We start from the raw sequence: 54262 nt of genomic DNA, 5'->3' as shown, positions 1-54262 counted from the left end.
AGCGCCGGGGTTGGTGACCTCCTCGTAGCCGAACTCCACCGTCTCGGCGACCCGGACGGTGAAGGTCCCGCCGGTGGTCGTCGCGTTGTCGGCGGCGATGGTCACCGGCAGCTTCGCCACACCGTTCACGCCCGTGAGCGCGGTGAACTCCAGGTGCGGTTGGTCGATGGAGGGGTAGTCGCCCTCGGTGTACCGGACGTCGTTCAGCGCGCAGGTCAGGATGGTCCCGGACCGGTCGCAGTCGTCAGTGGTGATCTCGGCCAGGCCGGCCGCGGCGCCGATGTCGACGGTCATGACGAGACCGGTGATCGTGCCGGAGCCCTCGCCGTCGAAGTAGAGGCCGGGTCCCCCGGCGGCGGTCTCACCGGGCGCGAGGCTGACCTCGTTCCAGTCGGCGACTGCCAGGCGCGGCTGCTCCGCCGCGTAAGCGGGCGCGGCCGCGCCCACGACGAAAGCCGTCAGAGCGCATGCCGCGCCCAGACGGTGAAGGGTGTGCTTCAAGAGTTCTCCAAGAAAGCGGGCACACACGCGTCCCGGGCAGGACGCGCTGCAAGGCACACGCTTTCCACGGGGTGCGCAGTTGCCCGTTACGCCGAATCGTGATCTTGACGTCAGATCTCGATGACCGCCCGGACCTCCAGGTCCCCGTACAGCCCCTCCTCCTCGCCGGCGAAGAGTCCCGCCAGCTCGGGGTCCCGGAACGACGCCGCCAGCGGCAGCCACGCCAGCAGCCCGGTGTGCCCGCCGCAGATGGTGGTGCCGCCGTCGCCGCCGAGGACCACGCCGGGGTCGGTGGACGCCTCCAGGATGTACGGGTCGAAGTTCAGGCGCAGCCCGAAGGGGTTCGGTTCGGCTTCGAAGCCCTTGCCGGGCAGGCGGTCCAGGGGGCACTCGTCGCCCCAGCGGAACAGGGTGGTGGACCCGGAGCGGCAGGCGTGCTCCCATTCATCGGGGGACGGTGGGCGCAGGCCGCGTTCGGCGAGGGCGGCCTCGGTCTCGTCGGGTTCGGGCCAGAGGGGCGCCGAGGTCACCGCCATCAGCAGGGGCGGCAGGTCGACCGTGCGAGGGGCGCTGACCTGGAACTCCAGGTACTCCGCGGGGTTCTCGGGCAGCCCGAACTCCACCGAGCGGGCGTAGGAGTCGAGTTGCCCGCGCGTCGGTTGCCAGCGCTCGGCGTCGAAGCCGAGGCGGACGCGGCCGCCGGGCACGAAGGCGAACTCGACGCCGTCCCGTTCGAGGGTGGACGGCGTCAAAGCCCGCCCGCCGACGCGCGCGGCCAGCGACGTGGTGTGGGCCAGTCGCGCGGCGTCGTCCAGGCCGGCCCAGGCCGTCAGGTCCATCTCAGCCGCCGGCGAAGGGCGGCAGGACGTCGACGACCGCGCCGTCGCGCAGGTCGCCGTCGCGGGTGCCGTCGACGAGGTAGGAGCTGATGGACAGGACCCGGGTCAGCTCCGGCCCGTACTTCTCGCCGAGGAACTCGCGCAGCTCGGTGAGGGAGGCGGCGTCGAGGGAGGTCTCGGTGGTCCCGGCGGCGGCGCGGGCGGCGGCGAAGAAGCGCACGGTCACCATGGTCATCCTCCGATGGCGGACATGGGGCGGGGCGGCTGGAGGAACGCCGGGTCGTCGATGCCGTGCCCGGGGAGCTTGCGGGCCATCGCCCCGGCCCACAGCGAGGCGAGCTCATCGTCGGACGCCCCGTCGCGCAGGGCGCCGCGCAGGTCGGTCTCGGTGGTGGCGAACAGGCAGGCGCGGACCTGCCCGTCGGCGGTGAGGCGGGTGCGGTCGCAGTCGCCGCAGAAGGGGCGGGTGACCGAGCCGATGACGCCGACGCGGGCGGGGCCGCCGTCCACGAGCCAGGTCTCGGCGGGGGCGGCGCCGCGGGGGACGTCGTCCTCGGTGAGGGTGAACTTGAGGCGCAGGGCGGCCAGGATCTCCTCGGCGGTGATCATGTTGTCGCGCCGCCAGCCGTGCTGGGCGTCGAGGGGCATCTGCTCGATGAAGCGCAGTTCGTAGCCGTGCGCCAGCGCGAACTCCAGCAGCGCGACGGCCTCGTCGTCGTTCACGTCGCGCATCAGCACGGTGTTGATCTTGACGGGGGTCAGGCCCGCGTCGGCGGCGGCGCGCAGCCCGTCGAGGGTGTCGGCGAGCCGGTCGCGCAGGGACAGTTCCCGGAACCGCTCGGGGCGCAGGGTGTCCAGCGAGACGTTGACGCGGTCGAGCCCGGCGTCCTTCAGGGCGGGGGCCACGCGGGTCAGGCCGATGCCGTTGGTGGTCAGTGAGATGCGGGGACGCGGTTCGAGCGCGGCGGTGGCGGCCACGATCTCCACCAGGCCGGGGCGCAGGAGCGGTTCGCCGCCGGTGAAGCGGACGTCCCGCACGCCCAGCCGCCCGACCGCGACGCCGATCAGCCGCACGACCTCGTCATCGGTGAGCAGCGTGGTGCGCGGCAGCCACGCCAGCCCCTCGGCGGGCATGCAGTAGGTGCACCGCAGGTTGCAGCGGTCGGTCAGCGACACGCGCAGATCCACGGCGGTGCGGCCGTACCGGTCGGTCAACGGGAGCATGGTTCCGACGGTATCCCCACCCCCGGACAGAACGCGGCGTGTGGGTCGGGACGAGGGCGTGGCGCAGCCCATAGTCTTGTCCCCGGACGGCAACTCGGCTGGGAGGGCGCGGCGTGGTCACCGGACGGCTCCGCAAGGTACTGAACGAGGCGAGCGCGCGTCACCAGCGCGCCGTCGGGCGGGTCGGCGCCGCGCGCGCCGCCCTCGACCAGGTCGCCGGTGGCGGCGCGGTGGCGAATCCGCCCGCCTACGAGGCGGCGACCGCGCGCATGGCCGACGCGGCGCAGCGCGTCCCGAAGTCGGCGGAGTACCTGCGCGTCGGGGAGTTCGCCCACGGCAGCCGCCGCGCGCCGGTGATCGTGCCGTTTTTGGGGTCGCAGCAGCTGGCCACCGACGTCGACACGCGCGATCCGCGCGTGGTCGATCTGCTGCGCGAGGTCCTGCTGCAGCTGTTCACCGGCTCCGAGGCGGGCGCGCTGCGGGTGCGGACGGTGGACGCCGCCGGGCTCGGCGCGGCCTTCGCGCCGTTCCGCCCGCTGATCGACGCGGGGGCGCTGGGCGCGCCCGTCACCGACCAGGCGGGCTACCGGGACCTGCTCGACCAGGCCGAGAACCACGTGCGCGCGCGCCTCTCGGGCGAGACGGGACCGGTGCTGGTGCTGGTCATCGCCTCCGCGCCGCCGCATTCGCGGGCCGACGCCGAGCGGCTGGACGCGCTGGCGCGCTCGGGGGCGTCGGCCGGGTTGCAGGTCATCGCGTGCGGCGTCCCGGCCCTGGCGGGGGCCGTGCGGATCGGGCTGCGCGAGGGCTACGCGGAGGTCTCCGGCGGGCCGTTCGGCGAGGCGGGGCTGGCGGCTCGCGTAACCCTGGCGGCGGCTCCGTCGTTGGACGATATGACGGAAATGGCCACGCGGCTGGCCGAGCGCGAGCGCAAGGCCGCCACGATCGGGTTCACCGACCTCGTCCCCACCACGCTGTGGACCGAGCGTGCCGACGAGGGGCTGCGCACCGTCGTCGGCCGCGGCGAGTCGGGGCCGGCCGTGCTGTCCTTCGACGACGCCACCCCGCACTGGCTGGTCGGCGGACGCAGCGGCGGCGGCAAGACCGTGTTCCTCCTCGACGTCCTCTACGGGCTGGCCGCCCGCTACTCACCTGACGAGCTGGCGCTGTACCTCCTCGACTTCAAGGAAGGAGTGTCGTTCACCGAGTTCACCCCCTCCGAGCTGGACCCGAGCTGGATCCCGCACGCGCGAGCGGTCGGCATCGAGAGCGACCGCGAGTACGGCGTGGCGATCCTGCGCGAACTGACCGCCGAGATGACCCGCCGCTCGGTGGCCATGAAACGCGCCGGGGTGACCCGGTACGCGCAACTGCGCGTCCGCAAGCAGGTGCCGCGCGTCGTCCTGGTCATCGACGAGTTCCACGTCCTCTTCCAGGGCAACGACAAGGTCGCCCGCGAGGCGGTGGCGCTGCTGGAGGACCTGGCGCGCAAGGGCCGCTCCTACGGCATCCACATGGTCCTGGCCAGCCAGACGGTGTCCGGCATCGAGGCCCTGTACACGAAGAAGGACTCGATCTTCGGTCAGTTCCCGCTGCGGGTGGCGTTGCCCGGGGCGAACTCGGTGCTGGATGTGCTGAACAGCGCCGCGGCCGGGCTGCGCATCGGCGAGGCGATCGTCAACCCCGCCGGCGGCATCAAGGACCACAACCGGCTCCTGCGCTTCCCCAACGCCCACGACGGCTCCGGCACCCTCGACGCCCTCCGGCACCGCCTGTGGGAGCACCGCGCGCCCGGATCTCCCCCGCCGCCGGTGTTCCAGGGCTACGCCGAGCAGGTCCTGGAGAAGGACTCGGCGTACCTGGCGCTCGCCGAGACCGCCGTCCCCCGCGCCCTGGTGGGCCGCGCGGTCGACCTGACCGGCTCCACCGCCGGCGTCACCCTCGACGCCGGGCCCGGGCGGCACCTCGCCGTCCTCGGCGCCGACCCCGTGGGCGCCGAGGTGCTCTCGGCGGCGGCCCGCTCGGTGGCGAAGCAGCGTCCCGGCGCGCGGTTCCTGTTCGTGGGCGCGACCGCGCCCGAGATCATCGAGGACGCCGTCATCGACATCGGCCGCGCCGGAGCATCGGTGGCCCGCCACCCCATGACCGCATTCCCCGACGTGCTCGCCTCCCTCGCCGAGGCCGAGGACACCTACCTCGTCGGTTTCGGGCTGGACGCCGCGTCCCTCGACCGCGCGCAGACGCAGGCCCTCTCGGCGCTGCTGCGGCGCGGGCCCGCCCGCCGCGTCCACGTCCTGGGCTGGTGGCGGACGATGCGCCGCTTCACCGAGGACCTCGGCGGCTCCCAGGGCCGCGAGGACGTCGCGTGCGCCGTCGTCCTGAACATCCCCGGCGGCGAGCTCACCGGCCACTTCGGCCAGTCGGTCGCCGACTGGCAGCCCCGCCCCAACCGCGCGCTGCTCATCGACCGGCACGCAGACACCCGCACCCTCATCCTGCCGTTCTCCCGCGAGGAGGAGCTGTGAGCTACGACGACTACCTGCGCGCCGCCGCCGAGCTGTCCTCCCTGCACGCCGGGGACGTCAGCTCGGCCGCCCAGCGCGACACCTGGGTCACCGGCCAGCGCGCCGAGCTCGACGAGCTGGGCGCCCGCCTGGCGCGCCAGCGCACGTCCCTGGAGAACGTCGCGACCCTCACCAAGCTGCCGGTCACGTTCCCCGCCGTGCCCGTCCAGCACCTGTCGGGGACCGACGTCGCCTCGGCCATGACCGCCGCCCGCACCGACGCCTCCGCCGCCGATGACCTCGTCACCGAGACCGATTACCTGGCCCACCGCGCGCCCCTCCTCCCGCGCTGGCGCACCGACGAGCGCAACGCCCTGGTCTACCTCGCCTACGCCGCCCTGGCGCTGCTGCTGCAGATCGGCGTCCTCGTCAACGCCGCGTCCAATGAGGACACCCTGTCCGGCCGCGGCTGGGTGGCCTTCTGGGCGATCGTGCTGCCCCTCCTGGCCTTCGGCGCCGGCTGGCTCACCATCGGCGTGGCGTGCAGGCCACGCCTCGGCGAGGAGAAGCTGGTGCGTAACCCCCGGCTGGGGTTGATCGTTTGCCTGAGTACCTGGCTGGTCGTGTGCTCGATCGGCGGGCAGGTCCTGTTCTGACCCCGGGGGAGCGTCCATGGCGAGCATCGAAGAAGTGAAGGCCGGACTCGAAGAGACCGCCCGCATCCTGGAGACCGCCATCGACGGCTCCCAGCCCGTCGGCGACTCCCTCGACCAGGCCCGCGAGAGGTTCGCGGCAGCCACCCAGGGCGCCATCGACGACCGCGCGGCCGGAGTCCACGCGCTGCTGGTGGGGGCGAGGAGTGCCCTGGACGAGGCGGTGGAGACGGCGCGGACCGCGCTGGAGGACGCGCGGGAGTACTCGGCGGCGCTCTGAACCCAGAGACGCCGACCCACTGACCCACTGACCCACTGACCCGCCGACCCGCCGACCCGCACCCGATCAACCGATGGCCCGGACCGGGGCGGGTCGGCACCGTGGACGCATGGGGATCGAGACGGCGAACGGCGAGCACGTGCTCGCCACCGCCACGGGGACGCACGCGGGTGACGGCGGGCTCGTGGTCGTGACCGACCGGCGAATCGTGTTCGTGCCGGACGAAGGGACCGGACGGCCGGACGAAGAGCTCCCGCTCGCAGGGGATGAGCTCGTGGAATGGCAGGGCGATTACCTGACCGGCCAGGTCACGATCCGCTCGCCGGTGAGTGAGGTGGGGCCGGTGACCTTCAAGGGGATGCCGAGACGAGACGGCATCAACCTCGCGGAGGCGGCCAGAACGGCGATCCGCGAACTGCGAGTGGGAGTGGATGCGGACCCGGCTGCCGGGAGCACCGGCCCCTTGTAGTGACCTGAGCAATGATCCGAGCACGGTCCTGCGCGACCTGAAGGCCTGGTACGAAGAAGGACTCATCACCGAGACCGAATACGCGACGAAACGCGCGGAGGTCTTGGCGCGCGTTTAGGCGAGCAGGGCAGGGCGGCTGAGCAGGTTCACCCCCACGCCCGTGGGGACCACGCAGGACCAACGGTGCGTCGGCGAAGGCTCGGCGGCTCACCCCCACGCCCGTGGGGACCACGTCCCACGCAAGATCATCACCGTCGCGAAGAACGGTTCACCCCCACGCCGGTGGGGAGCACCACAACAAGAACCCGATCAACCACGAGATGTGCGGTTCACCCCCACGCCCGTGGGGAGCACGAGCTCGGCGTCGACGGAGACGGCCGGTAGTTCGGTTCACCCCCACGCCCGTGGGGACCACCCTTCGCGACCTGCGGTGTTAGTGCCGGGGTTTCACGTTTCCCGTCGCATCCATCCTCTTCTCTGGTCGACCGTACTCACGTCACGCCAGCACCGTCGTGCCGCTCGCACCAGTACGCCGGGGCAACCACTCAAGCCCCACCCCCTACGGCAGCACCGCCCGCACCGCTCGCCGCACCTCCACGCGCTCCGGGGGCGCCGAGGGGTCCGCGTACAGCAAGTGCACCGTCCCGATCAGCGCCGGGGCCAGGGCCTCGACGTCCGTCTCCTCCGGCACTCGCCCGAGCGCACGTTCCGCCGACAGGTACCCCGCCAATGCCGCCGCCACGTCCGAGAGCAGCGGTAGCCCGACCGGTCCGCGTTCCGCACGCAGGCGGGCGCGCAGCTCATCGCGCACGATCATCAGTCCCACGATCGCCGTCGCCGTGGGGCCGAGCATCGCGGTGAGGGCGACCACCACGTTCTCCTCGACGGTCCCGGTGCCCGCCTGCTCGCGCAACCGTGGCGCGTACTCCTGGGCGAGCCGGATCCGGTCGTGCACCAGCGCGACCAGGAACCCGTCGAAGTCGCCGTAGTCGCGATGCAGCAGGCCCTTCGCGCACCCGGCCTCCTCGGTGACCGCGCGGCTCGTCAAGGCCTTCGCGCCATCGCGGGACATGACCGTCTCCGCGGCGGCGAACAGGCGTCCTTGCAGGTCGGCGATGGGTACACCGCGTGGCATGGTCCCTCCAGAAAAGAACGGGCGGTTGCCCGTCTTGAGAATGGGCATGTGCCCATCTAGTGTGGGCGTATGCCCATTCTAGGTCCCGGGACTGCTGAGCCCGATCACAATGAGCCCGATCACACCGCCCCCCACCGCGCCCGCGACGTCGCCGAGTCCTTCGGCGCGGACGCCGAGGCCTACCACCGGCTGCGCCCCCGCTACCCCGCCGCGCTCGCCGAGGCCGTTCTCGAAGCCGCGCCGGGCGAAGCATCGGGCAGAGACGTCCTGGACGTCGGCTGCGGCACCGGCATCTCCGCCGAGCACTTCGCCGCGCGGGGGTGCCGGGTCCTGGGCGTCGATCCCGACGCGCGCATGGCCGATCGAGCCCGGGAGCGGGGTCTCGCCGTCGAGGTCGCGCGTTTCGAGGACTGGGACGCCCGGGGCCGCGACTTCGACGTCGTCATCTCCGGCCAGACCTGGCACTGGGTGGATCCCGAACGGGGACCGGCGAAGGCCGGGAGCGTCCTGCGCCCGGGCGGCCGCCTGGCGCTGTTCTGGAACGCCGCGAGCATCGACGCCGACCTCGCCGCGCGCCTGACCGAAGCCTGCCCCGGCATCCCCCCGACCACGTACACGGGCGCGGCCTACGACGCGATGGCCGTGTGGGCGGCCGAAAAACTTTCAAAAACCTTCACCAACGTGACGACGACCGCCTTCCCGTGGTCGGCGAGTTACGAGCGGGACGCCTGGGTCGCCATGCAGCTGACCACCGGCATCCGCGGCGGCATCGACGCCGGGGCCTTCCGGAACGCGCTGCCGGCGTCCGTGGACGTCGAATATCGCGCGATTTTGGTGACGGGCATCACAGATGAATAACCATTCCGTCCTCGGCCGCGATGATCTCGCCGCCGAAGGCCGCGCGCGCCTCGGCCACGGCCGCCGCGCGGTCGCTGCCGGGCCAGAAATGGGTCAGGACCAGCCGTGACACCCCGGCCCGGGCCGCGCAGGCCCCGGCCTCGCCCGCGCGCAGGAGCAACGGGCTCGGTTCGCCGGGCCCGTGGGTGACTCCCGCGATGAGGACCGACGCTCCGGCGGCCAGCGCGTCGAGCTCGGCTCCGGCCCCCGCATCGCCGCTGTAAGCCATTTCGAGGGGCCCGGACAGTCGTACCCCCGCGTGGGGCACGAAATGCGGCAGGAGGGCACCTGAGAGCCCGAACGGCCCCACCGGGTACGTCCCCGGCAGCTCGTGGAGCGCGAAAACCTCGCTCAGGGCCTCCGTGGGCTCCATCGCCTGCACGCGGGCGGCCGTCCCGGGCGTGGTGAACAGCGGGACGACGGGCCCGCGCTCGGCGGCGAAGTACCGGGCGCGCGCCAGCCCGCCCAGGTCGGCGCAGTGGTCGGGGTGCTCGTGCGTCACCGCCACCGCGTCCACGTCGGTGACCAGGTCCAGCAGGCGTGTGGCGGTGCCCCAGCCCAGGTCCAGGACCAGGCGGAAACCGGCCCACTCCAGCAGGAACCCCACCGTCGCGCACCTCGCGGCCGGAAACGCCCCACACGAGCCGAGAACCGTCAATCGACGCATCCGGCAAGCCTGCCCGACAGGATCAGAGCGCACAAAAAACCGGACCCGTGCCAATGGCACGAACCCGGCTCTTGAGCAACCTCAGGGTCTTAGGCGGGGCGAACGTTCTCCGCCTGCGGGCCCTTCTGACCCTGGGACACCTCGAACTCGACCTTCTGGCCCTCTTCCAGGCTGCGGTAACCGCTGACCTGGATCGCGGAGAAGTGCACGAAGAGATCGGCGCCGCCGTCCTCCGGGGCGATGAAGCCGAAGCCCTTTTCCGCGTTGAACCACTTGACTGTGCCTTGGGCCATGATCGGCCTTTCTAACTTGAGGGTAGTACCTGCTCACCTTACCTTCCGGTGAGCTGGAGCGCGCTCAGGTGACGTGATCGTCACAGCCGGGCGGCGCGGGGAATCATGCTACGTCACGTCCGCCACGGTGACATCAGTGCCATCGATCGAGTACGTTCTGCGCCATGCTCGCGCTGGATCTCCTCGGTCTCGGACCCGTTCTGCCGGTCGTCGTGCTCGACCGCGCCGAAGACGCCGTGCCCGTCGCCGAGGCCCTCGTGGCCGGTGGTGTGACGACCATGGAGCTGACCCTGCGGACGCCCGTGGCGCTCGCGGCCATCGAGGCCGTCGCGGCGAAGGTCCCCGGGATCGTCATCGGCGCGGGCACCGTCGTGTCGCCCGGGCAGGCCCGGGACGCGGTCAGCGCCGGTGCCCGGTTCCTCGTCTCGCCGGGCTCGCCGGAGTCGCTTGTGGACGCGATGGCGGCGGCGAAAGTCCCGTTCCTCCCGGGCGTGTCGACCGCGACCGAGGCGATGGCTCTGCTGGCGCGCGGGGTCACCGAGCTGAAGCTGTTCCCGGCCTCGGCGGTGGGCGGCCCGGCCCTGCTCAGGGCTCTGTCCGGGCCCCTCCCGCAGCTCACCTTCTGCCCGACCGGCGGCATCACCCCGGAGACCGCCGGCGACTACCTTTCACTGTCCAATGTGGCCTGCGTGGGCGGCAGCTGGCTGACCCCGCCGGGGCTGGTGGCCTCCGGGGACTGGGCCGGCATCACCGCCCTAGCGCGCGCTCGGCCGCTCTGATCCCGTCCCGGGAGTAGGTCACCAGCGAGTGGTCGGCGGCCCGCTCGGCGTGCTGGAGCGCGCCCCGGTAGTACGTGACGGCCTTCTGCGGCTCGTCGACGAGCAGGGCCGCGCGCCCGGCGTTGATCAGGATCTCGGCCTGGAGCGAGGGCTCGTGCACCTGGCGGGCCAGCTCGACCGCCTTCGAGTGGTGCTCGGCGGCGGCCTCCGGGGTCCCCGTCACCGTCGCGGTCAGCGAGAGCTTGCTGTGGGCCATGGCCTGCCCGAGGACGAAACCGGCCTCCTCGCAGGTCTCCAGGGCCAGCTTGAGCCGCAACCCGGCCGCGACCCACTCGCCGCGCTCGACCAGCACCGTGCCCAGCTGGAACAGCGCCGTCCCGGCGCCCCGGCGCTCATTGGTCCGGGTGAAGATCTCCAGCCCGCGCTCGAACTCGCGGGTGGCGTGGTCGAAGTCGCCCTCGATCAGGTCGATGCGGCCGATGTCCAGGCAGGTACCGGCCACGCTCTCGGGGTCGGCGGCCTCCTCGAAGATGGCGCGCGCGGCCGTCAGGTGCTCCCGGGCCTCGCCGTATCGACCGGCGTCGATGCAGCCGACGCCGACGCTGGCCACCGCGTAGGACTCGTACTCGCGGTCCCCGGCGTGCCGGGCCAGGCTCAGGCAGCGCTCCCAGTGCTCCAGGGCGCGTCCCGGGTCGGCCATGCAGGACCAGGCGTTGCCCAGGTTCAGCGAGAGCTTCATCTGCGCCTGGACGTCGTTGAAGCGGTGGGCCATGTCCAGCGCCAGGTCGCCGGTGGCGATCCACTGCTCGTACTGCCCGCGCAGCAGGAAGTACCGCCAGGCCAGGCCCGCCATGGCGAAGACGTGGGACGGCATGGCCGCCCGCTCGGCGGAGACGATCGCGGCGACCACCCCGGCCGCCTCCTCGTCCATCCACAGCAGAGCGTCCTCATAGGACTCGAAGTCCTCGCCGAAGCCGAACTGGTCGGGCCGCAGCGCGCCCGGCGCGATGTGCCGCAGGACGGCGGTGACGCGCTCCTCGTACCAGTCGAACAGACGGCCCAGGATGCGCCTCTGCTCGCCGGTCTCGGCCGGGACCAGGTGCGCGGCGACGTACTCGCGGACCAGGTCGTGGAACTCCCACCGGTCCGGGCCGACCCGCCGCACCAGGTGCAGGGTGGCCAGCTCGTCCATCAGCCGCCGGGTCGTCTCGCGGTTCCGCTCGGCCAGCGTGGCCAGCGACTCCAGGCCCATGTCGGGACCCGGGTGGCCGCCGGTGAGCCGCAGCATCCGCTGCGCCTCGGGGCTCAGCGCGGCCAGCGAGAGGTCGAAGGTGGTGCGCAGCGCGGTGTCCGGATCGTCCGGAACGGCCAGTGTGGACAGCCGTCCGGCCTCGCGGACGCGGCGGGCGAAGCGCGCCAGGGACTGCCGCTCGTCGACGGCGAGCTGCGCGGCGGCCAGCCGCAGCGCCAGCGGCAGCGGGCGGCACAGCTCCACCAGGTCCACCGCCGCCCCGGCCTCCGAGCGCACCCGCTGCGCGCCCAGCAGGCGCACCAGCAGCTGGACGCCTTCGTCCAGCGTCAGCCCGTCCAGCGAGACCGCGTGCAGGTCGTGCGAGACGCCCAGGCCGCGCAGCTCGACGCGGCTGGTGACCACCACCAGGCAGCCCGAGACACCCGGCAGCAGCGGCCGGACCTGGGCGGCGTCGCGCGCGTTGTCCAGCACGATGGCGATCTTGCGCCCGGCCAGCATCGAGCGGTAGAGCGCGGTGCGTTCCTCCACATCGGATGGAATGTCGTCCCCGGACACGCCCAGCGCGCGCAGGAACCGGTGCAGCACCAGCGACGGCGCCACCGGGGCGGTGTCGCTGAAGCCCTTCAGGTCGGCGAACAGCTGCCCGTCGGGGAAGCGCGCGGCCACCGAGTGCGCCCAGCGCACCGCCAGCGCGGTCTTCCCGATCCCGCCCGGGCCCACCAGCGCCACGATCGGGGCGGGCACACGATCTTTGAACGGGGCCTCGCTCGCCCGGTCGATGACGCCGTCCAGCGCGTCGAGGGTCTTGGCGCGGCCGACGAAGGTGCCCAGGTCGCCGGGCAGCTGGCGCGGGACGACCCGGACGGGCGCGGCCGAGGCGTCCTCCACGTGCGCCGAACCCTCAGCGGGGAGCGCGCGGGCGGCGTCCACCCAGCGGCTCACCGTGTCCGGGTCACCGCCGCACGCCTGCACCAGGGCCGCCACGACCTCCACGCGCGGGACCGTCGTCCGGCCGAGGACGGTGGCCAGCGTGGACGCGGGCAGCCAGTCGCCGGCGTCCCTCGCGCGCTGCTCGATCTCGCGGTAGCTCAGGCCCGAACGGTTCTTGAGGGCGCGCAGCATCGCCACCAGATCGGCGGATGTCCGGGCGCGCCTGGGATCCAGCTCGTCGCCGCCGGACATGGGCCTCCTTCTCCAGTTCTCAACCCGGGACACGGGGTCCCGCAGTGAACATTGTGCGGCGTTTGAGGCGCCGGTCACAAGAGAAAAGACTCCGGCGCGGCACCGGGTGATCACCTATTCGACAGCCCGGCATATCTGAATATTCCCTCATCTAACGGGTTCAATGCCTCTAGATTGACCTGGGGGAAGGGGAGCGCGTGGACACCGTCAAGCTCATCCTCGAACTCGCCGTCGTGCTGGCCGCGATCGTCATGGGCACGCGCTCCAGCGGCGTCGCGCTGGGCCTGTGGGGCGGCGTCGGCGTGTTCGTGCTGGTCTTCGTCTTCCGCGAGCCGGTCGGCAGCCCGCCGGTGGACGCGCTGCTCATCGTGCTCACCGTGGTCCTGGCGTCGTCGATGATGCAGGCCTCGGGCGGCATCGACTGGATGGTGTCGATCGCGGCGAAGACGATCGCCAAGCACCCCAGGCAGATCACGCTCATCGCGCCGCTGGTGGCCTTCCTGTTCTCGGTCGGCGCGGGCACCTCGAACATCCTCTACCCGCTGCTGCCGGTGATCGGCGACGTGGCCTACCACGCCGGCGAGCGCCCGTCGCGTCCGCTGTCGCTGTCGGTGGTCGCCACCGGCGTCGCGCTGGCGTGCAGCCCGGTGAGCGCCGCGATGGCGGCGATGGTGACGCTGACCGACGTCGCGCCCTACGACTTCGAGCTGATCGACATCGTGAAGGTGACCCTCCCGGCGGCGATCCTGGGCATCATCGCCACCTCCTTCGTGGTCCGCCGCCTGGGCAAGAACATCGCCGACGACCCCGACATCCAGCAGCGCATCAAGGAAGGCTCGATCCCGCCGCCGAACGCGCATTCGCGGGCCACCGTGGCGGTCGAGGCCACCGCGACCGGCCGCAACTCCGCCCTGGTGTTCTTCCTCGGCGTCCTGCTGATCGTCGCCTTCGGCCTCTTCAAGGGCCTGCGGCCCGAGGACGCCAAGGGCGAGCCGCTGTCCATGACCCCGATCATCGAGATGGTCATGTTCGTGGTCGGCACGATCATCCTGCTCATCGGCCGCCCCAAGGTCGCCGACATCCCCGTGCAGACCGTCTTCAAGGCCGGCATGGTCTCGGCGATCGCGCTGTTCGGGCTGGCCTGGATGACCGACACCTTCATCAACGCGCACCTTGAGGCCATCACCAACTCCGTCGGCGACCTCGTGCAGGGCGCGCCCTGGATCTTCGCGCTCGGCGTGTTCCTGGTCTGCGTGGCCACCACGTCCCAGTCGACGGCGACCCGGACGATCGTCCCCATCGGACTCACCGCCGGGCTCGCGCCCGCCGTCCTGTCGGGTATGTGGGCGGGCGCCTTCGCCGGGATCTACGTGCTGCCCACCAACGGATCCCAGATCGCCGCCGCGGCCTTCGACACCACCGGCAGCACCAAGCTCGGCAGCAAGCTCGTCGACCACTCCTTCTTCATCCCGTCGATCGTGCTCACCGTGACCACGGTGATCTTCGGCGCCCTCATCGGATACGCCTTCTCCTAGGAGACGCCATGGCCACGCCCTTGGAGACCACGCTCGCGGTGATCCCGCCCGGAAAGACCTTCACCCCGGAGGAACTGGTCTTCCACGCCCATCAGTCTCTTGAGGACGCCCTGGCCGCCGCCGACCTGATCGTGAGCTGCCCGCACTCGGGCACCGACATCCCCGCCGAGCTCCTGAAGTACATCGCGCCCACCTTCACCCGGCGCCTCCAGTTCGACTTCACCGACTGCTCCACCGCCCCCGTCGCCCGCGCATGGGCCCGGATCGACCCGCGGATCATCTACGTGGAGAACCCGCATCCCCGCCTGGTCCGCGATCCCAACCGCGCCCGGCCCGCCGACCCGCGCGCCTCCCTCCGCGAGGCCTTCGCCCGGGTGCGGGCCGCCGGGGCCTGGAACCGCGTGGACCTCACCGGCTGCGACGCCGTCCGGCCGGTGAGCTTCTCCTTCTTCCCGCTGCTCACCGTGCCGTCCACAGAGGACGAACTGGACGCGATGGCCGGGGACTTCACCGCGGCCGCCGCCCGGGGTGTGGACGTCTACGACGCCACCCGCCGCGACCTGATCGCCCGCGCCCTCGACCTGCGGCTGGCCCGGGGCGTCCCCTCGCACCTGTTCTTCCTGTCGTTCCACGACACCATGAACCACACGACCCGCCGCGACGGGGCCGTGGACGTGGACCGCGCGCCCGCCGACCTGCTGCCCGGCGTGGTCGCGCTGTCCAACCGCGGCGACGAGAACGGCGACCCCCGCGGGGACGCGCCCGTCACCCTCGACCCCGGCCTGATCCGGCTGCTGGCCGAGTCGCACCGCTCGGGCTTCCGGGTCGCCGACCCCGCCGAGGTCGCCCTGAACCGGCCCTACCTGGGCAGCCAGGAGATCATCACCACCGGCGCGGCCTTCCGCGACGACCCCCGCCTCGGTCCCGGCTCGGTCGTGACCGCCGGTGCCGTGCAGGCCGAGTTCCGCCGCGAATACCTGCTGGGCGAGGCCAACGCCGCCCACATCGCCGCGCCCGGGACCGACTGGCCCGCGCCGGACGCGTCCCGCGTGGCGCTACTGGCGTCCCACATGAAGGCCAGCTGGGACGAATTCCGGGCCGCGATTGTCGGGGTCCCGACACCTCACGCGTGATAACCGCTGGTCAGTGGCGGTATCGGCCGTTCGGGCGATCCGTCCATTGTGTTCTGCGGGCATACCGTGAAATCCATGGAGACCTTCAGGAAGTCGCAGAACGCGAGGACTGTGCTCATCATGGCGGTCCTCACCATCATCGGTTACGCGGTGTGGGTGGCCGCGTATCACCCGACGCCCTACGACCGGCTCCAGGGAGCCGATCCGGACGGCGCCACCGCCTGCCAGGACCTCAGCGACTGGCTCGCCGACCCGTCGATGCCCTACCCCGTCTACCACATGGAACTCATCGGCTGGCACGCGTCACTGGCGACCACGGCCGACATCCGCGCCACCGCCGGCCTCGTGGCCTCCGACGCCCGCTTCGCCGACCTGCGCCAGACCGCCTACGGCGTCTACCGCCAGTACGGCTACAACGGCAGCACCGCCTACGCCGACGATCTGGCCACATTGGACCGTGCCTGCTCCTCGCACGGCCTCCGCATGCCCGACTTCCATCCCGTGGACCTCAACGCCACCGCGGCCTAACCCACCGGCACGACCGTCATCAACCCGCACCCGTAACCCTTCGCCGGTCCGATCCCGGCCACCAGGGCCCGCCGGAACGCCTTCGCGTCGGTCACGTCCAGCACCCCGTCGAACGTCGCCGTCGCCAGCGTCACCGTCCGGCCACCACGCCGAAACGACCGCACCACCCGGTCGGCGACAACGACGTCCGCCTCCCCCTGTGCGGTCACCGCCACCGCGAAACCCTTCCCCTCCATGCGATCCAGCAACCACCGCCGCTGCTGCGCCACCGTGACGTGCCCCATCCGCTTCGAGGAGCCGTCCGGTGTGGACTTCACGGCGTGCGTCGGATTCGCGGTGAGCCGGAAGGCGTACCGATGGCCGTCCACAATGGAATCGAGGAAGGGGCCGTACGAACGCACGGCCCCACCCTCGGGCGTGTCCCAACCCGCCTGCTCCTTGAGATGCCCCACATCCGGCAACTCCGGTGAGGCGATGTACAGCGCCGGCTTCGGCGAGGCGTCCACCCGCCACAGCACCCGCGCGCCGTCATCGCGCGCCACGGCGTCCATCGGCGGAAACGACGACAGCACCGCCGCGTGCATCGCCTGCGGCGACGCGAGAAGCCCACGCGCCTCGCGCTTGCGGTGATTGAGCCAGATCCGGGCGAGGTACATGGTCACGGCTCCAGGACGGACATGGGGTCGTGGGCGGGGACGGCCGTACGCGCGTGCGGATTCGGCACACCGTGCGCCCAGTCGCGCGTCACATGGCGGTAGCCGTAGCGGCGGTGCTCGGGGTTGAAGGAGATCGGCACGTCCTGGAGCAGGTCGCCGTCGTCGGTCTCGGCCTCCCACTCGCAGGAGACCTCGGGCGGGTGCCGGCGCGCCAGCGCCGGGGTGACCTGCCAGTCGGCCGTCCCGATCGCGGTCATGAGGTCCTGCTCCACGACCCGCACGTCGATGAGCCCGGCGGGCGGGCACGAGCGGCGCCCCAGGAAGAGCGGGAAGCGCGGGCGCCGGACGGCCGCGGCGAGCTCGTCCAAGTGGCCGCGCTCGCCTTCGAGCACGGCCAGATAGACGGCGTCGCAACGGTAGAACCGCTCGGTCAGCGGCATCACCCGCTTCCCGTCGACGCTGCGGGCGGTGTGGAAATCGCGCAGGATCCGGCCCGGCCGGTCGATGCGGACGCCGAAGCGCAGCGCGGCCAGGTCGTCCACCGCCGCGTCCCGGGTCCGGCCGAGGGCGGCGGCGAGCAGGCCGGTCACGCCGCTCTTGGAGGGCGCGTCGCGGGTGGTGCGTCGCACGAAGCGGCTGCCGACGCCCCAGGACTGCATCGGCCCGGCCAGCCGCAGGGTCAGGACCGCCATCAGCCCTGGAGCCGTCCGTGTACGAGCCGGGCCAGGCCGTCGACGAGGGCGCCGATGGTGACCCGCTCGCCCAGCACGGGCGGGACCTTCTCGCCCACCGAGCAGGCCCAGGCGGCGTCCGGCTGCTCCTCGAACTGGGTCTCCACCGCCCCGGTGTAGTCGCCGAGGGCGGTGACGGCGTCGGCGACGCGGCCGGTGTCGGAGGGCCGCACGGCGCTCTCGAAGGCGCCCACGAGGTTGACCGGCTGCGTCCGGCGGACCCGCACGGCCACCAGGTCGGGCAGGGTCCGGTTGCCGAAGGTGGTCATCTTCCCGCTCGGCATGGACGTCACGAACGCCCGTGCGAAGGCGGCCACCGCCGCGACGGTGGCGTCGTCGTCGCCGAGGTTGGCGCGCAGGAGGTCGACGTCCACGGCGGCGTAGCGGTAGAGGGTCGCCGAGTTGAACTCGATCGTGCCGATCATGCCCGCGCCGGTCTCCTCCTTCGCCTTCTTGGCGTCGTCCACGGCGGTGTAGTAGTCGTACTCGTTGTCCACGGCGTGCACGCTCAGGGCGTGGGCGACCTGGCAGGCGGCGTCCACATTGTAGTCGGGCGAATCGGCGATCATCCGGCCGAACAGGGCGATGTCGACCGAGTGCGTGCTGTCCACGATGGACCGGACGGTCTTCTTGTCGGGCTTGCGATCCGCCCGGTGCGCCTCGACCGCCGCGGCGGCCAGCCGGTCGTACTGGCGGTTGCTCAGGAAGACCAGGTACCCGGCCTCCGCGATCGCCTTGTCCTTGCCCTTCGGCGGCTTCACGGTGATGTCGGCCGCGGTGAGCGTCTCGGCGGCCAGTTCGGCCGCGACGTGCTCCAGATCCTTCGCCACCGCGGTGATCCGCGCGGCCAGGACCTCCACGACCTGCTTGGTGCGATGGCCCAGCGCGTCCCGGTCGAGGAGAACGCCGAAGGCGTCCCGGATCGCCCGCTTCCAGGCCTGGCTCGACACCCGCGCGCGGCGCTTGCCGCCGTACACGGCCGTCTTCGGGCTGCCGTTGTCGTCGCGGTTGAGGTTGGACGGCGGAACCGTCTGCAGCACGTGGAAGTCCACGATCGTGCGGATCATTCCTGCTCCTTGTCGGCTTTGCGGGCGGTGTACAGGTCGCGGCTCCAGGCCATCCGCACGCCCGGCACCTCCGCCGGGTCCTGCCAGGCGAAGAGATCGGCGGCCAGCCGCCCGTAGTCGAGGGCGATCCGGTGCTGCCGCAGCCGCCCGATCAGCCCCCGCAGGTGGACGGCGAGCTCGTCCAGATCGGTGGCCGTCCCGGCGGCGGTGAAGCGCTTGCGGAGGGCATCGGCGTGCTGCGTCTCGGCGTTCATCAGCTCGCCGACCGCCCGCCCGAAGCCCACGCCCTGCCGGTGCATGCCGGACTCGGTGACCGACTGCTGGTGATGGGCGTGCAGGCAGACCGCCAGATGCACCGCCCACTCCACTCGCGTCGGCGCGTCGTCCGGTGGGACGCCGAAGAGGCCGGGATCGACGGCGGTCTCGGTGGCGACGTCCAGGACCTCACCCGGCGCCTTCCCGTAGGCGCGGCGCAGCCGGGCCAGCTCGGCCGCGGCCGAGGGGACGCCCTTGCGGTAGCCGGACTGGCGGACGGCGACGCTCGTGCCGACATAGGCGGGCAGGCGCCCGCGCAGGACGTGCGGCGGGTCAGTCGGCATTCACGGCCTCCGGGTGGGTGAGCGGGAGCGCTTTGCGCAGGGCGCGGTGGAAGCGGCGCTCGGCGATGGCGACGTCCATGCCCGCGCGGCCGGACCACGCGGCCTCACCGGCGTCGGCGATGAGCTCGGCGGCGTGGGCGCGGAGGACGCGCTGGACGGTGCGTTCCCAGACGTGGCCGGCCGCCTCGGCCTCGGGCTCGCCGAAGGGCAGGTCCCGCAGCCAGGTGCGGAAGGCGGGCTCCAGATCGGCGAAGGCGTGCGAGCGGGCCTCGTCCCGGCGCGCGGGTGCCTGATCCTCGGCGCCGGCCGCCAGCGAGAGGTTCGCGGCCAGGTGGCCGAGGGCGGTGACGGCCTCCTCGGCCTTCTCGACGGAGTCGCGTATCGCCGCGCGGGCCGGGACGTTCCCGGTGCTCATCAGCAGCTTCGCGCGCACGGTCAGCGCGTCATCGAGGACGTCGGCGAAGACGGTCTGCTTGGGGCCGTACTCGACCCCGGTGGCGTGGACGCGCAGGAGCCGCTGCGGCGCGAACACGCTCGCCTGGACGAGCCGGTCGGCCCACCGCAGGACCAGCGGCGGGCGCACACCGTCCTCGTCGCCGTCCTTGGGCAGCAGCGCCTCGAATCCGCGCCAGAACGCCCGGGCCGGGTCGAGCCGGACCGGCAGCCACACCGGCCGATCGGGTTTGGACAGCCGCGCGCTCATCCGCCAGCCGGAGTGGGGTTCCAGGTCGTGGAGGTTGTTCGGGGCCAGCTGGTCGCCGTTGCACAGGACGACTCCGGTCACGGCGTCGCCGTCATGGACGAGCCGGACGCGCCGGGAGCGCCAGGTCAGCAGCTCGCGCGGACCGGCGGGGCGGCGCTCGTGAACCGTGTACGCGCTGGTGTGCGGGCCGGTCCGCCACGCGGGCCGGTCATCCCCGACGTCGGTGTACATGTCCAGCGGTATCAGGTTCAGCAGCAGAGTCTCGGCGAGATCGTCGCCTTCGAGGTAGACGCCGCCGAGGGCCCCGCACGGGCCCACCTTCGAGCCGTAACCCTTGCCGCCCTTGGCGAGCGGGTCGTCCACCGCGCCGGATTTGATCCCGGCGGTGTCGTAGGCGTGGCCGTGGACGAGCCACCGCGCGGCCTCGGCGCGGGAGAGCGCGTCGGCGCCGGGCCCGGCGCGGGTGCTGAAGAACTGCTCGCCGACCGGGACGTCGGCGATGAGGCGGTTGAGCCGGGAGACGGAGCCGGATCGGAGCCCGGCGACCTGGAGGAACGGGTGCTCGGGGTGGCAGAGGTCGAAGAGGTCCTCTTCACGGGTGAGCGCGGTGACCAGCCGCCCGGGCGGGCCGCCGGGCCTGCCGGGGCCCTCCGTCCATTCCCACCACAGGTTCTTCCACGCGGTGAGGTCGGCGGGACCGATGTGGGAGTACATGACGGCGAGGAGCAGCCGCAGGAGCGCGAAGGTCTGGGTGGGCAGGTCGCCCTCGATCCGCCTGATCTCATGGGCCTGCAGGAACACCCCGATCAGGCTGACCGATGCGGTGTCGCCGTCGAGGCGGCGCACCGGAATCCACGGCTCGGTCACCAGATTGAACGAAATGACTCCCCCCAACTACGGCCCATCCCCGGTCCATTGTGGCCAATGGTCCTCAGAGATCGTTTTCGGCCACCTCGTATTGGCGCATCGAGGAGTCCGCGCGCCCGCTTCCGCGGTCCCGCTCATCGGGGAACTCGGAGCGGGTGATCAATGGGAAGCCGTGCGGAAACGGCTGATCGATTCCGTCCCGATCCCCGGTGTAGGCGGCGATCATTTCGTGCCGCCGTTCCGGGGGCATGGGCGTGGGAGAGAAGTGGACGGCGGTGATCTCGTATTCGCCGAGCCGAGCGAGCACGCGCGTGAGCGCCGGATCCCCGATGTCCAGGCGCACCGCCTTTCCCATGAGGTCGAGGTACCGGACGCCGTCGTCGTCGACCAGGCCGCGGGGGAGGCCGTGGTGCACGCCGTCGAGCCCGTGCCGGGCGACCAGGTGGGCCAGGACGCGGCGGGCGCGTTCGCCGTCCTCGGGGCCCTCGACGAGGTAGAGCTGCGGCCGGGCGGCGTTGTCGATGTCGTCGTGGAACTTGCCGCTCGTCTCACCGGGCGGGCCGGGGTGCTCGTCGGTGAACGCGCCCCCGGTCGCGGCGAGTTCGAGCAGCCCGGCCAGCGTCATCGCCCGCCTGGCGTCGTGCGGGGCGCGCAGGGCCGCGTCCAGGCCCGGGTTCTGGGCGAGGATCCAGTCCAGCGCCTCGGTCCGGGTCGCCCGCCAGGCCGGGTCGGCGAGGCCCATGAGTCGCGGGTGATCGCGGAGCCGGGACAGGCTCGGGTGGGCCGGGACGCCCCGCGCGGCTCCGGCGACGGCGGCGAGGTTCGGTGCCGCGCCAATGCGCTTCAGGAAGTCGGCGGCCAGCAAGTAGGCGGCCTTGTGAGGCTGGAAGAAACGCGTATCGGGGTGCGTGCCGAGGGCGCCGATTCCGGCGGGAGTGGCGTGCCCGAGCAGCTGGAGCATCGCCATTCCGCCGACCATCGCCTCGGCGTTCGGCAGGTGGCGCAGACGGGCCGCCGAGAGCTTCTCGTAAGTGGCCGTGGCCACCTTGGCGGCCCTGATCATGCGCACGAACAGCGGGATTCCGTCCGGCGTCTCGACATCGAGCCAATGGAGCACCTCATCCCCCATTCCCGGCAGGGTAATCCCCTCTTCGTCACCTCACCACTCCGCTTCCCCCGTCCGTAACCGCGCGCGGCACCGGGCCGCCCCCACCCCCGCGAAACCACCTGGCCGACCCCCCTGACCCGGAGCTACAGTCGCGCCATGCCGAGCCCGGAGATCAGGCGACTGACCGTCGCCGACCTGCCCGTCGCCAAGGAGCTGCGCCTGGCGGCGCTCCTCGACGCGCCGAACGCGTTCATGTCCACCTACGCCGACAGCGTCGCGCGCAGTGAGGAGCAGTGGGTGTCGTGGATCGAGGCGGTCGCGGTTTTCGGCGCTTTCCTGGACGGGCGGCCGGCGGGGATGGTCGGCGCGATCCGGCCGGAGGAGGGGCTCACCGAGCTGATCTCGATGTGGGTGTCGCCGGACGCGCGGGGGCACCGGCTCGCGGGGCGGCTGGCCGAGGCGGTGGTCGGGTTCGCGCGGGAGAGCGGGGACAGGGCGGTGCACCTGGAGGTCATCGCGGGCAATGACGCGGCGGAGTCGGCGTATCTGAAGAGCGGGTTCCGGCACATCCCGAAGCGCAAGGACGGGCAGCGCGACCGCAGCATGTGGCTGGACGTGTGAAGCCGCTCTTCGTCGCCGCCGACGTGCACGGGCACCGTGATGAGCTGCGGGAGACGTTGCGGGAGGCGGGGCTCGTCGATGGTGAGGGCGCGTGGGTGGGGGCCGACGCGCGGTTGTGGCTGCTGGGCGACTACGTCGACCGGGGGCCGGACGGCGTCGGCGTCATCGACGACGCGCGCCGGTGGGAGCGCGAGGGGGACGTCCACGCGCTGCTGGGCAACCACGAGGTGCAGTTGCTGTCCGCGCGGTGGTTCGCCGACACCGACGTGCCCGGTGCCGGGGGGACCTTCCGGGACCACTGGCTGCGGTGGGGTGGACGGGAGGGGGACCTGGCGGGCGTCACCGGTGAGCGGCTGGCGTGGCTGATGTCGCTGCCGGCGCTGGCGCTGGTCGACGGGCACCTGCTCATGCACTCCGACACCGACCGGTACCTGGAACTCGGCGAGACCGTCGGGGAGATCAACCGGGCCGTCGCGCACCGGCTCGCCGACGCCGACCCGGCGGTGTTCTGGGGTTTCGCGGAGCTGATGGCCTCGCGGGGGGCGTTCCGGGACGGCGGGGACGAGCGGGTCGTGGCGATGCTGGACGTCCTCGGCGGGCACACCATCGTGCACGGACACAGCCCGGTGACCCGCTACTTCGGGGTCGGCGAGCCCACCGAGGCCGTCCGTTACGCCGGTGGCCGGGCCGTCGCCGTCGACGGTGAGGTCTTCAACGGCGGGCGGATCCTGCTCACCCGTCTGATTTAGGGATCGCCAGGACCGGCAGCCACGCGAGCGCCGCCAGGAGGGTCCCGGTCCACAGCGCGGGGACGACGCCGAAGCGATCGCCGAGGACGCCCGCCAGCAGCGCGCCCACCGCCAGCGCGCCGGTGAACAGGAAGCGCATCGTGGCGTTCATGCGTCCCAGCAGGTGATCGGGGGTGGCCTGCTGGCGGTAGCTGACGCCGATGACGTTGGTGACGCCGAAGCGCGCGCTGCCGATCAGCCAGCCCGCCGCCGCGACCCACAGCCAGGTCCCGGCGTCGGCGAGCGGGACCAGCAGCGCGAACGGGACGCCGATCAGGTGCGGCAGGATCAGCATCCGGCGGCGGCCCAGGCGCGCCACGAGCCGGGACGTGAGGGCCGCGCCCGCGAAGGTGCCGAGGCCGCCGAGGGCGAAGAAGACGCCCAGCAGCAGTTCGGAGACGTGCAGCTCGCCGACGAAGCGCACCGGCAGCATGGTGATGACGATGATGGCGGCGATGTTGTTGCCGGTGCCCGCGATCGCGATGGGCCGCAGCACCGGATTGCGCCAGATGAGCACGACGCCCTCGCGGATCTCGGCGAGCAGCGAGCGCCGGACGGGTGCCGCGACGGGCTCCGGCGCGCGTACCCGCGACAGGAACAGCGCGGAGAAGAGGTAGCCGCAGGCGTCCACGATCACCGCCAGCGGCGCGCCGATGACGCCGATCAGCGCGCCCGCGCCGCTGCGCCCGCCGACGGTGAGGACGGAGTCGAGCCCGACGAGGGCGGCGTTGGCCTCGGTGACGCGGTCGCGGCCGACGAGGGTGGGGATGAGGCTCTGCCCGGCGACCTCGGAGAAGACGGTGGCCACGCCCACGGCGAAGACGACCGCGTACAGCTGCGTCAGTGTCAGCGCGCCCGCCCACCACGCGACCGGGACGGAGATCAGCAGCAGCGCCCGGACGAGGTCGGCGGCGATCATGACCGGGCGGCGGCGCATCCGGTCCACCCACGCCCCGGCGGGCAGTCCGATGAGCAGCCACGCGGCGTTGGCGAGCGCGCCCAGCACGCCGACCTGCCCGGGGGTGGCGGAGAGGAAGGAGACGGCGACGAGGGGGACGGCGAGGAAGGAGACCTGCGTGCCGAGCTTCCCGGCGGCGGAGGCGGCGAAGACGCGCCGGAAGTCGAGGTCGCGGCGGAGGGGGGCGAGGGTGGGTGTCTCGGTGGTGGGCATGGGGGCGAGGTTGCGCCGGGACGAGTGGGGGCGGCCATGGATTCAGGGAGGGCTGAATCCATGCGAAAGGCGGGACCGGCTCACCCGGTCCCGCCTCACCCCCTCACCCCCTCACCCCTACTCCTTCACCCCCGCCATGCTCATCGCCGAGCGTCGCAGCGCCGCCCGCGCGGTCACCAGGCTCGCGCCCAGCGCGAGCACCAGCGCCGAGCCGATGACCAGGCCGACGTAGTCCCACGGGACGGCCATGCTCACCGCCGCGTCGACGGTGGACTCCAGGCCGCGGCGGACGCCCTCCAGCGCGGCGAGCGCGACGCCCAGGCCGAGGGCGGTGCCGACGGTCACCACGATGACCGTCTCGATCGCGACGACCTTGAGGACCTGCCCGTCGGCGGCTCCCGACAGGCGCAGGACGGCGAAGTCGCGCAGCCGGTCGGCGTTGGCCATGATCAGCGTGTTGGCGATGGCCAGGGCGGTGTAGCCGATCGACATGATGATCAGCACCAGCATGAACACCCGCAGCAGTTCCCATTCGCGCTGGTCGGCGAAGGCGGCGGCGCCCTCGCGGTCCAGGGCGATCGCGCCGGGCCCGGTGGCGGCGGAGGCCTCGGCGACGGTGGTGGCGTTGAGGTAGACGTGCTCGGTGAGCGCGTTGGGCGCGTGCTCGCGGAGGGTCTCGCGGGCCATGGTGACCGTGGACGGGTACATGGTCTTGTCGTCGGGCTGCGAGGCCTTCACCGGCAGCGCGAGGGTCTCGCCGTCGGGGAACACCAGGGGCAGCGTGTCGCCGTCCTTGAGCCCGAGCGTTTCCATGTAGGGCGCGGCGATGAACAGGGTCCCGGGCGCCAGGCCGGGGAGGCCGGTGACGTTTTCCTCCATGGTTCCGGAGTAGACGTCGACCATCATGATCGGCTGGACCTCGCCCGGCAGCGCCGACACGGCCGCGTCGGTCAGGCCGGGCGTGCCGTCGGGTTCGACCACGACCGACGCGGGGAACTCCTGCGCGAGATCGGTGGTCATCGCGCCCTTCATGGTCGACATCATGCCCGCCAGCAGGGCCACGAACCCGACGGTGACCAGCACCGGCGCGGCCGTGGAGGCCACCCGGCGGACGGCGATCAGCGCCGATTCGCGGACCACGACGGCGGTCGCGCCGCGCGTCCGGGCGAAGGGCCAGGTGACCAGCCGCACCACCGGCGGGATCACCAGCGGCGCCCACAGCGTCAGGCCCACGATGAGGCCCATCGCGCCGAACATGGTGAAGGTCAGCAGGTCCTCGCTCTCGGCGCCGGTGGCCAGCAGGACGAAGCCGAGCCCGCCGGCCAGGGCGAGGCCGCCCAGGATCCACCGGCCCTTCGTCATCGGGCGGTTCTCGGCCGCCGCCTCGCGCAGGGCCTCCATCGGCCGGACCCGCGCCGCGCGCCGGGACGCCGACCACACGCCCAGGAACGCCACGGCCATGCCGGTCAGCCCGGCCACCAGCAGCGGCCAGGCCACCACGCGGATGGCGAAGTCCGGCGGCTCCAGCTGAGCCTTGACCAGCAGGTCGCCCAGGACCGGCGCCAGCGCCAGCCCGAGGACGACGCCCGCGCCCGCCGAGATCGCGCCCACGCCGAGGGCCTCGCCGAACAGCATCCGCCGGACCTGCCCGGGCGTGGCGCCCACGGTCCGCAGCAGGCCCAGCTCGCGGCGGCGCTGCGCCACCCCGAAGGCGAAGGTCGAGGCGACCACGAACACCGCCGAGAACGCCGACAGCAGCGTCATGGCGGTCAGCAGCTGCGTGCCCAGCCAGCGGGTGCGCAGGTGCGACTCGGGCTCGAAGCCCGCCCGCTCGTCGCCGGACAGGGCCGCGCCGTCGGTCACGATCGCCGTCGCGGCGGCGTCCACGCTGGACGGATCCTCGGTGAGCAGCCCGAAGACGCCCACCCCGTCGGCGAGTTTGGCGGCCTCGGCGTCGGTGAGGTAGTAGCCGGGGCCGTCGAGCACGCCCACGACCTTGTAGGTGACCGGCCCGGACGCCTGGAGGACCGTCAAGTCCGTCCCGGTCCGCACGCCCAGCCCGGCGGGGACGACGATCTCGCCCGGCGCGGCCGGGGCGCGGCCGTCGTCGAGGGTGTAGCCGCCCAGCAGCGTCGAGGACCAGCCGTGGCCCTGCGGCTCGTCGCGGACGTCCCCGGCGGGTTCGCCGTCCACGACCGCCTGCGCGTAGAAGGCGAGGTCGGCCACGACCTGCTTCACGCCCGGGATCGCCGCGAGCGACTTCTGGAGTTCGGCGGTGCGCTGCGGCGACCACGGGATCGGGATGACCACGCCCACGTCATTGCCGGGGCGCTCGGCGTCCACGCCGTGCACGATGACGCCGGTGGCCGCGTAGCGCTCGGGCACCGCGGGAGCGGCCGAGGCGTGCACGAGCAGCGAGGCGGTCACGATCGCGACGCCGAAGGCCAGCGCGGCGAAGGTCCCCAGGAAGCTCGTCCAGCGGGTGCGGATGGTGGCCCAGGTGTGCACTACCAGGCTCCCTTCACGCGAACCGGCGCGGCGGCGGGCGCGGGTGGGGCCGCTTCCAGGTGCGCCATGCGCGCGGCGATGACCTGCGCGCGCTCGCCGTGGTCGCGGCGGTCGGCCAGGTACTCGTCGGCGATGCGCCCGTCGGCCAGGTACACGACCCGGTCGGCGTAGGCGGCGGCCACGGGGTCGTGGGTGACCATGATGACCGTCTGCCGGTGGGCGTCCACGACCCGCCGCAGCAGGCCCAGGACCTCGCGGGAGGTGTTGGTGTCGAGCGCGCCGGTCGGCTCGTCGGCGAAGATCACTTCCGGGTCGGCCACCAGCGCGCGGGCGATCGCCACCCGCTGCTGCTGCCCGCCCGACAGCTCGCCCGGACGGTGCCCGGCGCGGTCGCGCAGGCCGACGGCGTCCAGCGCGGCCTCCACGCGTCCCGGCTCGATCCGGCGGCCGGCCAGGCGCAGGGGCAGGGCCACGTTCTGCGCGGCGGTCAGCGCGGTCATCAGGTTGAAGGCCTGGAACACGAAGCCGATGCGCTCCCGCCGCAGCAGCGTCAGCTGCTTCTCGGTCAGCCGCGACAGCTCGGTCTCGCCGATGAGGACCTGCCCGTCGCCGGGCCGGTCGAGCCCGGCCGCGCACTGCAGCAGCGTCGACTTGCCCGAACCCGAGGGGCCCATGATCGCGGTGAACGAGCCGCGCGGGAACGCGAGGGTCACCCGGTCGAGGGCGGCCACCGCCTGCTCGCCGGAGCCGTAGGTCTTGGCCACCGCCCAGAGCTGGACGGCGTCGCGCAGGCCGGATGGATGCGTCGTCGTGGTCATGCCCCCAGCCAACCCGGATCGGCGCGCCGGGACATTGGTGCGAGCCATAGAACCGTGGTGCGGAAGACCGTACGGAAGAAGGTATGGCCAGCCCTACCGGCGCCGTCCCACCTGCGCCTTAGCCTTGAGCGCGTGATGGTGCGCAACCCGCTCCAGGCGATGACGCGGCGGCCCTCGGAGTTCCTCCGCTCGTCGTGGCCGTGGCGGTCGGCGCTGTACCTGCTGTCCGGCGGGGTCATCGGCGGCGCGACCGCGCTGGTGGCCGCCGCGCTGGCCGCCGCCGGAGTCCTGCTGACGGTGGCGCTGCTGGGACTGGTGATCCTGGCCGCGATGGCCTTCTCCGGCGTCCTCGTCGGCGGCTTCGAGCGCTGGCGCCTGCGCCTGGTCGACCTCGACCCCATCGAGACGCCGCACCGGCGACCCGCCGAACCCGGGTACCGCTCGTGGCTGGCGACCCGGTTCCGGGAACCGGCGACCTGGCGCGAGCTGGCCTTCACCGCGATGTCGCTGCTCGTGCTGTGCTGGGTCGACCTGGGCGTCATCGGGCTGGCGGTCTACGTGCCGGTGCAGGTGGCGATCCTGGGCGCCTACGACGACGTCAACGGCGGGCTCCTGCTGCTGGTCAGCGTCCCGTTCGGGCTGGGGCTGGCGGTGTGCTCGATGTACGTGCTGGCCGCGTGGGCCGGCGCGCGGGCGGCGCTGACCCGGGCCGTGCTGGCGCCCCGGGACGACGAGCTCGGCGACCGGCTCATCGCCGTCACCGCCTCCCGGGCGCGCCTGGTCGACCTCTTCGAGCTGGAGCGCAGCCGTATCGAGCGGGACCTCCACGACGGCGCGCAGCAGCGCCTCACCGCGCTGATCATGCGCCTCGGGCTGCTCAAGCTCGACGTGGACGGGCCCGCGCGCGAGGGCGTGGACGAGGCGCTCACGCAGGCGCGGGCCGCGCTCGACGACGTCCGCGAGCTCATCCGCGGCATCCACCCGAAGGTGCTCTCCGACCGGGGGCTGGCCGCCGCCGTCCGCGACATCGCCGGGCGTGGGCCGGTCCCCGTCGACGTCGACCTGGACCTGCCGCGCCTGCCCGCGCCGCTGGAGCTGACCGCCTACTTCATCGTCTCGGAGGCCCTGGCCAACGTCGGCAAGCACTCCGGCGCCACCCACGCGGGGGTGCGCGGGCGCGTGGAGGACGGGCGGCTGTGGATGGAGATCCGCGACGACGGGCACGGCGGCGCCGATCCCGCGCGCGGCACCGGACTCACCGGGCTGGCCGACCGCACCGCCGTCCATGACGGCACACTGATGATCGCCAGCCCCCTCGGGGGACCGACCGTGTTGCGGGTGGAGCTGCCGTGCGAGTGATCCTGGCCGAGGACGAGGTCCTGATGCGCGAGGGCATCACCGCCCTCCTGCACCGCTTCGGGCACGAGGTCACCGCCTCGGTCGGCACGCCCGGCGAGCTCATCGCGGCGGTGCGCGCCACGCGCCCGGACCTGGTGCTCACCGACGTCCGCATGCCGCCCTCGTTCACCGACGAGGGGCTGCGCGCGGCCCTGGAGCTGCGCGGTGAGTTCCCGGGGCTGCCCGTCTTCGTGCTCTCGCTGTACGTGGAGCAGACCTACGCCGCCGAGCTGCTCGACTCCGGCGGCGGGGACGGCGTGGGCTACATGCTCAAGGACCGCGTCGGCGACGTGCACGAGTTCGCCGAGGCCCTGGAGCGTGTGGCCGGTGGCGGGACGGTGGTCGACCCGCACGTGGTCCGGCAGCTCCTGGCGCTGCGCCGCGACCCCGTCTCGCGGCTGACGCCCCGCGAGCGGGAGGTGCTGGAGCGCATGGCCGAGGGCCGCTCGAACGCGGCGATCGCGCGCGAGCTGTTCGTGACCGAGGCGGCCGTCGGCAAGCACATCCGGGCGATATTCGCCAAGCTGGAACTGGGCATGGCCGAAAACGACCACCGGCGGGTCCTGGCGGTGCTGGCGTATTTGCGGGGCCGCTGAATCGCACAGTGCGAATCGGGGTTCCTTTTCTGTGCGGGAATTGATTCCCCGGTGGAAATCGCCCGGAATTAGTGATCTATTCACCCACCGAGCTAAGGTCGCTCCAACGACACGACCCCGAAGCCCGGAACGGGGGCCCGATGTACCGCCTTTCCAAGACGGTTCTGGTGACGGACGCCGTGCGTGATCGGATCATCGAGATGGACGACGCCGAAACCGCCGATTCCCTCACCGCGTTCCTGTGCTCGATCACCACGCCGCTGGCCGGATACCACCGCTCACCCGACCGGCGCGAATTCCGCGAGGCGCACCTGGCCGACGGGCACCACGTGGTCTTCCGCGAGCTGAAGGAGCCCGAGGCCCGGCACTACGAGATGGAGTCGGGGATCATGGTCGCCGAGATCATCACCTCGGCGGAGCGCCTGTGGCGGCAGGTGTCGGCGTGGGGTTCACGATCCTGACCTCGACGGGCTCGGCCGCCTTCGGCGGGTTGGCCGCGTAGGCGAAGGCCGCCACGCCGATGACCACGGCGGGCACCGCCGCCAGCAGCCACCGCCGCATCCGCCGGAACAGCGCCATGGTCGCGTAGTAGTTGGCCGCCTCGACGGTGGCGCGGGCGACCTCCCGCAACGCCGCCGAGCGCTCCCGGGCCGCGGCGCGCTCGGCGTCCGGGGTCGCCGGGTCGAGGATCGCCTCGTGCGCCTGGCGCAGGCGCCGGTGCAGGTCGCCGATGCCGGTGGCCTCGTGGCCGTAGATCTCCTGGGCGGAGAAGGCCACCCGCTGCGCGATCCGCCGCACCAGCGGCACGGCGTGGACGCGCTCGTCGACGAAACCGGTCGCGTTGCCCCGCAGCCCGGCGAGGGTGAGCCATTCGTGGGCGAGCACGGCCGAGGCGGATCTGATCACCGCGAGCCCGGCGGATAAGACGATCAATACCGCGCCCAGGGCCACGTAAATGCGCCAGGAATTCCAGGAGAGCTGAGATATCCCACTCAGTGGGAGACCGGCCGCCAATGCGCCGACGAGCGCGGCCGAGACCGTGACCAGCCATTTCGCGGCCGATCGGACGGCGTCGAGCTGGCGCGGGCGGAAATCCGACTCATCGATCATGCGATTCACCTCGCCGGTCCAGGCTATGGTCGTTGACAACGGTTGTCAACGTGTTACCTTGACCCTTTCCGCTTCGCGTCAGGGGTGGCGATGGAAAAGATCAACGTCCGCTACGTCAACGCCGAGAAGATCAAAAGTCTCCGCCATTCCGACGAGGCCGTCGGAGTCACCCGGAACAATGTGCTCATCGGCGTCCTGCTCCCCCTCACCGAACGCGTCCTGCGGCGCCTGTCCAGACCCGACGACCGGCTCGCCGCGACCCTCGACGCCGCCGAGGCCGAGCTGGCCTCCGGCGAGGCGGCGCGCGAGTTCGTCCCGGGCACGGGCGAGGCGTCCGGCCACGCCAGCATCGGCATCCGCGACTTCGGCGGTGAGCGCCTGGACGGCGCCGTCGCCGACGGGCGGCCGCTGCTGGTGACCAGCGGCAAGGTCGCCGAGGCGGTGTTCCTGCCGGTGGACCGGACCTGGGTGGAGAGCCTCGTCGACGACCACGTCGCGGCGTTCCTGCGGCCCGAGGCGCCGGTCGCCGCCCGGCCGCGCCGCGCCGGGGGCGTGCTGAGCAACGACCGCGCGATCGGCGTCCGCATCATCGGCGACGGGCGCGACGGGCGCAGGCGCATCGTCGGCGTGCTCACCGACGTCTTCGCCGAGCGGCCCATAGGGGAAGAGGTCACCTACCCGCTGCCGGAGGAGGAACTGGACCGCAGCCACGTCCTGGACCAGATCGTGCGGCTCGTCGACGAGCTGTCGGCGCGCCTGGGACCGGCCGAGCGGCTGCTCGGGGTCGGCGTGGAGTTCGGCGGGCACCTGCACGAGGGCCGCGTGGTCTACACCTCCAACCTGCGCTTCAACTGGCACGGCTTCCCCTTCGCCGAGCGCCTCAAGGCCGTCCTGCGGCTGCCGGTGGTGCTGGAGAACGACGCCAACGCGCTGGCGCTGTACAAGAACCTCTTCGCCGGGCCCGGCACGCCCGACTTCGCCGTGGTCCTGCTGACCCGCATGGGCGTCGGCTGCGGCCTGGTCCTGGACGGGCGCCTCTACCGCGGGGGCGGCGGCATGGCCGGCGAACTCGGGCACCTGCCGGTGGCCGGGACCTCGGCGCGCGAGGACTCCGCCTGCCGCTGCGGCAACCCGCTCTGCGTGGAACGCGCGGCCACGCCCACCGCCATCGACCTGGAGCTGCGTGCGCGCGACTACCCGGGCGGGTACGAGGCGGCCCTGCGCGAACCGGGACACCCGGTCGTCCGCGAGGTCCTCGAACAGGCCGGCGGCGCGCTCGGCCGGGCCATCGCCGGGCTGATCAACCTGCTCAACCCGCGCGTGATCGTCCTGTCCGGCCCGCCGGACCTGATCGGCGCGCCCCGCGACTTCTACCTCTCCCAGGACGACCCGAAACTGCACGAGGGCACCGCCCGCTGGAGCTACCTGCACGGGCTGCGCGCGGCCATCCGCGACGGCTGCTTCTCCAACAGCGCCGACGAATGCCACTTCGTGGTGGAGAAACGCGACGCCGTCCAAGGGGCCCTGGCCGCCGCGGCCTGCCTCATCCACCACGTGCAGACCACCGGGGTCGAGATCCCCGCCGAGGCGGTGAGCCGGGTATGAGCGGCCTCGCGATCGGCCTCGACGTGGGCGGCACCAAGATCTCCGGCGGCGTCATCACCGCCACCGGCGAGATCGTCGCCGTCCTCCCGCCCGTGGTCTCCCCCGCCGGGGACACCGACGCGACCGTGTCGGCGCTGCTGACCGCCGTCGCCGCCCTGCGCGAGGCGCACCCGGGCGTCACCGCCGTCGGCGTGGGCGCCGCCGGAATGGTCGACTGGCCCGAGGGCCGCATCCGGTGGGCACCCAACAACGCCTACCGGGACCTGCCGCTGCGGGCGCTGCTGGAGAAGGAGACCGGCCTGACGGCGGTCGTCGACAACGACGGCAACACCGCCGGCTGGGCCGAGCACGCGCTCAACCCGCGCTCGGGCCACCTGCTGTTCGTCACCGTCGGAACCGGCGTCGGCGGTGGCCTCGTCCTCGACGGGCGGCTGCACCGCGGCGCGACCGGCATCGCCGGGGAGATCGGGCACCTGCCCGTCGATCCGCACGGGACCGCCGTGTGCGGCTGCGGGCTCATCGGCTGCCTGGAGTCCCTGGCCTCCGGGACGGCCCTCGGCCGCCTCGGCCGCGAGGCCGCCCTGGAAGCACCGGACGGGCTGCTGGCCGCGCTCGCCGGGCCCGGCGGCGTCACCGGACGCACGGTCGCCGACGCGGCCGCCGCCGGGGACGCCACCGCGATCGGGCTCTACGGCGTCATCGGCGCCTGGCTCGGCATCGGCCTGGCCGGGCTGGTCACCGTCCTCGACGTCGACCGCGTGGTCATCGGCGGCGGCGTCGCCGACGCGGGCGAGCCGCTGCTCGGGCCGGTCCGGGCGTCCTTCGAGGAGCGCGTCTTCGCGCGCGCCCACCGGACGCCACCGGTCATCGAGCCCGCCTCACTGGGCAACGACGCGGGATGGATCGGGGCGGCGCTGCTGGCGCTGGAGTGACAGGGCCGCCGCCAAGGCGATGGTGACGGCCCCGGCGATGAGCGGGTCGAAGTGCGAACCGCCGGCCGGGTAGGCGAACTCGGCGACGTTGACCATGTCGTGCAGGACCACCGCCGCCAGGACCGCGCCGGTGGCCAGGTGCACGCGCATCATCACCACGCGCAGAGCGGTGCTGGTCAGCACCATGCCCACCGTCCACATCGGCGGGTGGGTCCGAGGCGAGCCGATCTCCTCGGTGTAGGCGCTACGGCCTGGAGGGCGCTGACCGGCAGGTCGATCGGGAGGGAAGAGGTGTCGATGAGGAAACCGGCCGCCCAGAACGGGACCGCCAGGGCGAAGGTGAAGACGAGGAAGGCGTAGGGGCGAGGGGGCATGATCATCGACGCCAGGGGCGGGGAACCGTTGGGGCCATGGGGGAAGACACCCGGGGGACCCTGAGATCGGGGTGGGTTCACTTCGGGTGGGTGGCTCCTGCGGTGTCCCGGCCGGTTGCGGGCTGTTGGTGCGAGAGCGCAGGCGCTTCGCCCTGCACCCGACCAGGCGCTTCGCCCTGGACCAGACCAGGGAACTCCGTCCCCTGGACCCCGGAAGTCAAAACACTTCTCCCGAGCCGGAGGAGGGCTTCGTTTTTCGGCACACGGTTGCGTCGTGGTTGTGGGGGTTGGTTGCGCCGCCGCACGCGCGCGTCGTTCATGGACACGCGATCAAGACACCTCTCTCCCGGCGGTGGTCGTGCTCGTGCCTCGGCATGCGGTTGCGTCGTGGTCACGGGGCTGTTCCGGCGTGGGTGAAGTCTTCGGGCACGCCTCACTCTCCCAGCGGGGGCGACCCGATTCCCCCGCTTTGTCCATAAGGGACAGCGCAGTCGATCTCCGCGAGGTTAGGGTCGGCCCGACCGCGTCGTCCCTTCCATCTCAGTTCCATCCCATCCGCCCGGATGGCGCGGCTCACGTGAAAGGAGAGTCATGCGACTCATCACGAACCTCGCCGACCGCCTCGTCCGCCGTCTCGTTCCCGAGTCCACCGCCGCCGCGCAGATCGGCACGCGGGACATCTGCACCGACATGAGCATGTGCAGCTCGAACAACTACTGGATCGAGTGCGGCTGGACCATCGTCAACGGCAAGCTCACCTGTAAGTGCTCGCGCACCAGCATGCGCTGCGTCTGACCCACCTCCGGCCCGCGCGGGGGCGCGCCGGAGCGGGACGCGTCCACCACCCGGGCGCGTCCCACCCCCGAACCCTTTTGTCGGACCCGCCCGGTAGCGTCGCCCGGGTGGCCGGTGGAGAACTCGGGGAGACCCCTCAAAGCGACGAGACAGCCGAACCGACGAACGAACGGGTGAACGCGCTGCTGGACGCCGCCATCGCGGCCGTCCCGGGTGGCCAGGTCCGCCCCGGGCAGCAGCAGATGGCCGCCGCCATCGACCGCGCGCGTGAGACCGGCAGCCACCTCCTCGTGCAGGCGGGCACCGGCACCGGCAAGTCCATCGGCTACCTCGTGCCCTCGCTCCTCTCCGACCGGCCCGTCGTGGTGTCCACCGCGACGCTGGCGCTCCAGGCGCAGCTCGTGGACACCGACCTGCCGCGCCTGGCCGACGCCACCGAGGGGGTGCTGGGGCGGCGACCGTCGTTCGCGGTCCTGAAGGGCCGCCACCACTACCTGTGCGCCGCCAAGCTCGCCTCGCCCGAAGCCGAGGACGAGCAGGACACCCTCGACGGGGGTTCGTGGCTGGGGCAGGCCAGCAAGATGGAGAAGCACGTCACGCGCCTGCACGACTGGGCCAACGACACCGAGACCGGCGACCGCGACGAGCTGGACCCGGGCGTCCCGGACGTGGTGTGGCGCGGGGTGTCGGTCTCGGCGCGCGAGTGCCCGGGGGCGATGAAGTGCGCGCAGGGCGACATCTGCTTCGCCGAGAAGGCCCGCGGCCAGGCCCGTGAGGCCGACATCGTCGTCACCAACCACTCGCTGCTGTCCATCGACCTCCTCAATGGCCGCAAGGTCCTCCCCGAGCACGACCTGCTGATCGTCGACGAGGCCCACGAGCTGGCCGACCGGGCCACCGGGGCCGCGCAGGCCGAGGTCACCGTGGCCGGTATCGAGCGGGTCATGCGCCGGGCGGGGTCCTTCGTCTCGCGCGAGGTGAAGGAGAAGTTCGCCGACGCCGGGGCGGCCTTCGACGCCGCGCTGATGAACCTGCCGCCGGGACGCCTCACGCAGATCCCGGCCGCGATGCGCGAGGCGCTGACGCTGCTGGAGGGCGCCTGCCGCGAGGGCGCGAGCGAGATCACCGTCGGCAAGGACGAGGAATCGGTCACCAAGCAGCAGGCCAAGACCGGTGTCACCGACCTGCGCGACGTCGTCCAGCGCTTCCTCCTGGAGTCCGAGCACGACGTCATCTGGGGCGACGGCGAGGGACGCCGCAGGCAGCTCACCGTCGCGCCGCTGTCGGTGGCGGGCATCCTCGGGCAGGAGCTGTTCGCCGAGCGCACGGTCGTGGCGACCTCGGCGACCCTGACCCTGGGCGGCAAGTTCGACTCCGCCGCGCGTTCCCTCGGCCTCGACGAGGGCGACTACGACACCCTCGACGTCGGCTCGCCCTTCGAGTACCGCAAGCAGGGCATCCTCTACGTCGCCTCGCACCTGCCGAAGCCGGGCATGTCGGGCCTGTCGGAGGCCGCCGCCGACGAGCTGGTGCGCCTGGTCACCGCCCTCGGTGGGCGCACGCTCGGGCTGTTCTCCTCGCGGAAGGCCGCCGAGCGCGCCGCCGAGGTCCTGCGCGAGCGCACCGATCTGCCGATCCTGCTCCAGGGCGAGGAGTCGCTGGCACCGCTGGTCCGCCGCTTCCGCGCCGAACCCGAGACGTGCCTACTGGGCGTCATGAGCCTCTGGCAGGGCGTGGACGTGCCCGGCGACTCCTGCCAGCTCGTGGTCGTCGACCGGCTGCCGTTCCCGCGTCCCGACGAGCCGCTCACCGCCGCCCGCAGCGCCGCCGCCGACAACTCCGGCGGCTCGGGCTTCGCGCAGGTGAGCGTCCCGTACGCCGCGATCCGCCTCGCCCAGGGCGTCGGGCGCCTCATCCGCAGCGTGGACGACAAGGGCGTGGTCGCCGTCCTCGACCCGCGCCTGGAGACCGCCCGCTCCTACGGCCGTTACCTGCGCGAATCCCTGCCCCCGCTCTGGTACACCACCGACAAGGAGAAGGTGGCGGGCGCTTTGTCCCGGCTCAAGGCGGCTTCATGAGAAACCTTCCAGTCCGGTAGGGGACACTGGGTGGACTTGTGCGGTTGCGCCGAGTCGGGTGATCCACCTCCGGGTATGGTGACTGCGCAACCGTGCGCGTTCATCTGTAGTTCTCATAGCCATCGAGGTACGAGGTGCGATTCTCGCTGCGTCCGCAAGACGACGCGTTCTACCAGTTCTTCACCCGGGCGGGCCAGAACCTGGTGCGCGGCATGGAGATCCTCTCCGAGCTGGCGGTCCCCGGCACCGACACCCAGTCGGTCTCCGAGCGCCTGGTCGAGGTCGAACACGACAATGACCAGCTCACCCACGATCTGTACAACAAGATCAACTCGACCTTCGTCACGCCGCTGGACCGCGAGGACATGTACGCCCTCGGCTCCCAGCTCGACGACGTCCTGGACCACATCGAGGCCGCCGGGAACCTGGTGTACCTCTACGGCCTGTCCGAGCTGCCCGCGCCGCCGCGCGAGATGATCGACCTCTTCGACGTGCTGAACGCGCAGGCCCGGCTCACCGCCGACGCCATGCCGCGCCTGAAGGGCATGAAGGACCTCAAGGACTACTGGGTCGAGGTCAACCGCCTGGAGAACGACGGCGACCGCGCCTACCGGATGCTGCTCGTCCGGCTCTTCTCCGGCGAGTACGACGCCCTCACCGTGCTCAAGATGAAGGAGGTCGCCGACGAACTCGAAGCCGCCTGCGACGCCTTCGAGCACGTGGCCAACACCATCGAGACCATCGCGGTCAAGGAGTCTTAGCACCCGTGGACGCCATGCTGATCGGAGTCATCGCGGTGATCATCGCCGCGATGGCCTTCGATTACACCAACGGGTTCCACGACGCGGCGAACGCCATCGCGACGTCGGTCTCGACGCGCGCACTGACCCCGCGCATCGCCCTCGGCCTGGCCGCGGTCGGCAACTTCGTCGGCGCCCACCTGGGCGCGAAGGTCGCCAAGACCGTCGGCAGCGGCATCGTGGACCTGCCGCCGGTCAAGCACAGTCTCTCCATCATCCTGGCCGGCGTCATGGGCGCCATCGCCTGGAACCTCATCACCTGGTGGTTCGGGCTCCCGTCGTCGTCCTCGCACGCACTGTTCGGCGGCCTGGTCGGCGCGACCCTCGTCGGCGGCGGCACCGTCCTGTGGGGCGGGATCCTGGAGAAGGTCATCATCCCGATGGTCGCCTCCCCCGTCCTCGGCTTCATCCTCGGCTACTTCGTGATGATCGCCATCATGTGGATCTTCCGCCGCAAGAACCCCGCCAAACTCAACCGCGGCTTCCGCATCGCCCAGTCCGTCTCGGCGGCCGGCATGGCCGTCGGACACGGCATGCAGGACGCCGCCAAGACCATGGGCATCGTGGTCCTGGCCCTGTTCGTCGGCGGCTACCAGGACAACACCGAGCACATCCCGCAGTGGGTGTTCTTCACCTCCGCCGGCGTGCTCGCCCTGGGCACCTACGCCGGTGGCTGGCGCATCATCCGCACCCTCGGACGCCGCGTCATCCACCTCGGCCCGCCCGAGGGCTTCGCCGCCGAGACGGTCGCCTCCGGCGTCCTCTACGCCAACGCGCTCGCCTTCGGCGCCCCCATCTCGACCACCCACACGATCACCTCGGCGATCATGGGCGTGGGCGCGACCAAGGGCAAGAACGCCGTCCGCTGGGGCGTCGCGGGCAACATCGTCATCGCCTGGGTGCTCACGTTCCCCGCCGCGGCCCTGGTCGCCGCCGGGGTGTACTTCCTGGTGAACCCCCTCTTCCGATAGACCCGGCACCGAGCGGGGGCGGTCCTTCGGGGCCGCCCCCGCCGTATGCTTCCGGCATGGCCGTCATCGACCTGGACGCCCCCGAGGCCCTCCCGCCCCGGTTAAGCGCACGCCCGCTGCTGGCCGCGCTCGCCGTCACCGCGCTGCTGGCGGCCTCGGCGATCACCTACGCGGCGAACCTGCCGGGCCCGCCCGCCACCGTCGTCGACCCGGCCCCGGCGTGGACGGCGTCCCTGGACCCCGAACTCGGCGAGGCGCTCGTCGCGCGCGTGTCCGGGCCCGTCGTCCTGGTCGCCGCGCACAACGGCATGGCCGCCCTCGACCGCGCCACCGGCGGCGAGCTGTGGCGCCGGACCTGGGACGTGAACGAGCTCAATGGCCTGGGCATCTGGTACGTCGAGCAGAACATCTCCGTCCGCGACGGCGTGGTCATCTGGGACCGGGGCGTCACCTTCTCCCTCGACGTGGAGGTCATCGACCTCGCCAGCGGCGTCACCCGCTACCACCTGGAACGCGCCCACCGCCCCCAGGAGGCGGCCTGGATGAGCCTCGTCGGGGACGTCCTCGCCGTCGCCGACTGCGTGTGGGAGGGCGACACCGGCTGCGTCCTGGAGGGCTACGAACTGGCCACCGGCGAGCTCGCCTGGCGGCACGAGACGCCCGGCGCGACCACCGTCTACCTGCCCGAGACCGTCGACGGGCTGCGCCAGACCGGCCGCCGCCTCGACGCGGCCAACGACTTCCCCACGATCCCCGTCGACCCCGGCCGGGGCATCGCGCTGGTGGAGGGCGCCGACGGCGCCCACTCCGTCATCGACCTGGCCGGCGGCACCGTCCTGGGCGGCTGGAACCGGCCGATGGTGAACCTGTTCATCGTCGGCGACGCGCTGCTGTCGGGCGCCGGTGGACGCCTCGCCCGCCTCGACCCCGCCACCGGCGCCACTCTCTGGGACACCGCCGTGCACGGCGACTACGGCGGCCGCTCCCGCTCCGAGGGCATCGGCTTCGCCGACGGGCTCCTCGTCGACGAGTACAACACCGCCGGCGCCTCCCACGTCGAGGACCTCGTCGACCTCGCCACCGGCGAGACCCACCCCGTCGGCGCCGGTGACATGCTCGTGGCCGACCGCGGCGTCCTCGTCGACATCGACCGCGACGCCGGGACCCTGCGCGCCACCGACCGCGCGAGCGGCGCCGAGCGCTGGACCGCCGCGCTCGTCGACGGCGCGGTCATCGTCGAGCGCTACGCCGTCCAGGACGGGCTGCTGGTGATCGGCGGCATGACCGGCCGCCGCCCCGCCGAGGGCCGTCGCGTGTGGACGGTGAACGTCGCCACCGGCGCCGTCGGCGGCTTCCGCGACGGCTCGATGCCGATCGGGCTCGCCGACGGTGTCCTGATCACCGCCGCCGGTGACCTGGTGTCCCTGCGGCGGACCCGCTGAGCCGTAGCATGCGGGCATGACTGACACCGCGCGCGCCCGCCGCAGATTACTCGTCCTCCTCCTGGTCGTCCTGGCGGCCGTGGTGGTGTTCATCGGCTCGCTGACCCTGCGCTCGGAGCCCTCGCGCGCGGCCGCCGATCCGCTGTGGACGGCGCGCGTCTCCGACGTCTCCGTCCCGCTCGAAGCGCACGTGGCGGGCGCGACCGTCGCGGTGTTCACCGGGTCGACGGTGGAGTACCTGGACAAGGTGAGCGGGGTGGCGCGGCGCAGCGTCCCCTTCGCCGCCGGGCACACCACGCGCGTGCTCGCCGGGACGCGCCTGGTGCTCGGGCAGATCGACGACGAGAACCGGTCCGGGCAGTGGCGGGTGGTCGACATGGCCACCGGCGAGGACGGCTTCGGGTTGCGGCGCGGCTGGGACGACGGCGCCTCGCTCCAGGAGGTCGTCACCGACAAGGCCCTGGCGTTCGTGCGCTGCGCCGGGCAGTCCTGCGACGTGGTCGCCTACGGGCTCGCCGACGGTTCGGAGCTGTGGTCGGGGAAGGTGTGCGGGACGGAGAACTCGCTGCTGCCGTGGGCGGGCACGTCGACGGCGGTGTTCACGGGCTGCGCGCCGACGCCCGTCGACCTCAACACCGGCGCCTCACCCGCGTGGGCCCCGGTCATCCAGCCCCGCTTCTGCCAGGGCGTGCTCTTCGACCTCGGTGAGCCGGGCGTGTTCAAGCGCCTCGACCCGGCCACCGGCGCGGAGATGTGGCGGGCCACCTGGTCGGACTGCGGCGGCGTGGGCGGTCTCCTCCATGACGACGACGGCTCGCGGGTCCTCGACCTGGCCACCGGGGCGGTCTACCCGCTGCCCTCCGGGGAGAAGCTGCTGACCGCGCTGGACGGGGTGGCGGTGGCGGCGTCCGGGCGCACCCTCACCGGCAACGTCGGCGGCTCGCGGGCGTGGACGGTGGATCTCGGGAGCGGCTCCGGTGAGCTGCGCGCCGTCGCCGGGGACGGCACGGTGCTGGTCGGCGACGGCACGAAGTCCTGGGCGGTGAACGTCCTGAACGGGGAGACCTGGGAGCTGCCCGGCGAGAACCCGGTCGCCGTCGAGGGCGGCCTGGTGCTGACCGTGACGCCGGACGGCCAGCTGCGCGCCCGTATCGGCTGGTGAGACGACCCTTTCGGGCAGGCGCGTGAGTGACAGGGCGCTCTACGATCCGCGCATGTCCACAACCGAGATCGAACTCGGCGACCTCTCGGCGCCGCCGACGCCCGAGGCGCCGGAGCCGCGCCGCCGCTGGCTGCCCGCCGTCGCGGTGTTCATCGCGCTGGCGCTGGGGGCGGCGGCGATCAACTGGGCGCTGAAGGTGCCGCAGATCCAGGCGTACTTCGCCGATCCGGTGCCGCGGTGGACGGTGAAGCCCGCCGAGCTGGGCGCGCTGTTCCGGGCGCGGGCGGTGGACGGGCTGGTGATCGTCACCGCACGCGAGGGGATCGCCGTCTACGACGCGGTCTCGGGCGCCCAGGTGTGGACGGTGGCCACCGGCGGGGCCGACGCGCCGTGGATCGACGTCGTGGACGACGTCTTGTTCTGGGGCGTGGAATCCACCACCGTGACCGGGTCGGGGACCGTTCCGGTGGAGGCGCTGAACCTGCGGACCGGCCGGTCGCTCTACCGGATCCCCGGGCTCGACGGAGAGACCTCCGAGGGCGCGGTCACCGCCGCCGGCGTCGTGCTGAAGACGGGGGGATGGCCCGGTACGCAGCACATGAAGGTTCTGGACCTGCACACCGGTGCCGAACGGTGGAGCCGGGACATTCCGGACGGCTTCATCGTCCTGCCCACCGGTGTCGTGGCGAACTGGCAGTTCGAGAACGGCGTCGGCCACGACCGGCCGGCCATCTCCGAGGTCGAGCCCGACGCGTCCACCATCGCCGTCGTTCAGGCGCAGGGGACCCGGAGCCAGTACGTCGTGGACCTGAACACCGGGACGCTCAGGCCGATGGCGTACAGCGAGTTCTCCACCCTGTGGATCGTCGCCGGTCAGGTCGTGACCGTCGACGGGTACGAGGTGGTCTGCGGGAAGTGGCGGCAGCCGATCGACTTCGCCTACGCCGACCTGCTCGTGCCCATCGTCACCGACGGCAGGCTGCTGGACACCGCCGACGGCCGCCTCTTCGACCTCGACGACGGCGAGGCGACCGACTTCCCCGCCGGCGCGGGCGATCCCGTCGCGCTGGGCCAGGGCGTTCTGGTGCGCGCCGAGGGCATGCGCTTCACCGGAGCCCGCCTCGACGGCGGCCCGGGCTGGATCACCGACCTCGGCATCTCCCAGTTCGACGGGCACCTCACCGACGGGCACAAGCTAGCCGTCAGCTACCACTACGGCTACGGCCAGCGCATCGTCGTCATCGACCTCGCCACCGGCGTCCACCGCGAGTACGCCGGTGACTCCCTGCTCGGCTACTCCGACGGCGCGCTGATCGTCCAGCGGGACGGGGCGGTCGTGGCCTACGGGGCCTAGGCTCGGTCCATGCACATCGACCTCGACGTAGCGGCGCCCGAGGAAGAGCCGCGACGGCGTTCGTTACCGGCCGCGCTCACCGCGATCGTGCTGCTGGCCGCGTCCATCGCGATCTACGTCATGACCCGGCCCGCGCCGACCGCGCTCATCGTCGAGCCGCAGCCGGTGTGGGCCGCCGACACCGGGCTCGAACTCGGCGCCCCCGTGCACGCCGAGGCGCGCGGGTCCACCGTCCTGGTCACCACCAAGCGGGGCGTCTTCGGCTTCGACCGGGCCACCGGCGAGCGCCGCTGGCAGGTGCGGCTGAGCGCCGACGAGCTGCTGAGTTCGCCCGAGGCGGCCGCGCGGGGCGTCCGCGTCACCGGCGAGCGCGTCCTGATCGGGCGCACCGGGCGCACCGACGTCCTCGACCTGGTCACCGGTGTCGTGCGCTACCAGCTGCCGCCGGGTGAGACCTTCGTCGGCTCGCGGGTCGTCACGAAGATGACGTGCGCGCCCGGTGGTGGCTGCGAGCTGGCCGGGTACGGGCTCTCCGACGGTGTGCGCGCGTGGCGGGTGGACCTGCCGGGGGCCGTGGTCAACGCCGTCCCCGATGTCGTCGACACCGGACGCCAGTCGCGCGCCGATGTCGGCGAGAACCTCTATCCGCCGGTCCCGCTGGTCCCCGAGCGCACGTGGGCGGTCTTCACGCAGGGCGCCTCGACGCGGGTGGTCGACCTCGCCGACGGGCACGTGTGGAGCTGGACGGGTCCCGCCACCGCCCAGTACGCGGTGCTCGGCGAGCGGCTCCTCGACGTCACCGACAAGAGCGCCGTGCGGGGCGTCGATCCCACCACGGGCGTGCGTCTGTGGCGGGCGGCGCTGCTGGACCCGACGTGGACGACGCCGGTCCTCGCCGACGGGCTGCTGCTGGACGCGCCCCTGTACAAGGCGCCCGGGCCGGCCGAGTTCCAGCTGGTCGACCCGGCGTCCGGCGCGGTGGAAAAGGTCATCGTCGCCGCCGACACCGCGATGCCCGCGCTCGGCGTGGGCGGCGGGACCGTGGTCCGCCTCGACGCGCGCGAACCGGCGCTCCAGGCGACGCGCGCGTCCGGCCCGGCGTGGACGGCGCACCTCGGGCGGGGCGAGCTGGGGCTGGTCAAGTGGGTCACCGGCGACGGCCGGTTCGTGCTGGACGCGATGCTCGGCGACGTCCACCGCGTGTGGATCGTCGACCTCGCCACGGGTGCCGCGGGCGGCTTCGGCGGGCACGGCGGCGTGGTCGGCTACTCCGACGGCGGGCTGATCACGTCCTCGTACCTGTCGATGTCGGGCAGCTTCGGCGTGGAGTTTTATGAGCTCGCCAGGCGCTAGTTGATCAACTAGCCTGCCCGCATGGGCATCACCGTCACGACCCTCGCCGAACGTCCCGAGCTGATCGACGACGTCTGGAACATGCCGGACTCGTGGCCGGAGTTCATGGACCACGACCCGATCGCCTGGTCGTTCTTCGGGGTCCTTGGTGCCGCGCACCGCGACTTCGCGGTGGTGGCCACCGATGACGAGTCCGGCGAGATCATCGGGCACGGCTACTCGTTCCCCTTCTCCCGCGCCCTCCCCGGCCGCGAGCAGTACCCCGACAACGGCTGGGACCAGGTGCTCATGTGGGCCGCCAGCGACCTGCGCAAGGGCGTCGAGCCGGACTCGGTGAGCGCCGTGGAGATCAGCGTCCACGCCGCCCACCAGGGCAAGGGCCTGTCCGGGATCCTCCTGGCGGCCCTGCGCGACAACGCCAAGGCGAAGGGCTTCACCGAGCTCGTCGCGCCCGTCCGGCCCAACGGCAAGCACCTGGAGCCGCGCACGCCCATGTCGGAGTACGCCTTCCGCGTCCGCGAGGACGGCCTGCCCGCCGACGCGTGGCTGCGCGTCCACGTCCGCGCGGGCGGCCGCATCGTGCGCGTGGCCCCCGCATCCCAGACCTTCCCCGGCTCGCTGGAGCAGTGGCGGACCTGGACCGGGCTGCCGTTCGACGCGTCCGGGCCCGTGGAGGTGCCCTTCGCGCTGCTGCCCGTGCACTGCGACGTGGAGCACGGCCACGCCGTGTACGTGGAGCCGAACGTCTGGGTCGTCCACGACCTTCTCTAGGCTGTGGGGATGCGCAGCATTCCACCAGACATGCGCCGCCTCGTGTGGGGCCTCGCGCTCGTCGCCGCGTTCGTGGCCCTCTTCCCGGCCGCCCGCGCGGCCGCGACCGACCCCACCGAGGCGACCGTGACGTTCTGCGCGGGCCGCTTCGAGCGCATCTGCCACGGCAACTGGACCCTCGCCAACGGCGACCCCATGGACGGCCCCATCGTCGGCGCCGGCGACGCCAAACCCGGTGATGTCCTCTCGGTGCGCGGCAACGCGTCCGGCGCCTGGGCGAACCTCAGCCCCCTCTGGACCGCCGGAGCCATCGGAGGCGTGGCCCTCGTCGTCCTCGTCGGGCTCAACCTCTACTCGATCCGCCGCGAACGCCGCCGGGACTAGCATTTCGCCCCACCCGGCCCTTATGGTGCCCTGGTGATGATGCGTCGCTGGCTGGGGACGGTAAGTGTTTCGGCGGTCGCACTGGGGGCACTCGTGGTTCCAGGCACCGCATGGGCGGACCAGATCCGCGACTCGGAGTGGATGATCAACGCCCTCCGCCTGAAGGAAGCCCACGCGATCGCGACCGGCGAAGGCGTCACCGTCGGCATCCTCGACACGGGCGTGGATGGAACCCACCCGGACCTGGTGGGGCAGGTCGTGGGGGGGAAGGACTCGTACAGCCCGGCGGGGGATGGGCAGAAGGACTACGTCGGGCACGGGACGGGGATGGCTTCGCTGATCGCCGGGCGCGGGCATGGGGTGGGGGGTGGGGATGGTGTGCTGGGGGTGGCGCCGGGGGCGAAGATCTTGAGTTACGGGGCTTGGCCGGAGGGGACGGAGAAGTACGACCAGGGGGAGTTGAACAAGGGGCTGCGGTGGCTGATCGACAGTGGGGCGGATGTCATCCTGCTGGCCTACAGCGGTGGAACTCCCGACACGAGTGAGCATTCACTTATCAAGGAAGCGAAGCAAAAGGGTATCCCGCTGGTTTCGTCGTCAGGAAACCTTCCTGATGACACTGGCCTTGGTGCGCCTGGGACATATCCCGAGGTCAATGTCATCGGTGGTACGACCAAGGACGGTGTGCACTCCTCGGCTGCTCGAAGCGATCCACTAATCAGGGTGGCAGCGCCTTCCGAGAAGGTGGTCTCCGCCTGGAGAGATGGCGGCTATAGCGACATCAGTGGCACCTCGAAGTCGGCTGCGATCGTGGCAGGCGTCTTCGCCCTGATGAAGGCTCACTGGCCGGACATCTCGCCAGACGACATGGCTATGCGGCTGGCGCGCACTGCCGACGACAAGGGTGAACCGGGGCGGGACAGTGACTACGGTTGGGGTCTGGTTAACGTCGTTCGCGCGTTGACCGAGAGCGTGGATCCGGTTGACCCTGCTCGCCCCTACCACCCTGCCACTGACCCCATCGACACATCAGACGAGTCACGAGTGCTGACGTCTGACGCGGACAGCGGGATGAACTGGCCACTGATCGCTGCTGGAACTGGGGCGCTCGTTCTGGGTGGAGTCATCGTGTTGGTGCTGGTTATGAAACGCCGAAGGTCCCGCGCTTCCTGAGGTTGACAGGTCGGGCATGATGGCCTTAGAAGTGCCCAAGGTGCCCGACCTGGGGGAGGAAGATCAATGAGCGATACCCTGCGCGCAGATCCAGCGATGCTTCGCTATGTCGCTGGACGGATTCTGGGAGACCAGCAGCTGCAATTCAGACCTCGCTTCGATGAGCTGCGAGATCAACTCGTCGAGGGAACAACCGATGTCGATGCTGCGATGGATGGCCGGAAGAACGGTTGCATCTACGGCCGTACGCCTATCGGTGACTATCACGATGAGCTGCGCTTCGAGATGCTCACCATGTTCGAGGGCCTAGATCGTGGCATGGTCGCGATCTCGAACGTGCTCGCCTCCGTGGCCGAGGATTTCAGTGCGGCTGATGCCGAATCTGCCGGTCGTCTGACTGATGCGGCCCAGTACTTCACAGAGGGGGAGGGCAGTGGCAAACGACCTCTTTGAGGGCACGAGCGGCGGTGACGACACCTTCTCGGATGTCGGCCTAGAGGCCATGGTCTCGCTGATCACGATCGATCATGGCCAGATCCCGATGTGGCGTAAGCAAGCAGGCGCCTACCGGGAGCTGGTGAAACTCGCCGAGACTCACGGTTCCGGCATGGACGGGCACGTGGAGAACGCTCTTGACGCCTGGGTTTCCCAGGGCAGCAAGATACTCGACTCCGAAGCCACGCTGATGAGGGACTCGTTTCGTCGTAGTCTGCTGTCCGCCGAGGGCACCGCGTCGGCTCTCGACCGTATTGCCGATGCGGTCGAGGTGGCGAAGAAGCAGGTTGACCGCATCCACGGTGAGTGGAAGCACCTCGAAGGCCAGTTCCAAAGGAACCCGCACCTCTTCGACGGCTACAGCGTCGATGGGACTCCCGGATACCAGGCGGCGAAAGAATCGTACGCGTCGCAGATGCGGACGCACATGACCACGATGTCGATCGAGGCGAAACAAGCCTGGTACACCTCGATGCACAAGCCCGGTGAGTACTCCGGTCCTGTTTACGGCAAGGACCCCGACACGCGTGTGAAGCCGATCCTGGATCCAGGATCCACCGGCACTTCGCATGGCAGCCCATCGAGCCCAGGCTCGTCCCACGCGCCCGTCACCTCCTCACCCAACACGCCATCACCCACCCCGACCCCAGGGCCTGGGCCGGTGACGGAGTTCCCGACGCCGACTCCCACCCTCCCCGGGACCACACCGCCCGTGATCGGTGGGCCGGGGCCGGTCACGCCGCCGGTCGGGACGGCGCCCGCCCCATCCCCGGTGTTGTTCCCGGCGGGTGGGCCCGGCGCCTTCGGGCCGCGGGGCACCGCTCCGCTCCTCCCCGGCCAGCGGGGTTTCGCCCCGGCGGGCCGCTCGGTCCCGTCCGTCTACGGGCAGCGGCCCGGCGTTTCACAGCCCGGGGCCGGTGCCAGGGCCGGTGCCGCGCCTCGGCCCGAGCGGGGGGTCATCCGCAATCCGAACGCGGCCGCGGGCAAGGCGCGGCCGCGTGACGAGGAGCGCGAGGAGCTGCTCACCCGCGAGGGCCCGGAGACCGATGAGCTCTTCGAGGGCATTGCGCTGGACGGCGTCGCCGAGGTCGTGCGACCAGCACGGCCGGCTCGGATCCGGCGCAGGGACGCGGGTCCGGCGATTGGACGCAAGTAGCACGAGCGGCTCGCCTCTGGAGTTCGAGGCGAGCCGCTTCCTCAATTTCCGTGATCACGCTTTCGACGACCATGGCTTTCGGTGGGTCGACTTCAAGGACCTCTGCGTCAGCGAGCCCACAATGGACGATCGGGAGCTGCTCACCGCGTTGACGCGGCACGTGCAGTACCGCGACACCTACCTGGGGGACGACGCGCGGCCGGAGGTCACGGTCCACGGCCCGTACGAGCTGGCGCGGGTCACCGCTGACGCGTTCGAGCCGGTCGGCCACCGGGACGCCGCCGCGCTGATCTGGGCGTGGGCGCGGGAGTTGGGCCCGTTGCCGGAGACGCTGGTGGCGGCGCTCGACCGTGAGCTCATGGGCCCGCTGGGCGGTGCGGGGGCGGTGTATCACCTGCGGAATCTGGGCCGCGACGACTGGCACGACTTCGGCGGCATCCACACGCGGTTCCACGAGCTGGTGCTCATCGACCACGCGAACGGGCGGTTGACGCTGGTCGTCGCCGCCGACGACTAGGCCGAGTTCACCCACTCGTCGGTGCCGTCGGTGAAGTGCTGGTGCTTCCACACGGGAATCCGCTTCTTCACTTCGTCCACAAGGGACGCGCAGGCCGCGAAGGCCTCCGCGCGGTGGGGCGACGACACCGCGGCGACGAGGGCGGCGTCGCCGATGGACAGTGGCCCGACGCGGTGGGACACCGCCACGCTCACGATGCCGGGGAGGGCGGCGATGTCGGCGGCGACTTCGGCGATGACGTCGGAGGCGGTGGGGTGGGCTTCGTACACAAGGGACGTCACGTCGCGGCCGCCGTCGTGGTCGCGGACGACTCCGGCGAAGGACACGACGGCTCCGGCGGTGGGGGAGGCGACGAGGTTCTCGTGTTCGGTCACCGAGAGGGGGTCGGTGGTGACGCGGGCGTGGATCATGCGGGGATCCGGACGAAGCCGACGTGAGTCCCGGCGGTGCCGGAGCGGCCGGGGGGGATGATCGCGAAGCCGTCGGCGGCGGCGAGGCCGCGCAGCATCGCCGATCCGGCGTGCGGGAGGGGTTCGGCGCGTCCGGCCACGAGGCGGACGAGGGCGAGGTGGGTGTAGTCGCCGCGGCCGGGGACGTCGGCGGCGAGCTCCACTGTGGACGTGGTGGGGAACTCGCGTCCGGCCAGTCCGGCGAGGAGCGGGAGAACGAGGGACACCACCGCCACGATCGAGGACTGGGGGTTGCCGGGGAGGCCGACCACGAAGCGGCCGCCGGGGAGACCGGCGACGAGCATGGGGAAGCCGGGGCGGACGGCGACGGTGTTGACCACATAGGACGCCCCGAGCTCGGCGAGCGCGGGGTGGAGGTGGTCGACGGGGCCGCGCATGGTTCCGCCGGTGGTGCAGACGATGTCGGCGTCGTCGAGGGCCGCGCGGAGGGCCGACACGTGGGCTTCGAGGGTGTCGTCGATGGGGCCGCGGGGGCGGAAGCCGGGGATGGGGTCGGCGCCGGCGTGGGAGAGCATCGAGGGGAGCGATGGGCCCAGCGCGTCGCGGACGCGGCCGTGCCCGGGGGGTCCGGTGACGGCGAGCTCGTCGCCGAAGATGAGCAGGGCCGCGCGGGGCTTGGGACGTACGGAGATGAGGTCGTGGCCGCAGGAGGCGGCGAGCCCGATGACGCCGGGGGTGATGCGGTGGCCTTCGGGGAGGAGCTCCTCGCCGAGGGCGGCCTCCTCGCCGATCTCGCGGATGTCGGCGTTAGTGGTGGGCAGGCTCTCGCAGTCGACGAGTCCATTGAGGACGGTGGAGTGCTCGACGCGGATGATGCGCTCGGTGCCATCGGGGACCATCGCCCCGGTGGCGATCTCGATGGCGGTGCCCTCGCGGATGTCACCGGCCTCGCCGCCGGCCAGGACGCGCCCGGCCAGCCGCCAGGGGCCGGTGCCGCGGACGGCGTAGCCGTCCACACTGGACGTCCGGAACGCGGGCAGCGGGGTGAGGGTGCGGAGGGGTTCGGCGAGGGTGGCGCCGTCGGCCTGGGCGATGGGGTAGCGGACGGGCAGCAGCTTGGCGGCGAGTCCGGCCTCGTAGACGGTGCGGCGGGCGGCCGCCCAGTCGATGGGCGTGTCGGTCACGGGGACTCCTTGGTGTGGGCGGCGGCGGGATGGTCCCCGCCCCGGATCTGATCGACGGCGTGCGCCAGAACCGGCTCCAGGACGGCGATGCCGTCCTTCACGCCGCCCCGGGAGCCGGGCAGGTTGACGATGAGGGTCGCCCCCGCCGTTCCCGCCAGGCCGCGTGACAGGATGGCCGTGGGGACCTTCGGGTGGCCGTAGGCGCGCAGGGCCTCGGCGATGCCGGGGATCTCGCGGTCCAGAACGCGCCGGGTCATCTCCGGGGTCCGGTCGGTGGGTGTGAGCCCGGTGCCGCCGGTGGTCAGTACGACGTCCACATTGGACGCGATGGCGGCGGTGAGCGCCTCGTGGACCGGCTCGCCGTCGGGGACGACCCGCGGGTCGGGCACGGTGAAGCCCAGGGACCGCAGGAACTCCACCAGCAGGGGGCCGGTCTCGTCGGCATAGACGCCCGCGGCGGCCCGGTTGGAGGCCACGATGACCACGGCGGAGCGGCTCACCGGTCGCGCTCCCAGTCGCCGGTCTTGCCGCCCTTCTTCGACAGGACGCGCACATCGTCCAATGTGGCCGAAGGGTCGACGGCCTTGATCATGTCGATGAGGGTGAGCCCGGCGGCGGCGACCGCGGTCAGCGCCTCCATCTCCACGCCGGTCCGGTCGGCGGTACGGGCGGTGACGGTGATGGTCACGCGGTCCCCGGCCGGTTCCAGCGCCACCTGGACACCGTGCAGCGCGATCGGGTGGCACAGCGGGATCAGGTCCGGGGTGCGCTTGGCGCCCATGATGCCCGCGACGCGGGCGACCCCGAGCGCGTCCCCCTTGGGCAGCGCGCCCTCGGCGAGCAGCGACACCACCTCGGCGGTGGTGCGCACGACACCGGCCGCGCGGGCTTCGCGGGCGGTCACGTCCTTGCCGGTGACGTCGACCATGCGCGCCGCGCCGGTGGCGTCGACGTGCGTCAGCTTCTGGGTGCTCACCCTGCGAGGGTAGTCGCCGCGTGTGACGCGCGGGACGGCGACGGGGTTGCGGGACGGGCGCGCCGGGCGCAGGATCGTCGGCATGACCACGGGGAACGCGATCTCGTTAGCCGGGAGCGGGGACTTCCGGATCCTGTGGACCGGCCGGACGCTGTCCGCCGTGTTCGTCCTCGACAGGCATCTGCGCCGCCTGCCCCGCCCGGAGGAGCTCGCCACGACATGACCTATCAACGCGTCCACATCGAGATCACGTGGTGGGACGGGCCGCGCGAGGGCGTCGCCGACCTCGACGGCGTCCCGCATTACTTCCGGTCCCGCTGGCTTTATGAGAACGACGACCGGGGCAATGACGAGTACCGGCTGTGGCCGATCGGCGCGGAGGCGCTGGCGCTGGAACGGGAGGCGTGGGAGCGGTTCCTGGCCTGGTTCGAGGGGCACGGGGACGATCCGCGCGCCGCCGAGCTGGAGCGGCTGCTGGAGCCGATGCGCGAACCCCCGCCGGACGCCCTGGTCCGGCGGGGGAGGTTCCGCTCGATCCACCGGGCGGTGAACTACACGCCCGAGGGACCGGCCTACGAGGTCGAGTGGACATAGAAGAGGGACGGCCCACCCCGGACCGTCCCTCTTCCGCCGGACCCTAGGCCGCGGTCACGTACTTGACCGGGTGGACCGCCTCGCGCGGCAGGATCCGCTCCAGTTTCAGCAGGAGCAGCGCGCCCAGCAGGGCCGCCGCGCCCAGGCCCGCCCACAGCTGCCAGGAGCCCAGGCCCAGCAGGAAGGTGATCAGCAGCGGCGCCACGGCCCGGGCGATCGACCAGGAGAGCTGGTAGGTGGCCAGGTAGCGGCCGCGCAGGTGGTCGGGAGGGGTCTGGACCGAGATGCCCTGCGCGGGGGCCGAGTGGATCAGCTCGGCGCCGGTGTAGACGACCGCGGCGACGAGGACCCCGGCGACCACGCCGGTGTGCAGGAGCTGGAGCGCGGCGAACAGGACGAAGGATCCGGCGAAGATCGCCGCGCCCAGCGCCGCCGCCCGGGTCCGGCGGGCCCGCAGCACCAGCCGCGCCACCGGGACGCCCAGGAGCGCCACCATCGCGGTGTTGATCGCGAAGACCATGCCCGACATCGCCTGCGGGACGCCCAGGTCGCGGGTCAGGTAGACCGGCATTCCCGCCGCCATCGCCACGTAGGACAGCGCGATCAGCAGGTTGGCGCCGGTGATCCCGAGGTAGGGGCGGTCCTTCAGGACGACCTTGAAGCCCGCCTTCTGCCGCGCGCCGGTGACCGGCCGGACGCCGCCCAGCCCGTGGATCAGGACCGCCGCCAGCCCGAAGCTCACCGCGTTGGCCACCGCCATCACCACGTAGGCGGTGTCGCCGCTGAAGGCCATCAGCAGGCCCGCGAGGATCCCGGCGGCGCCCATCGAGCCGTTGACGATGCTGCGGTTGAGGGCCAGGAGCTTGTCGCGGCCGTCGCCGCCGGTCATCTCCGCCACCAGCGCCGTCTGCGCCGGGGCCGCCGACTGCTGTCCGATCGCCACCGCGATGGAGACCACCAGGAACATCGTGAAGCCGGTGATGAACGGGAAGGCCGCGAAGGCCGCCAGCCGCAGGACGAAACCGGCCTGCAGGATCTTGCGCGCCCCGATCTTGTCGATCAGCATCCCCGCGACCGGCGTCAGCAGCAGCGCGATGAAGCCCGCGGCGGTCATCCCCGCGCCCACCGACAGCAGCGACAGGCCGGTGAGGTTGTGGAAGAAGAGGAGGGAGAAGGGCACGTACAGCCCGTTGCCGAGGGCGTCGACCGTGGTCGCGGCGATGAAGCGATGTGTGGGGCGCATGGGGTGGGCTCCTGTCCGGTTATCTCGTCAGCGAGAAACTTACCGGCAAGATATCTCGTTGGCAAGATACTTGCCGTCGAGATATGCTGTGACCGTGACTACAGAACCGGACTTCCTCGACCGCGTCACCGCCCAGTGGGCCGACGAGCGGCCCGACCTCGAACCGCTCATCGCCATGGCCGTCTTCGGGCGCGTCTACCGCTCCGCCAAGCTCATGGGCGACCGCATCGAAGACGTCTACGCCACCTTCGGCATCGACCGCGGCGGCTTCGACGTCCTGGCCACCCTCCGCCGCGCCGGAGAGCCCTACACCCTCTCCCCCAAGCACCTCATCGCCTCGATGATGCTCAGCAGCGGCGGCATGACCGCCCGCCTCGACCGCCTGGAGAAAGGCGGCTTCGTCAGCCGCGCCCCCGATCCCAACGACCGCCGCGGCCAGCTGGTCACCCTCACCCCCAAGGGCTTCGAGACCGTCCACGCCGCCGTCGGCGCCGGACTCGCCGAACAGGCCAAGGTCCTGGCCAAGGTCTCCGAACCGGAGAAGCTCGGCGACCTCCTGCGCGAACTCCTGGCCGGCTTCAACGCGGAATGAACTGGCCCGGCGCCGGTTGTCAGTGGTGGAATCCCCTGAGATCCCCACCCTCCTGAGAGGACGGACATGCCAACCGCCACCAGCCTCCTCGCCTTCCTGGCGATGTCGGCCGTGCTCATCGCCATCCCCGGCCCCAGCGTCCTCTTCGTCATCGGACGCGCCCTCGCCCACGGCCGCCGCACCGCGCTGCTGAGCGTCCTCGGCAACACCGTCGGCGCCTACCTCCTGGCCGTCGCGGTGGCCTTCGGCGTGGGCGCGATCGTCGCCAAGTCCGCCATCGTCTTCGCCGTCCTCAAGTACGCCGGCGCCGCCTACCTCGTCTACCTCGGCGTCACCGCCTGGCGCAAGCGCCGCGAACTCGCCTGGGGCACCCAGGACAAGCCCACCCACCGCGTCCTGTGGGACGGCTTCGCCGTCGGCATCACCAACCCCAAGACCGCCGTCTTCTTCGCCGCCGTGCTGCCCCAGTTCGCCTCCCGCGAAGCCGGGGCCGTCCCGCTGCAACTGCTGCTGCTCGGCAGCGTCTTCTGCGCGCTCGCCCTCGTCATGGACAGCACCTGGGGACTCATCGCGGCCGGCGCGCGCGAATGGTTCGGGCGTTCCGAACGGCGCATGGCGCTGGTCGGCGGAGCGGGCGGACTGGCGATGATCGGGCTCGGTGTCACGGTGGCGGTAACCGGCCGTAAAGACTGACCATCGGTTGACACGATCCCGTAATCGTGACACGGTAATCGAGACTCATCGATTCTTGAAGCGCAGGGGAAACGCGGCCGGATGTCGAATCATCCATCCGGACCGATGGGCGGGCGTCCGATACGGTCGTTGCATGGGCACTGTTCGTTAAACAGTGCGCGTTCCCGCGCTTCGCGGGGAGAATGCACATGAGTAAATTCGCAACACGCTCTCTGGTCGTCCTCGTGCTCGGCGTCCTCGCCCTCATCGCCTCGCCGCTGGCGGCGCAGGCGTCGACCGGCGACCTGACGCCATCGGGCGCTCCGTCGGTCAGCAAGGGACACGACGACGCCACCGTGGCCGCCGGATGCGAGGTCAAATCCAAGGTCGCGGGCCTGAACGTGCGCCGCACGGCCTCGGCTTCGGCCACCTCCATCGGGCAGATGCAGAAGGGCAACACCGCCGACGCGGTGTGCACCGGCACCAAGGGCGGCACCTACACCGCCTGCGGCGTCACCTTCGACCAGTGGATCAAGGTCTACTGGAACGGGGCATGGGGATATGTCGCCTCGTACTGCGTCGACTGGTATCACGACTGATCCGGCCGAGCCGATAAA

At 72.0% G+C, this 54262-nt stretch carries 59 protein-coding genes (1 of these 59 only partly in view); 35 read left to right on the top strand and 24 right to left on the bottom strand.

Annotated elements, in window-relative coordinates:
• The 4 genes from QSK10_RS12485 to moaA all read right to left on the bottom strand — a co-directional run.
• Nucleotides 1–501: the 5' end (the start) of a hypothetical protein gene (locus tag QSK10_RS12485; protein ID WP_285662824.1), read on the bottom strand. The gene continues 993 nt to the left of window position 1, outside the view; 501 of the gene's 1494 nt are visible here — the first part of the coding sequence; the start codon lies at nucleotides 499–501; its stop codon lies beyond the left edge, outside the window.
• A gap of 110 nt (nucleotides 502–611) precedes the next feature.
• A complete protein-coding gene (locus QSK10_RS12480; RefSeq protein WP_285662823.1) occupies nucleotides 612–1340 on the bottom strand; it encodes a hypothetical protein in 729 nt (242 codons plus the stop codon).
• Between the two features lies 1 nt (nucleotide 1341).
• Entirely contained in the window at nucleotides 1342–1575 is a 234-nt protein-coding gene (locus QSK10_RS12475) for a MoaD/ThiS family protein (RefSeq protein ID WP_285662822.1), read from the bottom strand.
• Nucleotides 1572–2564: a GTP 3',8-cyclase MoaA gene (gene moaA, locus QSK10_RS12470; RefSeq protein WP_285662821.1), complete on the bottom strand. Its 993-nt coding sequence runs from the start codon at nucleotides 2562–2564 to the stop codon at nucleotides 1572–1574. Before moaA ends, QSK10_RS12475 begins: the two co-directional genes overlap by 4 nt.
• Nucleotides 2565–2677: 113 nt before the next feature.
• On the opposite strand from moaA, the gene QSK10_RS12465 reads away from it, so the two are divergent.
• From QSK10_RS12465 to QSK10_RS12450, 4 genes are all read left to right on the top strand, one after another.
• The gene (locus QSK10_RS12465) at nucleotides 2678–5089 is read left to right on the top strand and encodes an FtsK/SpoIIIE domain-containing protein (protein ID WP_285662820.1); all 2412 of its coding nucleotides are present in this window, start codon (nucleotides 2678–2680) and stop codon (nucleotides 5087–5089) included.
• Nucleotides 5086–5724 (top strand): hypothetical protein, encoded by a 639-nt coding sequence (locus QSK10_RS12460; protein WP_285662819.1) that lies wholly within the window; start codon nucleotides 5086–5088, stop codon nucleotides 5722–5724. The genes QSK10_RS12465 and QSK10_RS12460 overlap by 4 nt, the downstream gene beginning before the upstream one ends.
• Nucleotides 5725–5740: 16 nt before the next feature.
• A complete protein-coding gene (locus tag QSK10_RS12455) occupies nucleotides 5741–6001 on the top strand; it encodes a hypothetical protein (protein WP_285662818.1) in 261 nt (86 codons plus the stop codon).
• 109 nt (nucleotides 6002–6110) lie between these two features.
• On the top strand, nucleotides 6111–6470 hold the full coding sequence (locus QSK10_RS12450) for a hypothetical protein (RefSeq protein WP_285662817.1): 360 nt from the start codon (nucleotides 6111–6113) through the stop codon (nucleotides 6468–6470).
• Nucleotides 6471–7029: 559 nt separating this feature from the next.
• On the opposite strand, the gene QSK10_RS12445 is transcribed toward QSK10_RS12450, so the two are convergent.
• Nucleotides 7030–7605 (bottom strand): TetR/AcrR family transcriptional regulator, encoded by a 576-nt coding sequence (locus QSK10_RS12445; RefSeq protein WP_285662816.1) that lies wholly within the window; start codon nucleotides 7603–7605, stop codon nucleotides 7030–7032.
• A 69-nt stretch (nucleotides 7606–7674) separates the two neighbouring features.
• Here QSK10_RS12445 and QSK10_RS12440 point away from each other — a divergent pair, with 69 nt between their 5' ends.
• Nucleotides 7675–8463, top strand: a complete 789-nt coding sequence (locus tag QSK10_RS12440; RefSeq protein ID WP_285662815.1) for a class I SAM-dependent methyltransferase — start codon at nucleotides 7675–7677, stop codon at nucleotides 8461–8463.
• Here the strand turns inward: QSK10_RS12440 and QSK10_RS12435 are convergent.
• Nucleotides 8450–9169, bottom strand: coding sequence for an MBL fold metallo-hydrolase (locus QSK10_RS12435; RefSeq protein ID WP_490246404.1), 720 nt, complete (start codon nucleotides 9167–9169; stop codon nucleotides 8450–8452). The genes QSK10_RS12440 and QSK10_RS12435 overlap by 14 nt on opposite strands.
• A gap of 89 nt (nucleotides 9170–9258) precedes the next feature.
• A complete protein-coding gene (cspE, locus tag QSK10_RS12430) occupies nucleotides 9259–9462 on the bottom strand; it encodes a transcription antiterminator/RNA stability regulator CspE (protein WP_285662813.1) in 204 nt (67 codons plus the stop codon).
• Nucleotides 9463–9626: 164 nt separating this feature from the next.
• On the opposite strand from cspE, the gene eda reads away from it, so the two are divergent.
• Nucleotides 9627–10241: a bifunctional 4-hydroxy-2-oxoglutarate aldolase/2-dehydro-3-deoxy-phosphogluconate aldolase gene (gene eda, locus QSK10_RS12425; RefSeq protein ID WP_285662812.1), complete on the top strand. Its 615-nt coding sequence runs from the start codon at nucleotides 9627–9629 to the stop codon at nucleotides 10239–10241.
• Here the strand turns inward: eda and QSK10_RS12420 are convergent.
• Nucleotides 10210–12675, bottom strand: a complete 2466-nt coding sequence (locus tag QSK10_RS12420; RefSeq protein ID WP_285662811.1) for an XRE family transcriptional regulator — start codon at nucleotides 12673–12675, stop codon at nucleotides 10210–10212. The genes eda and QSK10_RS12420 overlap by 32 nt on opposite strands.
• A gap of 197 nt (nucleotides 12676–12872) precedes the next feature.
• Between QSK10_RS12420 and QSK10_RS12415 the strand changes: the two genes are divergently transcribed.
• The 3 genes from QSK10_RS12415 to QSK10_RS12405 all read left to right on the top strand — a co-directional run bounded on the left by QSK10_RS12415 (nucleotide 12873) and on the right by QSK10_RS12405 (nucleotide 15871).
• Complete coding sequence (locus QSK10_RS12415; protein ID WP_285662810.1) at nucleotides 12873–14210, top strand: anaerobic C4-dicarboxylate transporter family protein; 1338 nt, start codon at nucleotides 12873–12875, stop codon at nucleotides 14208–14210.
• An 8-nt stretch (nucleotides 14211–14218) separates the two neighbouring features.
• Nucleotides 14219–15343 carry an N-formylglutamate amidohydrolase gene (locus QSK10_RS12410; RefSeq protein WP_285662809.1) on the top strand — a complete coding sequence of 375 codons (1125 nt, stop codon included), beginning with the start codon at nucleotides 14219–14221 and terminating at the stop codon, nucleotides 15341–15343.
• 75 nt (nucleotides 15344–15418) lie between these two features.
• Complete coding sequence (locus QSK10_RS12405) at nucleotides 15419–15871, top strand: hypothetical protein (RefSeq protein WP_285662808.1); 453 nt, start codon at nucleotides 15419–15421, stop codon at nucleotides 15869–15871.
• On the opposite strand, the gene cas6e is transcribed toward QSK10_RS12405, so the two are convergent.
• From cas6e to QSK10_RS12375, 6 genes are all read right to left on the bottom strand, one after another.
• Nucleotides 15868–16527 (bottom strand): type I-E CRISPR-associated protein Cas6/Cse3/CasE, encoded by a 660-nt coding sequence (gene cas6e, locus QSK10_RS12400; RefSeq protein WP_285662970.1) that lies wholly within the window; start codon nucleotides 16525–16527, stop codon nucleotides 15868–15870. The two genes, QSK10_RS12405 and cas6e, sit on opposite strands and share 4 nt — an antisense overlap.
• A 2-nt stretch (nucleotides 16528–16529) precedes the next feature.
• The gene (gene cas5e / locus QSK10_RS12395) at nucleotides 16530–17219 is read right to left on the bottom strand and encodes a type I-E CRISPR-associated protein Cas5/CasD (RefSeq protein WP_285662807.1); all 690 of its coding nucleotides are present in this window, start codon (nucleotides 17217–17219) and stop codon (nucleotides 16530–16532) included.
• Nucleotides 17219–18325, bottom strand: a complete 1107-nt coding sequence (gene cas7e, locus QSK10_RS12390; RefSeq protein WP_285662806.1) for a type I-E CRISPR-associated protein Cas7/Cse4/CasC — start codon at nucleotides 18323–18325, stop codon at nucleotides 17219–17221. The genes cas5e and cas7e overlap by 1 nt, the downstream gene beginning before the upstream one ends.
• On the bottom strand, nucleotides 18322–18924 hold the full coding sequence (gene casB / locus QSK10_RS12385) for a type I-E CRISPR-associated protein Cse2/CasB (RefSeq protein WP_285662805.1): 603 nt from the start codon (nucleotides 18922–18924) through the stop codon (nucleotides 18322–18324). The genes cas7e and casB overlap by 4 nt, the downstream gene beginning before the upstream one ends.
• Nucleotides 18914–20494, bottom strand: a complete 1581-nt coding sequence (gene casA / locus QSK10_RS12380) for a type I-E CRISPR-associated protein Cse1/CasA (RefSeq protein ID WP_285662803.1) — start codon at nucleotides 20492–20494, stop codon at nucleotides 18914–18916. The genes casB and casA overlap by 11 nt, the downstream gene beginning before the upstream one ends.
• 64 nt (nucleotides 20495–20558) lie before the next feature.
• Nucleotides 20559–21623 (bottom strand): hypothetical protein, encoded by a 1065-nt coding sequence (locus QSK10_RS12375; RefSeq protein ID WP_285662802.1) that lies wholly within the window; start codon nucleotides 21621–21623, stop codon nucleotides 20559–20561.
• Nucleotides 21624–21758: 135 nt separating this feature from the next.
• On the opposite strand from QSK10_RS12375, the gene QSK10_RS12370 reads away from it, so the two are divergent.
• Both QSK10_RS12370 and QSK10_RS12365 read left to right on the top strand, forming a co-directional pair.
• Nucleotides 21759–22223 carry a GNAT family N-acetyltransferase gene (locus QSK10_RS12370; protein ID WP_285662801.1) on the top strand — a complete coding sequence of 155 codons (465 nt, stop codon included), beginning with the start codon at nucleotides 21759–21761 and terminating at the stop codon, nucleotides 22221–22223.
• Nucleotides 22220–22972 carry a metallophosphoesterase gene (locus QSK10_RS12365; protein ID WP_285662800.1) on the top strand — a complete coding sequence of 251 codons (753 nt, stop codon included), beginning with the start codon at nucleotides 22220–22222 and terminating at the stop codon, nucleotides 22970–22972. Before QSK10_RS12370 ends, QSK10_RS12365 begins: the two co-directional genes overlap by 4 nt.
• Here QSK10_RS12365 and QSK10_RS12360 read toward each other — a convergent pair.
• The 3 genes from QSK10_RS12360 to QSK10_RS12350 form a co-directional block, all read right to left on the bottom strand.
• Entirely contained in the window at nucleotides 22956–24182 is a 1227-nt protein-coding gene (locus QSK10_RS12360; protein ID WP_285662799.1) for an MFS transporter, read from the bottom strand. The genes QSK10_RS12365 and QSK10_RS12360 overlap by 17 nt on opposite strands.
• A 117-nt stretch (nucleotides 24183–24299) precedes the next feature.
• Nucleotides 24300–26690, bottom strand: a complete 2391-nt coding sequence (locus QSK10_RS12355; RefSeq protein WP_285662797.1) for an ABC transporter permease — start codon at nucleotides 26688–26690, stop codon at nucleotides 24300–24302.
• Complete coding sequence (locus QSK10_RS12350) at nucleotides 26690–27508, bottom strand: ABC transporter ATP-binding protein (protein ID WP_285662796.1); 819 nt, start codon at nucleotides 27506–27508, stop codon at nucleotides 26690–26692. Before QSK10_RS12350 ends, QSK10_RS12355 begins: the two co-directional genes overlap by 1 nt.
• 135 nt (nucleotides 27509–27643) lie before the next feature.
• On the opposite strand from QSK10_RS12350, the gene QSK10_RS12345 reads away from it, so the two are divergent.
• The 3 genes from QSK10_RS12345 to QSK10_RS12335 all read left to right on the top strand — a co-directional run bounded on the left by QSK10_RS12345 (nucleotide 27644) and on the right by QSK10_RS12335 (nucleotide 29963).
• Entirely contained in the window at nucleotides 27644–28867 is a 1224-nt protein-coding gene (locus QSK10_RS12345) for a sensor histidine kinase (RefSeq protein ID WP_285662969.1), read from the top strand.
• A gap of 23 nt (nucleotides 28868–28890) precedes the next feature.
• Nucleotides 28891–29502, top strand: coding sequence for a LuxR C-terminal-related transcriptional regulator (locus tag QSK10_RS12340; RefSeq protein ID WP_285662968.1), 612 nt, complete (start codon nucleotides 28891–28893; stop codon nucleotides 29500–29502).
• 140 nt (nucleotides 29503–29642) lie between these two features.
• A complete protein-coding gene (locus QSK10_RS12335) occupies nucleotides 29643–29963 on the top strand; it encodes a hypothetical protein (RefSeq protein WP_285662795.1) in 321 nt (106 codons plus the stop codon).
• Here the strand turns inward: QSK10_RS12335 and QSK10_RS12330 are convergent.
• Entirely contained in the window at nucleotides 29908–30612 is a 705-nt protein-coding gene (locus QSK10_RS12330) for a hypothetical protein (RefSeq protein WP_285662794.1), read from the bottom strand. The genes QSK10_RS12335 and QSK10_RS12330 overlap by 56 nt on opposite strands.
• 90 nt (nucleotides 30613–30702) lie before the next feature.
• Between QSK10_RS12330 and QSK10_RS12325 the strand changes: the two genes are divergently transcribed.
• Nucleotides 30703–32217 carry an ROK family protein gene (locus QSK10_RS12325; protein WP_285662793.1) on the top strand — a complete coding sequence of 505 codons (1515 nt, stop codon included), beginning with the start codon at nucleotides 30703–30705 and terminating at the stop codon, nucleotides 32215–32217.
• Nucleotides 32214–33149, top strand: a complete 936-nt coding sequence (locus QSK10_RS12320; protein ID WP_285662792.1) for an ROK family protein — start codon at nucleotides 32214–32216, stop codon at nucleotides 33147–33149. Before QSK10_RS12325 ends, QSK10_RS12320 begins: the two co-directional genes overlap by 4 nt.
• On the opposite strand, the gene QSK10_RS12315 is transcribed toward QSK10_RS12320, so the two are convergent.
• Nucleotides 33096–33335, bottom strand: coding sequence for a hypothetical protein (locus QSK10_RS12315; RefSeq protein ID WP_285662791.1), 240 nt, complete (start codon nucleotides 33333–33335; stop codon nucleotides 33096–33098). The two genes, QSK10_RS12320 and QSK10_RS12315, sit on opposite strands and share 54 nt — an antisense overlap.
• Before the next feature lie 779 nt (nucleotides 33336–34114).
• Here QSK10_RS12315 and QSK10_RS12310 point away from each other — a divergent pair.
• The 14 genes from QSK10_RS12310 (at nucleotide 34115) to QSK10_RS12245 (ending at nucleotide 47974) form a co-directional block, all read left to right on the top strand.
• Nucleotides 34115–34318 (top strand): hypothetical protein, encoded by a 204-nt coding sequence (locus tag QSK10_RS12310; RefSeq protein WP_285662790.1) that lies wholly within the window; start codon nucleotides 34115–34117, stop codon nucleotides 34316–34318.
• Between the two features lie 242 nt (nucleotides 34319–34560).
• Entirely contained in the window at nucleotides 34561–36396 is a 1836-nt protein-coding gene (locus QSK10_RS12305) for an ATP-dependent DNA helicase (RefSeq protein WP_285662967.1), read from the top strand.
• Nucleotides 36397–36530: 134 nt separating this feature from the next.
• A complete protein-coding gene (locus QSK10_RS12300; RefSeq protein ID WP_285662789.1) occupies nucleotides 36531–37157 on the top strand; it encodes a DUF47 domain-containing protein in 627 nt (208 codons plus the stop codon).
• A gap of 14 nt (nucleotides 37158–37171) precedes the next feature.
• Nucleotides 37172–38167 (top strand): inorganic phosphate transporter, encoded by a 996-nt coding sequence (locus QSK10_RS12295; protein WP_432705324.1) that lies wholly within the window; start codon nucleotides 37172–37174, stop codon nucleotides 38165–38167.
• 56 nt (nucleotides 38168–38223) lie between these two features.
• Nucleotides 38224–39609, top strand: a complete 1386-nt coding sequence (locus QSK10_RS12290; protein WP_285662787.1) for an outer membrane protein assembly factor BamB family protein — start codon at nucleotides 38224–38226, stop codon at nucleotides 39607–39609.
• Nucleotides 39610–39625: 16 nt separating this feature from the next.
• Nucleotides 39626–40771, top strand: coding sequence for a PQQ-binding-like beta-propeller repeat protein (locus tag QSK10_RS12285; RefSeq protein WP_285662786.1), 1146 nt, complete (start codon nucleotides 39626–39628; stop codon nucleotides 40769–40771).
• Nucleotides 40772–40823: 52 nt separating this feature from the next.
• A complete protein-coding gene (locus QSK10_RS12280; RefSeq protein WP_285662785.1) occupies nucleotides 40824–42125 on the top strand; it encodes a PQQ-binding-like beta-propeller repeat protein in 1302 nt (433 codons plus the stop codon).
• Between the two features lie 9 nt (nucleotides 42126–42134).
• Nucleotides 42135–43478 (top strand): outer membrane protein assembly factor BamB family protein, encoded by a 1344-nt coding sequence (locus QSK10_RS12275; RefSeq protein ID WP_285662784.1) that lies wholly within the window; start codon nucleotides 42135–42137, stop codon nucleotides 43476–43478.
• Between the two features lie 21 nt (nucleotides 43479–43499).
• Complete coding sequence (locus tag QSK10_RS12270) at nucleotides 43500–44249, top strand: GNAT family N-acetyltransferase (RefSeq protein WP_285662783.1); 750 nt, start codon at nucleotides 43500–43502, stop codon at nucleotides 44247–44249.
• A gap of 9 nt (nucleotides 44250–44258) precedes the next feature.
• Complete coding sequence (locus QSK10_RS12265) at nucleotides 44259–44633, top strand: hypothetical protein (protein WP_285662782.1); 375 nt, start codon at nucleotides 44259–44261, stop codon at nucleotides 44631–44633.
• Between the two features lie 36 nt (nucleotides 44634–44669).
• Nucleotides 44670–45806 carry a S8 family serine peptidase gene (locus QSK10_RS12260; protein WP_285662966.1) on the top strand — a complete coding sequence of 379 codons (1137 nt, stop codon included), beginning with the start codon at nucleotides 44670–44672 and terminating at the stop codon, nucleotides 45804–45806.
• Nucleotides 45807–45872: 66 nt separating this feature from the next.
• Nucleotides 45873–46259: a hypothetical protein gene (locus QSK10_RS12255; RefSeq protein WP_285662781.1), complete on the top strand. Its 387-nt coding sequence runs from the start codon at nucleotides 45873–45875 to the stop codon at nucleotides 46257–46259.
• Nucleotides 46240–47457 (top strand): hypothetical protein, encoded by a 1218-nt coding sequence (locus QSK10_RS12250; RefSeq protein ID WP_285662780.1) that lies wholly within the window; start codon nucleotides 46240–46242, stop codon nucleotides 47455–47457. Before QSK10_RS12255 ends, QSK10_RS12250 begins: the two co-directional genes overlap by 20 nt.
• A 121-nt stretch (nucleotides 47458–47578) precedes the next feature.
• Nucleotides 47579–47974 (top strand): hypothetical protein, encoded by a 396-nt coding sequence (locus tag QSK10_RS12245; RefSeq protein ID WP_285662779.1) that lies wholly within the window; start codon nucleotides 47579–47581, stop codon nucleotides 47972–47974.
• Here the strand turns inward: QSK10_RS12245 and QSK10_RS12240 are convergent.
• From QSK10_RS12240 to moaC, 4 genes are read right to left on the bottom strand one after another with little or no spacing between them, the layout of a single operon-like run.
• Nucleotides 47971–48384 carry a molybdenum cofactor biosynthesis protein MoaE gene (locus tag QSK10_RS12240; protein WP_285662778.1) on the bottom strand — a complete coding sequence of 138 codons (414 nt, stop codon included), beginning with the start codon at nucleotides 48382–48384 and terminating at the stop codon, nucleotides 47971–47973. The genes QSK10_RS12245 and QSK10_RS12240 overlap by 4 nt on opposite strands.
• On the bottom strand, nucleotides 48381–49568 hold the full coding sequence (locus QSK10_RS12235; RefSeq protein ID WP_432705308.1) for a molybdopterin molybdotransferase MoeA: 1188 nt from the start codon (nucleotides 49566–49568) through the stop codon (nucleotides 48381–48383). Before QSK10_RS12235 ends, QSK10_RS12240 begins: the two co-directional genes overlap by 4 nt.
• The gene (locus QSK10_RS12230; protein WP_285662777.1) at nucleotides 49565–50068 is read right to left on the bottom strand and encodes a MogA/MoaB family molybdenum cofactor biosynthesis protein; all 504 of its coding nucleotides are present in this window, start codon (nucleotides 50066–50068) and stop codon (nucleotides 49565–49567) included. Before QSK10_RS12230 ends, QSK10_RS12235 begins: the two co-directional genes overlap by 4 nt.
• Nucleotides 50065–50544 carry a cyclic pyranopterin monophosphate synthase MoaC gene (moaC, locus tag QSK10_RS12225; RefSeq protein WP_285662776.1) on the bottom strand — a complete coding sequence of 160 codons (480 nt, stop codon included), beginning with the start codon at nucleotides 50542–50544 and terminating at the stop codon, nucleotides 50065–50067. The genes QSK10_RS12230 and moaC overlap by 4 nt, the downstream gene beginning before the upstream one ends.
• Nucleotides 50545–50626: 82 nt before the next feature.
• Here moaC and QSK10_RS12220 point away from each other — a divergent pair, with 82 nt between their 5' ends.
• Both QSK10_RS12220 and QSK10_RS12215 read left to right on the top strand, forming a co-directional pair.
• Nucleotides 50627–50767 carry a hypothetical protein gene (locus QSK10_RS12220; protein ID WP_285662775.1) on the top strand — a complete coding sequence of 47 codons (141 nt, stop codon included), beginning with the start codon at nucleotides 50627–50629 and terminating at the stop codon, nucleotides 50765–50767.
• Entirely contained in the window at nucleotides 50764–51138 is a 375-nt protein-coding gene (locus QSK10_RS12215) for a hypothetical protein (RefSeq protein WP_285662774.1), read from the top strand. Before QSK10_RS12220 ends, QSK10_RS12215 begins: the two co-directional genes overlap by 4 nt.
• Nucleotides 51139–51181: 43 nt before the next feature.
• Here the strand turns inward: QSK10_RS12215 and QSK10_RS12210 are convergent, their stop codons facing one another.
• On the bottom strand, nucleotides 51182–52381 hold the full coding sequence (locus QSK10_RS12210; protein ID WP_285662773.1) for an MFS transporter: 1200 nt from the start codon (nucleotides 52379–52381) through the stop codon (nucleotides 51182–51184).
• 94 nt (nucleotides 52382–52475) lie between these two features.
• On the opposite strand from QSK10_RS12210, the gene QSK10_RS12205 reads away from it, so the two are divergent.
• The 3 genes from QSK10_RS12205 to QSK10_RS12195 all read left to right on the top strand — a co-directional run bounded on the left by QSK10_RS12205 (nucleotide 52476) and on the right by QSK10_RS12195 (nucleotide 54244).
• A complete protein-coding gene (locus QSK10_RS12205) occupies nucleotides 52476–52973 on the top strand; it encodes a MarR family winged helix-turn-helix transcriptional regulator (RefSeq protein ID WP_285662772.1) in 498 nt (165 codons plus the stop codon).
• A 66-nt stretch (nucleotides 52974–53039) separates the two neighbouring features.
• Nucleotides 53040–53666, top strand: coding sequence for a LysE family translocator (locus QSK10_RS12200; protein ID WP_285662771.1), 627 nt, complete (start codon nucleotides 53040–53042; stop codon nucleotides 53664–53666).
• A 188-nt stretch (nucleotides 53667–53854) separates the two neighbouring features.
• Nucleotides 53855–54244 carry an SH3 domain-containing protein gene (locus QSK10_RS12195; RefSeq protein WP_285662770.1) on the top strand — a complete coding sequence of 130 codons (390 nt, stop codon included), beginning with the start codon at nucleotides 53855–53857 and terminating at the stop codon, nucleotides 54242–54244.
• Nucleotides 54245–54262: the final 18 nt, after the last annotated feature.

It is taken from the genome of Actinorhabdospora filicis (genome assembly GCF_030269765.1).
Lineage (GTDB): Bacteria > Actinomycetota > Actinomycetes > Mycobacteriales > Micromonosporaceae > Actinorhabdospora > Actinorhabdospora filicis.
The sequence above is the reverse complement of the archived record's forward strand: the minus strand, read 5'-3'. Positions and strand labels throughout refer to the sequence as shown.

What these genes read in the sequence shown, in the direction of transcription:
- QSK10_RS12285 (WP_285662786.1), top strand. Translation starts at nt 39,626, where the DNA reads ATGACTGACACCGCGCGCGCCCGCCGCAGATTACTCGTCCTCCTCCTG.
- QSK10_RS12195 (WP_285662770.1), top strand. Translation starts at nt 53,855, where the DNA reads ATGAGTAAATTCGCAACACGCTCTCTGGTCGTCCTCGTGCTCGGCGTC.
- QSK10_RS12440 (WP_285662815.1), top strand. Translation starts at nt 7,675, where the DNA reads ATGCCCATTCTAGGTCCCGGGACTGCTGAGCCCGATCACAATGAGCCC.
- QSK10_RS12320 (WP_285662792.1), top strand. Translation starts at nt 32,214, where the DNA reads ATGAGCGGCCTCGCGATCGGCCTCGACGTGGGCGGCACCAAGATCTCC.
- QSK10_RS12220 (WP_285662775.1), top strand. Translation starts at nt 50,627, where the DNA reads ATGACCACGGGGAACGCGATCTCGTTAGCCGGGAGCGGGGACTTCCGG.
- QSK10_RS12410 (WP_285662809.1), top strand. Translation starts at nt 14,219, where the DNA reads ATGGCCACGCCCTTGGAGACCACGCTCGCGGTGATCCCGCCCGGAAAG.
- QSK10_RS12445 (WP_285662816.1), bottom strand. Translation starts at nt 7,605, where the DNA reads ATGCCACGCGGTGTACCCATCGCCGACCTGCAAGGACGCCTGTTCGCC.
- QSK10_RS12255 (WP_285662781.1), top strand. Translation starts at nt 45,873, where the DNA reads ATGAGCGATACCCTGCGCGCAGATCCAGCGATGCTTCGCTATGTCGCT.
- QSK10_RS12370 (WP_285662801.1), top strand. Translation starts at nt 21,759, where the DNA reads ATGCCGAGCCCGGAGATCAGGCGACTGACCGTCGCCGACCTGCCCGTC.
- QSK10_RS12295 (WP_432705324.1), top strand. Translation starts at nt 37,172, where the DNA reads ATGCTGATCGGAGTCATCGCGGTGATCATCGCCGCGATGGCCTTCGAT.
- QSK10_RS12325 (WP_285662793.1), top strand. Translation starts at nt 30,703, where the DNA reads ATGGAAAAGATCAACGTCCGCTACGTCAACGCCGAGAAGATCAAAAGT.
- eda (WP_285662812.1), top strand. Translation starts at nt 9,627, where the DNA reads ATGCTCGCGCTGGATCTCCTCGGTCTCGGACCCGTTCTGCCGGTCGTC.
- QSK10_RS12450 (WP_285662817.1), top strand. Translation starts at nt 6,111, where the DNA reads ATGGGGATCGAGACGGCGAACGGCGAGCACGTGCTCGCCACCGCCACG.
- QSK10_RS12210 (WP_285662773.1), bottom strand. Translation starts at nt 52,381, where the DNA reads ATGCGCCCCACACATCGCTTCATCGCCGCGACCACGGTCGACGCCCTC.
- cas6e (WP_285662970.1), bottom strand. Translation starts at nt 16,527, where the DNA reads ATGTACCTCGCCCGGATCTGGCTCAATCACCGCAAGCGCGAGGCGCGT.
- QSK10_RS12405 (WP_285662808.1), top strand. Translation starts at nt 15,419, where the DNA reads ATGGAGACCTTCAGGAAGTCGCAGAACGCGAGGACTGTGCTCATCATG.
- moaA (WP_285662821.1), bottom strand. Translation starts at nt 2,564, where the DNA reads ATGCTCCCGTTGACCGACCGGTACGGCCGCACCGCCGTGGATCTGCGC.
- QSK10_RS12475 (WP_285662822.1), bottom strand. Translation starts at nt 1,575, where the DNA reads ATGACCATGGTGACCGTGCGCTTCTTCGCCGCCGCCCGCGCCGCCGCC.
- QSK10_RS12305 (WP_285662967.1), top strand. Translation starts at nt 34,561, where the DNA reads ATGGCCGCCGCCATCGACCGCGCGCGTGAGACCGGCAGCCACCTCCTC.
- casB (WP_285662805.1), bottom strand. Translation starts at nt 18,924, where the DNA reads ATGCCGACTGACCCGCCGCACGTCCTGCGCGGGCGCCTGCCCGCCTAT.
- QSK10_RS12455 (WP_285662818.1), top strand. Translation starts at nt 5,741, where the DNA reads ATGGCGAGCATCGAAGAAGTGAAGGCCGGACTCGAAGAGACCGCCCGC.
- QSK10_RS12260 (WP_285662966.1), top strand. Translation starts at nt 44,670, where the DNA reads ATGATGCGTCGCTGGCTGGGGACGGTAAGTGTTTCGGCGGTCGCACTG.
- QSK10_RS12240 (WP_285662778.1), bottom strand. Translation starts at nt 48,384, where the DNA reads ATGATCCACGCCCGCGTCACCACCGACCCCCTCTCGGTGACCGAACAC.
- QSK10_RS12345 (WP_285662969.1), top strand. Translation starts at nt 27,644, where the DNA reads ATGGTGCGCAACCCGCTCCAGGCGATGACGCGGCGGCCCTCGGAGTTC.
- QSK10_RS12280 (WP_285662785.1), top strand. Translation starts at nt 40,824, where the DNA reads ATGTCCACAACCGAGATCGAACTCGGCGACCTCTCGGCGCCGCCGACG.
- QSK10_RS12315 (WP_285662791.1), bottom strand. Translation starts at nt 33,335, where the DNA reads ATGGTGCTGACCAGCACCGCTCTGCGCGTGGTGATGATGCGCGTGCAC.
- QSK10_RS12290 (WP_285662787.1), top strand. Translation starts at nt 38,224, where the DNA reads ATGGCCGTCATCGACCTGGACGCCCCCGAGGCCCTCCCGCCCCGGTTA.
- QSK10_RS12245 (WP_285662779.1), top strand. Translation starts at nt 47,579, where the DNA reads ATGGACGATCGGGAGCTGCTCACCGCGTTGACGCGGCACGTGCAGTAC.
- QSK10_RS12375 (WP_285662802.1), bottom strand. Translation starts at nt 21,623, where the DNA reads ATGGGGGATGAGGTGCTCCATTGGCTCGATGTCGAGACGCCGGACGGA.
- QSK10_RS12310 (WP_285662790.1), top strand. Translation starts at nt 34,115, where the DNA reads ATGCGACTCATCACGAACCTCGCCGACCGCCTCGTCCGCCGTCTCGTT.
- QSK10_RS12265 (WP_285662782.1), top strand. Translation starts at nt 44,259, where the DNA reads ATGCGCAGCATTCCACCAGACATGCGCCGCCTCGTGTGGGGCCTCGCG.
- QSK10_RS12340 (WP_285662968.1), top strand. Translation starts at nt 28,891, where the DNA reads ATGCGCGAGGGCATCACCGCCCTCCTGCACCGCTTCGGGCACGAGGTC.
- QSK10_RS12435 (WP_490246404.1), bottom strand. Translation starts at nt 9,169, where the DNA reads ATGCGTCGATTGACGGTTCTCGGCTCGTGTGGGGCGTTTCCGGCCGCG.
- QSK10_RS12480 (WP_285662823.1), bottom strand. Translation starts at nt 1,340, where the DNA reads ATGGACCTGACGGCCTGGGCCGGCCTGGACGACGCCGCGCGACTGGCC.
- QSK10_RS12215 (WP_285662774.1), top strand. Translation starts at nt 50,764, where the DNA reads ATGACCTATCAACGCGTCCACATCGAGATCACGTGGTGGGACGGGCCG.
- QSK10_RS12330 (WP_285662794.1), bottom strand. Translation starts at nt 30,612, where the DNA reads ATGATCGATGAGTCGGATTTCCGCCCGCGCCAGCTCGACGCCGTCCGA.
- cas7e (WP_285662806.1), bottom strand. Translation starts at nt 18,325, where the DNA reads ATGATCCGCACGATCGTGGACTTCCACGTGCTGCAGACGGTTCCGCCG.
- QSK10_RS12270 (WP_285662783.1), top strand. Translation starts at nt 43,500, where the DNA reads ATGGGCATCACCGTCACGACCCTCGCCGAACGTCCCGAGCTGATCGAC.
- QSK10_RS12200 (WP_285662771.1), top strand. Translation starts at nt 53,040, where the DNA reads ATGCCAACCGCCACCAGCCTCCTCGCCTTCCTGGCGATGTCGGCCGTG.
- QSK10_RS12350 (WP_285662796.1), bottom strand. Translation starts at nt 27,508, where the DNA reads ATGACCACGACGACGCATCCATCCGGCCTGCGCGACGCCGTCCAGCTC.
- cspE (WP_285662813.1), bottom strand. Translation starts at nt 9,462, where the DNA reads ATGGCCCAAGGCACAGTCAAGTGGTTCAACGCGGAAAAGGGCTTCGGC.
- QSK10_RS12335 (WP_285662795.1), top strand. Translation starts at nt 29,643, where the DNA reads ATGTACCGCCTTTCCAAGACGGTTCTGGTGACGGACGCCGTGCGTGAT.
- QSK10_RS12360 (WP_285662799.1), bottom strand. Translation starts at nt 24,182, where the DNA reads ATGCCCACCACCGAGACACCCACCCTCGCCCCCCTCCGCCGCGACCTC.
- QSK10_RS12420 (WP_285662811.1), bottom strand. Translation starts at nt 12,675, where the DNA reads ATGTCCGGCGGCGACGAGCTGGATCCCAGGCGCGCCCGGACATCCGCC.
- cas5e (WP_285662807.1), bottom strand. Translation starts at nt 17,219, where the DNA reads ATGGCGGTCCTGACCCTGCGGCTGGCCGGGCCGATGCAGTCCTGGGGC.
- QSK10_RS12275 (WP_285662784.1), top strand. Translation starts at nt 42,135, where the DNA reads ATGCACATCGACCTCGACGTAGCGGCGCCCGAGGAAGAGCCGCGACGG.